General features: G+C 59.6%; 57 protein-coding genes (2 of these 57 running past the window's edge). 28 read left to right on the top strand and 29 right to left on the bottom strand.

Annotated elements, in window-relative coordinates; genetic code table 11:
- Window positions 1–3192: the 5' portion of a transcription-repair coupling factor gene (gene mfd, locus GOW31_RS03425; protein ID WP_171167886.1), read on the bottom strand. It extends 267 nt beyond the left edge of the window; only the first 3192 of its 3459 coding nucleotides appear in the window; its start codon is at window positions 3190–3192; its stop codon lies off the left edge, out of view.
- 21 nt (window positions 3193–3213) lie between these two features.
- Window positions 3214–3738: a component of SufBCD complex gene (locus tag GOW31_RS03420; protein ID WP_171167885.1), complete on the bottom strand. Its 525-nt coding sequence runs from the start codon at window positions 3736–3738 to the stop codon at window positions 3214–3216.
- Window positions 3739–3858: 120 nt separating this feature from the next.
- On the opposite strand from GOW31_RS03420, the gene hemB reads away from it, so the two are divergent.
- The 4 genes from hemB to GOW31_RS03400 all read left to right on the top strand — a co-directional run bounded on the left by hemB (window position 3859) and on the right by GOW31_RS03400 (window position 8711).
- A complete protein-coding gene (gene hemB / locus GOW31_RS03415; protein WP_171167884.1) occupies window positions 3859–4857 on the top strand; it encodes a porphobilinogen synthase in 999 nt (332 codons plus the stop codon).
- Between the two features lie 142 nt (window positions 4858–4999).
- On the top strand, window positions 5000–5575 hold the full coding sequence (locus GOW31_RS03410; protein WP_152458143.1) for a YSC84-related protein: 576 nt from the start codon (window positions 5000–5002) through the stop codon (window positions 5573–5575).
- Window positions 5576–5743: 168 nt separating this feature from the next.
- Window positions 5744–8206: a penicillin acylase family protein gene (locus GOW31_RS03405; protein ID WP_171167883.1), complete on the top strand. Its 2463-nt coding sequence runs from the start codon at window positions 5744–5746 to the stop codon at window positions 8204–8206.
- Window positions 8207–8315: 109 nt separating this feature from the next.
- Complete coding sequence (locus GOW31_RS03400) at window positions 8316–8711, top strand: nuclear transport factor 2 family protein (RefSeq protein WP_171167882.1); 396 nt, start codon at window positions 8316–8318, stop codon at window positions 8709–8711.
- 1 nt (window position 8712) lies between these two features.
- Here the strand turns inward: GOW31_RS03400 and GOW31_RS03395 are convergent, their stop codons facing one another.
- The 5 genes from GOW31_RS03395 to trkA form a co-directional block, all read right to left on the bottom strand.
- The gene (locus GOW31_RS03395; protein ID WP_171167881.1) at window positions 8713–9018 is read right to left on the bottom strand and encodes a putative quinol monooxygenase; all 306 of its coding nucleotides are present in this window, start codon (window positions 9016–9018) and stop codon (window positions 8713–8715) included.
- 20 nt (window positions 9019–9038) lie between these two features.
- The gene (hflX, locus tag GOW31_RS03390) at window positions 9039–10310 is read right to left on the bottom strand and encodes a GTPase HflX (RefSeq protein WP_171115657.1); all 1272 of its coding nucleotides are present in this window, start codon (window positions 10308–10310) and stop codon (window positions 9039–9041) included.
- The gene (hfq, locus tag GOW31_RS03385) at window positions 10310–10549 is read right to left on the bottom strand and encodes an RNA chaperone Hfq (RefSeq protein WP_005982826.1); all 240 of its coding nucleotides are present in this window, start codon (window positions 10547–10549) and stop codon (window positions 10310–10312) included. The genes hflX and hfq overlap by 1 nt, the downstream gene beginning before the upstream one ends.
- Window positions 10550–10681: 132 nt before the next feature.
- Window positions 10682–12220, bottom strand: coding sequence for a TrkH family potassium uptake protein (locus GOW31_RS03380; protein ID WP_171167880.1), 1539 nt, complete (start codon window positions 12218–12220; stop codon window positions 10682–10684).
- Window positions 12220–13596 carry a Trk system potassium transporter TrkA gene (trkA, locus tag GOW31_RS03375; protein ID WP_152458149.1) on the bottom strand — a complete coding sequence of 459 codons (1377 nt, stop codon included), beginning with the start codon at window positions 13594–13596 and terminating at the stop codon, window positions 12220–12222. The genes GOW31_RS03380 and trkA overlap by 1 nt, the downstream gene beginning before the upstream one ends.
- A gap of 96 nt (window positions 13597–13692) precedes the next feature.
- On the opposite strand from trkA, the gene GOW31_RS03370 reads away from it, so the two are divergent.
- Window positions 13693–14172 (top strand): hypothetical protein, encoded by a 480-nt coding sequence (locus GOW31_RS03370; protein WP_171167879.1) that lies wholly within the window; start codon window positions 13693–13695, stop codon window positions 14170–14172.
- Window positions 14173–14190: 18 nt separating this feature from the next.
- Here GOW31_RS03370 and GOW31_RS03365 read toward each other — a convergent pair whose 3' ends face one another.
- The 5 genes from GOW31_RS03365 to dusB all read right to left on the bottom strand — a co-directional run bounded on the left by GOW31_RS03365 (window position 14191) and on the right by dusB (window position 21420).
- Window positions 14191–15600, bottom strand: coding sequence for a sigma-54 dependent transcriptional regulator (locus tag GOW31_RS03365; RefSeq protein ID WP_171167877.1), 1410 nt, complete (start codon window positions 15598–15600; stop codon window positions 14191–14193).
- A complete protein-coding gene (locus tag GOW31_RS03360) occupies window positions 15597–17861 on the bottom strand; it encodes a PAS domain-containing sensor histidine kinase (RefSeq protein ID WP_171168664.1) in 2265 nt (754 codons plus the stop codon). The genes GOW31_RS03365 and GOW31_RS03360 overlap by 4 nt, the downstream gene beginning before the upstream one ends.
- Window positions 17862–17984: 123 nt before the next feature.
- On the bottom strand, window positions 17985–19352 hold the full coding sequence (locus GOW31_RS03355; RefSeq protein ID WP_171167875.1) for a response regulator: 1368 nt from the start codon (window positions 19350–19352) through the stop codon (window positions 17985–17987).
- Window positions 19352–20440, bottom strand: a complete 1089-nt coding sequence (locus GOW31_RS03350) for a nitrogen regulation protein NR(II) (protein ID WP_171167873.1) — start codon at window positions 20438–20440, stop codon at window positions 19352–19354. Before GOW31_RS03350 ends, GOW31_RS03355 begins: the two co-directional genes overlap by 1 nt.
- Window positions 20437–21420: a tRNA dihydrouridine synthase DusB gene (gene dusB / locus GOW31_RS03345; RefSeq protein WP_256368774.1), complete on the bottom strand. Its 984-nt coding sequence runs from the start codon at window positions 21418–21420 to the stop codon at window positions 20437–20439. The genes GOW31_RS03350 and dusB overlap by 4 nt, the downstream gene beginning before the upstream one ends.
- 182 nt (window positions 21421–21602) lie before the next feature.
- On the opposite strand from dusB, the gene GOW31_RS03340 reads away from it, so the two are divergent.
- The 7 genes from GOW31_RS03340 (at window position 21603) to GOW31_RS03310 (ending at window position 28787) form a co-directional block, all read left to right on the top strand.
- Window positions 21603–22733, top strand: a complete 1131-nt coding sequence (locus GOW31_RS03340; RefSeq protein ID WP_171167869.1) for a bifunctional 2-C-methyl-D-erythritol 4-phosphate cytidylyltransferase/2-C-methyl-D-erythritol 2,4-cyclodiphosphate synthase — start codon at window positions 21603–21605, stop codon at window positions 22731–22733.
- Window positions 22730–23227: a phosphatidylglycerophosphatase A gene (locus GOW31_RS03335; protein WP_171168662.1), complete on the top strand. Its 498-nt coding sequence runs from the start codon at window positions 22730–22732 to the stop codon at window positions 23225–23227. Before GOW31_RS03340 ends, GOW31_RS03335 begins: the two co-directional genes overlap by 4 nt.
- Window positions 23224–23700, top strand: coding sequence for a CinA family protein (locus GOW31_RS03330; protein WP_171167868.1), 477 nt, complete (start codon window positions 23224–23226; stop codon window positions 23698–23700). Before GOW31_RS03335 ends, GOW31_RS03330 begins: the two co-directional genes overlap by 4 nt.
- A 197-nt stretch (window positions 23701–23897) precedes the next feature.
- On the top strand, window positions 23898–25079 hold the full coding sequence (locus GOW31_RS03325) for an ammonium transporter (protein WP_171167865.1): 1182 nt from the start codon (window positions 23898–23900) through the stop codon (window positions 25077–25079).
- 142 nt (window positions 25080–25221) lie between these two features.
- The gene (locus GOW31_RS03320) at window positions 25222–25902 is read left to right on the top strand and encodes an orotate phosphoribosyltransferase (RefSeq protein ID WP_171167863.1); all 681 of its coding nucleotides are present in this window, start codon (window positions 25222–25224) and stop codon (window positions 25900–25902) included.
- Between the two features lie 225 nt (window positions 25903–26127).
- Entirely contained in the window at window positions 26128–27618 is a 1491-nt protein-coding gene (locus tag GOW31_RS03315; protein WP_171167861.1) for a replicative DNA helicase, read from the top strand.
- A gap of 122 nt (window positions 27619–27740) precedes the next feature.
- A complete protein-coding gene (locus GOW31_RS03310; protein WP_171167858.1) occupies window positions 27741–28787 on the top strand; it encodes a Hint domain-containing protein in 1047 nt (348 codons plus the stop codon).
- Between the two features lie 46 nt (window positions 28788–28833).
- Here the strand turns inward: GOW31_RS03310 and GOW31_RS03305 are convergent, their stop codons facing one another.
- The gene (locus tag GOW31_RS03305) at window positions 28834–29373 is read right to left on the bottom strand and encodes a GNAT family N-acetyltransferase (RefSeq protein ID WP_171167855.1); all 540 of its coding nucleotides are present in this window, start codon (window positions 29371–29373) and stop codon (window positions 28834–28836) included.
- A gap of 240 nt (window positions 29374–29613) precedes the next feature.
- Here GOW31_RS03305 and alr point away from each other — a divergent pair, with 240 nt between their 5' ends.
- From alr to GOW31_RS03290, 3 genes are read left to right on the top strand one after another with little or no spacing between them, the layout of a single operon-like run.
- Window positions 29614–30648, top strand: a complete 1035-nt coding sequence (gene alr / locus GOW31_RS03300; RefSeq protein WP_171167853.1) for an alanine racemase — start codon at window positions 29614–29616, stop codon at window positions 30646–30648.
- Window positions 30645–31427 (top strand): ABC transporter permease, encoded by a 783-nt coding sequence (locus GOW31_RS03295; RefSeq protein ID WP_171167852.1) that lies wholly within the window; start codon window positions 30645–30647, stop codon window positions 31425–31427. Before alr ends, GOW31_RS03295 begins: the two co-directional genes overlap by 4 nt.
- Complete coding sequence (locus GOW31_RS03290; RefSeq protein WP_171167850.1) at window positions 31424–32170, top strand: ABC transporter ATP-binding protein; 747 nt, start codon at window positions 31424–31426, stop codon at window positions 32168–32170. The genes GOW31_RS03295 and GOW31_RS03290 overlap by 4 nt, the downstream gene beginning before the upstream one ends.
- Here the strand turns inward: GOW31_RS03290 and GOW31_RS03285 are convergent.
- A complete protein-coding gene (locus GOW31_RS03285) occupies window positions 32167–32595 on the bottom strand; it encodes a thioesterase family protein (RefSeq protein WP_171115623.1) in 429 nt (142 codons plus the stop codon). The genes GOW31_RS03290 and GOW31_RS03285 overlap by 4 nt on opposite strands.
- Before the next feature lie 102 nt (window positions 32596–32697).
- Here GOW31_RS03285 and GOW31_RS03280 point away from each other — a divergent pair, with 102 nt between their 5' ends.
- Window positions 32698–33150 (top strand): paraquat-inducible protein A, encoded by a 453-nt coding sequence (locus tag GOW31_RS03280; RefSeq protein ID WP_152458166.1) that lies wholly within the window; start codon window positions 32698–32700, stop codon window positions 33148–33150.
- A 181-nt stretch (window positions 33151–33331) separates the two neighbouring features.
- On the opposite strand, the gene GOW31_RS21955 is transcribed toward GOW31_RS03280, so the two are convergent.
- Window positions 33332–33487, bottom strand: a complete 156-nt coding sequence (locus GOW31_RS21955) for a hypothetical protein (RefSeq protein ID WP_254441630.1) — start codon at window positions 33485–33487, stop codon at window positions 33332–33334.
- On the opposite strand from GOW31_RS21955, the gene GOW31_RS03275 reads away from it, so the two are divergent.
- The 6 genes from GOW31_RS03275 (at window position 33480) to GOW31_RS03250 (ending at window position 39602) form a co-directional block, all read left to right on the top strand.
- On the top strand, window positions 33480–34082 hold the full coding sequence (locus GOW31_RS03275) for a DNA repair protein (protein ID WP_254441629.1): 603 nt from the start codon (window positions 33480–33482) through the stop codon (window positions 34080–34082). The genes GOW31_RS21955 and GOW31_RS03275 overlap by 8 nt on opposite strands.
- 121 nt (window positions 34083–34203) lie before the next feature.
- Window positions 34204–35568, top strand: a complete 1365-nt coding sequence (gene radA, locus GOW31_RS03270; protein WP_152458168.1) for a DNA repair protein RadA — start codon at window positions 34204–34206, stop codon at window positions 35566–35568.
- Between the two features lie 40 nt (window positions 35569–35608).
- On the top strand, window positions 35609–36202 hold the full coding sequence (locus tag GOW31_RS03265) for a CvpA family protein (RefSeq protein ID WP_152458169.1): 594 nt from the start codon (window positions 35609–35611) through the stop codon (window positions 36200–36202).
- A gap of 642 nt (window positions 36203–36844) precedes the next feature.
- Window positions 36845–38368: an amidophosphoribosyltransferase gene (purF, locus tag GOW31_RS03260; protein WP_171115614.1), complete on the top strand. Its 1524-nt coding sequence runs from the start codon at window positions 36845–36847 to the stop codon at window positions 38366–38368.
- A gap of 298 nt (window positions 38369–38666) precedes the next feature.
- A complete protein-coding gene (locus GOW31_RS03255) occupies window positions 38667–38915 on the top strand; it encodes a hypothetical protein (RefSeq protein WP_152458171.1) in 249 nt (82 codons plus the stop codon).
- Between the two features lie 42 nt (window positions 38916–38957).
- Window positions 38958–39602 (top strand): SDR family oxidoreductase, encoded by a 645-nt coding sequence (locus GOW31_RS03250; RefSeq protein WP_171115611.1) that lies wholly within the window; start codon window positions 38958–38960, stop codon window positions 39600–39602.
- Between the two features lie 60 nt (window positions 39603–39662).
- On the opposite strand, the gene GOW31_RS03245 is transcribed toward GOW31_RS03250, so the two are convergent.
- The 4 genes from GOW31_RS03245 to GOW31_RS03230 all read right to left on the bottom strand — a co-directional run bounded on the left by GOW31_RS03245 (window position 39663) and on the right by GOW31_RS03230 (window position 42180).
- On the bottom strand, window positions 39663–40505 hold the full coding sequence (locus tag GOW31_RS03245; protein WP_170344072.1) for an ATP-binding protein: 843 nt from the start codon (window positions 40503–40505) through the stop codon (window positions 39663–39665).
- A gap of 116 nt (window positions 40506–40621) precedes the next feature.
- A complete protein-coding gene (tatC, locus tag GOW31_RS03240; RefSeq protein WP_171167848.1) occupies window positions 40622–41503 on the bottom strand; it encodes a twin-arginine translocase subunit TatC in 882 nt (293 codons plus the stop codon).
- Complete coding sequence (tatB, locus tag GOW31_RS03235) at window positions 41500–41958, bottom strand: Sec-independent protein translocase protein TatB (protein WP_152458175.1); 459 nt, start codon at window positions 41956–41958, stop codon at window positions 41500–41502. Before tatB ends, tatC begins: the two co-directional genes overlap by 4 nt.
- Window positions 41959–41964: 6 nt before the next feature.
- Entirely contained in the window at window positions 41965–42180 is a 216-nt protein-coding gene (locus GOW31_RS03230; protein WP_152458176.1) for a twin-arginine translocase TatA/TatE family subunit, read from the bottom strand.
- Between the two features lie 222 nt (window positions 42181–42402).
- Here GOW31_RS03230 and GOW31_RS03225 point away from each other — a divergent pair, with 222 nt between their 5' ends.
- Together GOW31_RS03225 and GOW31_RS03220 are read left to right on the top strand one after the other, a co-directional pair.
- Window positions 42403–42708: a hypothetical protein gene (locus tag GOW31_RS03225; RefSeq protein ID WP_171167847.1), complete on the top strand. Its 306-nt coding sequence runs from the start codon at window positions 42403–42405 to the stop codon at window positions 42706–42708.
- Between the two features lie 21 nt (window positions 42709–42729).
- Window positions 42730–43401, top strand: a complete 672-nt coding sequence (locus GOW31_RS03220) for a YafY family protein (protein WP_171167846.1) — start codon at window positions 42730–42732, stop codon at window positions 43399–43401.
- 58 nt (window positions 43402–43459) lie between these two features.
- Here GOW31_RS03220 and GOW31_RS03215 read toward each other — a convergent pair whose 3' ends face one another.
- From GOW31_RS03215 to GOW31_RS03180, 8 genes are all read right to left on the bottom strand, one after another.
- Window positions 43460–44626 carry a peptidoglycan DD-metalloendopeptidase family protein gene (locus tag GOW31_RS03215; RefSeq protein ID WP_171167845.1) on the bottom strand — a complete coding sequence of 389 codons (1167 nt, stop codon included), beginning with the start codon at window positions 44624–44626 and terminating at the stop codon, window positions 43460–43462.
- 62 nt (window positions 44627–44688) lie between these two features.
- A complete protein-coding gene (locus tag GOW31_RS03210; RefSeq protein WP_152458180.1) occupies window positions 44689–45339 on the bottom strand; it encodes a protein-L-isoaspartate(D-aspartate) O-methyltransferase in 651 nt (216 codons plus the stop codon).
- Window positions 45336–46118 (bottom strand): 5'/3'-nucleotidase SurE, encoded by a 783-nt coding sequence (gene surE / locus GOW31_RS03205; protein WP_171167844.1) that lies wholly within the window; start codon window positions 46116–46118, stop codon window positions 45336–45338. The genes GOW31_RS03210 and surE overlap by 4 nt, the downstream gene beginning before the upstream one ends.
- 114 nt (window positions 46119–46232) lie before the next feature.
- Window positions 46233–47327 carry an ABC transporter ATP-binding protein gene (locus tag GOW31_RS03200; protein ID WP_171115602.1) on the bottom strand — a complete coding sequence of 365 codons (1095 nt, stop codon included), beginning with the start codon at window positions 47325–47327 and terminating at the stop codon, window positions 46233–46235.
- A gap of 80 nt (window positions 47328–47407) precedes the next feature.
- Window positions 47408–48457, bottom strand: a complete 1050-nt coding sequence (locus GOW31_RS03195) for a methyltransferase domain-containing protein (protein ID WP_171115600.1) — start codon at window positions 48455–48457, stop codon at window positions 47408–47410.
- Window positions 48458–48563: 106 nt separating this feature from the next.
- Window positions 48564–49676 carry a hypothetical protein gene (locus tag GOW31_RS03190; RefSeq protein ID WP_171167842.1) on the bottom strand — a complete coding sequence of 371 codons (1113 nt, stop codon included), beginning with the start codon at window positions 49674–49676 and terminating at the stop codon, window positions 48564–48566.
- 2 nt (window positions 49677–49678) lie between these two features.
- Entirely contained in the window at window positions 49679–50458 is a 780-nt protein-coding gene (locus tag GOW31_RS03185; RefSeq protein ID WP_171168660.1) for an SDR family oxidoreductase, read from the bottom strand.
- A gap of 73 nt (window positions 50459–50531) precedes the next feature.
- Complete coding sequence (locus GOW31_RS03180) at window positions 50532–50894, bottom strand: nuclear transport factor 2 family protein (RefSeq protein ID WP_171167839.1); 363 nt, start codon at window positions 50892–50894, stop codon at window positions 50532–50534.
- Window positions 50895–51003: 109 nt separating this feature from the next.
- Between GOW31_RS03180 and GOW31_RS03175 the strand changes: the two genes are divergently transcribed.
- The 4 genes from GOW31_RS03175 to GOW31_RS03160 all read left to right on the top strand — a co-directional run bounded on the left by GOW31_RS03175 (window position 51004) and on the right by GOW31_RS03160 (window position 55859).
- Entirely contained in the window at window positions 51004–52608 is a 1605-nt protein-coding gene (locus GOW31_RS03175; protein WP_171167837.1) for a peptide chain release factor 3, read from the top strand.
- Between the two features lie 49 nt (window positions 52609–52657).
- Window positions 52658–53401 carry a hypothetical protein gene (locus GOW31_RS03170; protein ID WP_171167835.1) on the top strand — a complete coding sequence of 248 codons (744 nt, stop codon included), beginning with the start codon at window positions 52658–52660 and terminating at the stop codon, window positions 53399–53401.
- On the top strand, window positions 53398–54327 hold the full coding sequence (locus GOW31_RS03165) for a glycosyltransferase family 2 protein (RefSeq protein ID WP_254441628.1): 930 nt from the start codon (window positions 53398–53400) through the stop codon (window positions 54325–54327). Before GOW31_RS03170 ends, GOW31_RS03165 begins: the two co-directional genes overlap by 4 nt.
- Before the next feature lie 185 nt (window positions 54328–54512).
- Window positions 54513–55859, top strand: a complete 1347-nt coding sequence (locus GOW31_RS03160) for a DEAD/DEAH box helicase (RefSeq protein WP_171167833.1) — start codon at window positions 54513–54515, stop codon at window positions 55857–55859.
- Here the strand turns inward: GOW31_RS03160 and GOW31_RS03155 are convergent.
- Window positions 55856–56758, bottom strand: a complete 903-nt coding sequence (locus GOW31_RS03155) for an EamA/RhaT family transporter (protein ID WP_171167831.1) — start codon at window positions 56756–56758, stop codon at window positions 55856–55858. The two genes, GOW31_RS03160 and GOW31_RS03155, sit on opposite strands and share 4 nt — an antisense overlap.
- A 21-nt stretch (window positions 56759–56779) precedes the next feature.
- Window positions 56780–57311 carry the 3' portion of a fatty acid desaturase gene (locus GOW31_RS03150; protein ID WP_171167829.1) on the bottom strand. Its footprint extends 371 nt past the window's final position, so 532 of the gene's 903 nt are visible here — the last part of the coding sequence; its start codon lies off the right edge, out of view; its stop codon occupies window positions 56780–56782.

Raw genomic sequence — 57311 nt, 5'->3', positions numbered from 1 at the left:
CTTGATGCGCACGACCAGCATCAGGGTATTCACCTCTTTCGGCAATTTGCCGAAACGATCGATCAACTCTGCGGCAAAACCTTCCAACTCAACCTTGGTAGACAGCGACGACAGGCGGCGGTAGAGGCCGAGACGAACATCCAGATCGGGCACGTAATCATCGGGAATCAGAACCGGGACGCCCAGATTGATCTGTGGGGCCCATTGGTCGTCGGCATCTGACAGGCCCTCCATCTCGCCGGCCTTGATCTTGGCAATCGCTTCTTCCAGCATGGATTGATAAAGCTCGTAGCCCACATCGCGCATCTGGCCAGACTGCTCTTCGCCCAGCAGATTGCCAGCGCCCCGAATGTCGAGGTCCTGGCTGGCCAGAGTGAACCCGGCGCCCAGCGTATCCAGCGAGCCCAGAACCCGCAGGCGTTTCTCGGCCGTAGCCGTCAGTTTCTGCCGTGGCTTGGTGGTCAGATAGGCATAGGCACGGGTTTTGGATCGCCCCACCCGGCCCCGGATCTGGTAGAGCTGCGCAAGACCGAACATATCGGCGCGGTGCACGACCATCGTGTTCGCCGTTGGAATGTCCAAACCGCTTTCCACAATTGTCGTCGCCAGCAGCACATCATACTTACCGTCATAAAACGCGTTCATTCGGTCATCGAGTTCACCCGCCGCCATCTGGCCATGTGCAACCACATAGGTCAGTTCCGGCAGCTGGCTTTTCAGGAACTCCTCGATCTCGGGCAGGTCCGAGATGCGCGGAACCACGTAGAAACTTTGCCCGCCGCGATAGTGTTCGCGCAGCAGCGCCTCGCGGATCGTGACCGCGTCGAATTCGCTGACATAGGTTCTGATCGCCAAGCGGTCGATGGGCGGTGTGCCGATGATCGACAGATCGCGCACCCCGGTCAGCGACAATTGCAAGGTTCGCGGAATCGGGGTTGCGGTCAGAGTGAGAACATGGATGTCACTGCGCAGTTGCTTCAGCCGTTCCTTGTGTCCCACGCCGAAATGTTGTTCTTCGTCGATGACCAGTAGACCCAGATTGTGAAACCGTATGTTCTTGGCCAACAGCGCATGGGTCCCGATCACGATATCGACCGTGCCCTTGGCCAGCCCCTCACGTGTCTGCTGCGCCTCTTTGGCCGAGACGAAGCGCGACAATTGCCGCACTTCCAGAGGGAAGCCGCGAAACCGTTCCCTGAAGCTTGCCGCATGCTGTCGGGCAAGCAGTGTTGTCGGTGCCACGACCGCAACCTGCACGCCGGACATGGCGGCGACAAAGGCGGCGCGCATCGCCACCTCGGTCTTGCCAAAACCGACGTCGCCGCAGATCAGGCGATCCATGGGGGCACCAGAATGCATGTCTTCCATCACATCCGAGATGGCGCGCAACTGGTCATCGGTTTCCTGATAGGGGAAACGCGCGCTGAACTCCTCCCACGCGTGCGGCGGAGGGTCCATAACGGGGGCTTTACGCAAAGCACGTTCCGCCGCGATGCGGATCAGCTTGTCCGCCATCTCGCGAATGCGCTCTTTCAGCTTGGCCTTCTTGGCCTGCCAGGCGCCACCGCCGAGTCGATCCAAGAGCCCTTCGTCATGGCCGTATTTCGACAGCAGTTCGATGTTTTCGACCGGTAGGTACAACTTTGCCTGCTCGGCATATTCCAGCAGCAGGCATTCATGGGCGGCACCGGCGGCCGTGACGACCTCCATCCCCATGTATCGACCAATACCGTGATCCACATGCACCACCAGATCACCGGGGCTCAGGGATTGGGTCTCGGTCAGGAAATTCTCGGCCTTGCGGCGTTTTTTGGGTTGGCGGATCAGCCTGTCGCCCAAAACGTCCTGTTCGGCGATCACCGTCAGGTCTGGCGTCTCAAAACCGTGTTCCAGCGCCCAGACGGCAAGGTGCAGGCCGCGCTTTCCGATGCGCGTTCCATTGGCAATGGGAATCGCCTCGGCCAGACCTTCATCCTCGATCAGACCGGTCAGACGTTCGCGCGCACCTTCTGAATAGGACGCGATCAGCACCGGACCTTTGTCAAGCTTGGCGGTGATGTGGCTGGCCAGAGCACCGAACAGGCTGATGCTTTCCTGCTGACGTTCCGGAGCAAAGTTGCGCCCGATCCGCCCGCCCGCATCGATGACACCCGGGCCAGAGGCCTGCGGCAAAGGGCTGAACTGCATGACACGCCGCCCCGCAACAGCCGCCTCCCACGCGGCATCATCCAGATACAGCAACCCCGGAGGTGTGGGTTTATAGACCGTATCCATGCGGGATCGGTTTTCCAGCGCCAGACGCCGGGTTTCGTATTGATCGGCAATCGTCTCCCATCGGGCCAATCTGGCCGGTGTAACCTGATCATCGACGGTGATCGTGGCATCCGGCAGATAATCAAACAGTGTTTCAAGCTTCTCGTGGAAGAAGGGCAGCCAGTGTTCGATACCCTGATGCTTGCGACCGGCGCTTACCGCTTCGTACAGCGGATCATCCGTGCCCGCGGCGCCGAATTCGATCCGATAGTTCTGGCGGAACCGCGTGATGGCCGCATCATCCAGAATGACCTCGGACACCGGCGCAAGTTCAACCACGTCCAGCTTTTCGGTCGTGCGCTGAGACACGGGATCAAAACGGCGCGCGCCGTCCAGTACGTCTCCGAACAGGTCCAGACGGACGGGGCCCGATTCACCCGGCGGGAAGATATCGATGATACCGCCGCGAATGGCGTAATCGCCCGGCTCCATCACGGTGGGGCTTTGCGTGAAGCCCATGCGCACCAGGAAGTTGCGTAGCGCGGCCTCATCTATGCGCTGATCGACACGGGCGGTGAACGCCGCTTCGCGCAGCACGTCTCGAGCCGGGACGCGTTGGGTTGCCGCATTCAATGTCGTCAACAACACGAACTTCTGCGGCATCTGGTGAACCAGCGCCGCCAGCGTGGCAACACGGGCCGCTGAAATGTCGGCATTGGGGGACACCCTGTCATAGGGCAGACAATCCCAGCCCGGAAACACGAAGACCGGCATGTCAGGGGCAAAGAAGGCCAGCGCCGCGCGCATCGCCTCCATCCGCTTGTCGTCACGTGCGACATGGGCCACCGGCCCGTTGCTGCGGGCGATTTCGTTCAGCACAAGCTGCGCGTCAAACCCTTCGGGGGCGCCGCCAACTGTCACGTGGTTCGGAGCCTTCATCGCCTCGCCTTTCAGATTTTGCTATCCCAGAACGCCAATCGAGATGTTCTGATACATGCCCCAGAACGAAGTGACCAGTATCGAGATCATGCCTATGATCTGGGTATAGAGCCGGCAGCGCGCAATGGTTTTCGAAACGGACTCGAGCGTCAGTTCCTGCCGCCGCAATCGTCGCGCGTGCACGATGTTCACCACCAGAACAAGCGTCAGTGGAAACAGAAGAAGGAACACGGCCTGCGCGAATTCGACGCCGTAATAGAACCCAAGCGTGGCCAGCCCGGTGAACAGAAAACACCCTAATGCCAACAGGATGGTGCCTGACATGTCGACGATCAACAAGATCCGGTTGGTGTGTATGCGAACGATGTCCAGAAGGTCGATCTCGACCTGCCCGCCAATGCGTCGGGCACGCACCACCAGATCGTAGGGAATGCCCATTACCCAGTGACTCGCCGAAGACCAGACAACCGCCAGCACGATCCAGAACCAGAGATTCGAAAAGCTGCGCATGTCGATGACTTCAAAGATCGAAGAGTACCAGTCCAAACCCAACCCTTTATTCAAACCACTCAGGGAGGATTGGCCACGCTGCCGCGTCCATTGATACCCTTGAGACCTTTGTGAATTCATGCCACCCAATGCACGAATGTTCAAGGAGAACGCGCCATGAAACCGACCATTGCCCCCTATCCCATGACCCGCTTTCGGCGTGCCCGTCAATCCCGGGCAATCCGCGGACTTGTGCGCGAGAACACCTTGACCACGGACGACCTGATCTGGCCCGTTTTCGTCCGCGACGGCGAAGGGGTTGAAGAACCCGTTCCCTCGATGCCGGGCGTGGTTCGCCGGTCGGTGGATCTGATTGCAAAAGCGGCCGTCGAAGCGCAAGCGCTTGGAATCCCGGCGATATGCATCTTCCCCTACACGGATTCCGCGCTCAAGACCGAGGATTGCGCCGAGGCCTGGAACCCCGACAACCTGTCGAACCGGGCCATCCGGGCGATCAAGGCGGCAGCCCCCGACATTGCGGTGATGACGGACGTGGCGCTGGATCCGTACAATATCAATGGTCATGACGGTTATGTCGTCGACGGTGAGATCGTGAATGATCAGACCATCGAAGCGTTGGTCAAGATGACCCTTGCCCAGGCCGATGCCGGTGCCGACATCATCGGACCGTCTGACATGATGGACGGCCGGATCGGGGAAATGCGCCGCGCATTGGAAGGTGCCGGGCATCGCAACGTGATGATCCTCAGCTATGCCGCGAAATACGCCAGCGCTTTTTATGGGCCCTTCCGCGACGCCGTGGGTGCCTCGGGCGCGCTGACCGGTGACAAGAAAACCTATCAGATGGACCCGGCCAACTCGAACGAAGCCCTGCGCCTGATCGAACGCGATCTGACCGAAGGCGCGGACATGGTGATGATCAAACCCGGAATGCCCTATCTGGATATCTGCCGTCGTGTGAAAGACAGCTTTGGTGCGCCCACCTATGCCTATCAGGTTTCGGGAGAATACGCGATGATCCAGGCGGCCGCCCAGAATGGCTGGATCGACGGAGAAAAGGCGATGCTGGAAAGCCTGCTGGCCTTCAAGCGCGCCGGGTGCGACGGTATTCTGACCTATTTTTCGCCTCAGGTTGCCCGCATCCTGCAAGGCTAAAACCCCGAAGAGTCGCAATTTTTCGCCGACAAGCCCCCTTGAGCGGGCAGCTTTCCCGTGACACATCGCCCTAATCGGCGTATCGTTGCCGGCAAGATCGGGATGACCCGACACATCAGGCACAGTTACAGAGAAAAAAACCATGAGCAGTTCCAACTCCCCCCGACTGAACCGTCGCGGCTTTGCCTTGGGCATGGCAGGCCTGTCCCTGACCGCCGCCTGCGGCAACGGCGTCGGCAATTCAAACTCGGCCATGATCGACGCCCGCGTCGATGCCACGCTGACCGAAATGTACAGCCGGTATCCCAACACCGTGGAAATCGCGAACAAAGCCAACGGCATGTTGGTTATGCCCCTGATCACCGACGCCGGATTGATCTTCTTTGGCGGCGCCTACGGCCAAGGCGCGCTGCGCATCAACGGCGCAACGGTCGATTACTATTCTGCAATTTCCGGAACCGCAGGTCTGCAAATCGGTGCGCAGCAATATGCGCATATCCTGTTCTTCATGACCGAGGATGCGCTGAACGATTTCCGCCGTTCCAGCGGATGGACAGCCGGTGCCGATATTGGATATGTGGTTGACGCAACAGGGAATTCCTTGTCCACGGACACGACAACACTGCGTTCGCCGGTGCTGGCGGTGGTCTTTGGCCAGGCCGGTCTTAAATTCGGCGCGACCGTCGAAGGTACGAAATACACCCGCATCATCCCATAACCCGGATTACCACTTCCCCCACACACGGCCCCGTCGCAGCGAAACACTGCGGCGGGTCATTTGATTTCACCCCTTCCCGCGCAGGTTCTTGCCGCGTTCCTCTTTCGGTCGGACCGACCATCCTCTAGTCTCTGCGCAACATTCATCTGAACAAGAATAGGGGCAGTAATGGGTCTTGTTTTCCGCTGGCTGGTGCGCATCGCGTCGGGTCTGATCATCCTGATCCTCGCCGCCATGGGCCTTGTCTATTTTCTGGCCAGCCAATCCCTGCCGGACTATGACCAAACGCTTGAGGTCGACGGTCTGACCGCCCCGGTCGAGATTGTGCGCGACACCGCCAACGTGCCGCATATACTGGGCCAGACTGATCCCGATGTGTTCTTTGGTTTGGGATATGCCCATGCACAGGATCGACTTTGGCAGATGACTGTCATGCGCCGTACCGCGCAAGGCCGACTGTCCGAGGTGTTTGGCCCGCGCACGCTTCACATCGACAAGCTGCTGCGCAGGTTGGACCTTTACGGGCTGGCCCACCGCTCGGTCGAGGTGCAGGACGATTATACCAAGGCCGCCCTGCGCGCCTATTCCGCCGGGGTCAATGCCCGCCTGACCGAGATCAACGAAGAGGCGCTGGGTCGCGGCGCGCCCGAGATGTTCCTGTTCAACGCTCCGGTCTCGCCCTGGCAGCCGGGTGACAGTATCGCGATGATCAAGCTGATGGCACTGCAATTGTCGGGCCACCTGACCGATGAAGTTCTGCGTGCGCGTACGTCCCTGATGCTGAACAACCCCGAACGTCTGGCCGATATCCTGCCCGACGTTCCCGGACCCGGCATCGCGGCGTTGCCGGAATATGCCGCCCTGTTCCCAAATCTTCCGCGGTATGCGGCGGGAACGGACGTTCCCGACACACCTCTTTCGCCCCTTCCCAAACGTGGTCTGGCCGGAGCTTCAAACGCCTGGACCGCCGCGCCGTCACGTTCTGCAAGTGGCGGGACTTTGTTGGCCAACGACCCTCATTTGGGTTTCACTGCGCCCGGGATTTGGTACCTGGCACATCTCGGCCTAGAAAAAGGCGGTGTCATTGGGGCTTCGATCCCTGGTGTGCCCGCCATCATGACCGGACGCAGCGACCGGCTGGGATGGGGGCTTACATCCTCGTATCTTGACGATCAGGACGTTCATATCGAGCAGTTGAATCCTGACAATCCCGAGGAATACCTGACCCCGACCGGCTTCAAGGAATTCCAGACCCGCCCTTCGATCATCGAGATCAAGGGGGAAGCTCCGGTAACGCTGACCCTGCGCTGGACGGACAATGGGCCGGTGCTGCCGGGCACGGATTACAAGCTGGAAACCATCACGCCGCCGGGCCATGTGGCATCGCTGTCCTGGACGGCGCTCAGCCCGCAGGACACGTCGATGTCGGCGTCCATGGCGCTGATGAACGCCGACAACGTGGAGCAGGCCATCGCGGTCGGTGAGCAGTTCATCGCGCCTTCTCAGAACCTGTCGCTGGTCGACAAGACGACCATCGGGATGAAGCTGATCGGCGCCATGCCTCGGCGTGATCTGCTAAATCAAAGTAGGGGGCGCATCCCCTCGCCCGGCTGGATCGAGGCCAATCGCTGGCAAGGCCGCCTGCCCTATGCCGACAACCCGGAATTTGTGGCCCCCGTCGGCGGCGTTCTGGGCAACACGAACAACAAGATCATCGACCGCCCCTTCCCGGATCACGTCTCGTATGAATGGGGCGATACGCAGCGCGTGCATCGTTGGGAGCGCCTGATGCAATCGCGCGAGGTGCATACCCGCGACAGCTTTATCGAGGCACAGCTGGACACGGTCAGCTTTACCGCGCGGTCCCTGCTGCCGCTGATCGGTGCCGATCTGTGGTTCACCGGGGCTTCGGCCCCGGAAGGAACGCCGGAACGCCAGCGCCAGATCGCACTGTCGCTGCTGGCGGACTGGAACGGTGAGATGAACGAACACCTGCCCGAGCCGTTGATCTATGCGGCCTGGCTGCGTGCGCTGCAAATCCGGCTGATCTCGGACGAGCTTGGGCCTCTGGCCAGCGAATACAAACATGTCGAACCGCTGTTCATCGAACGGGTCTATCGCGACATTGACGGCGCGGGTGTCTGGTGCGACGTGATCCAAAGCGCACCGGTCGAGACATGCACCGAGATGGCGCGGCTTGCGCTGGACGACGCGCTGATCTGGATCTCTGAACGATATGGCAGCGCACTTGAATCCCTGCGTTGGGGCGACGCGCATCAGGCAACTCATGATCACCCCGTGCTGGGCTCTGTCCCGATATTGCGGTTTTTTGTGAACATTCGCCAATCGACCAGCGGCGGCGACAACACATTGCTGCGTGGCCGAACATCGGGGGAAGGGCCTGATCCGTTCCAGAATGTGCACGGCGCCGGGTATCGCGGGGTGTATGACTTTGCCGACCCCAACAGCTCGGTCTTCATTACAGCGACCGGGCAATCGGGTCATTTCCTGTCGCGTTACTATGACGATCAGGCGCAGCTGTGGCGGCGTGGCGAATACATACCCATGTCACTGGATCTTGACCTGGCCCGCGCTGCGGCTGTCGGGGTAACCAATCTGATCCCGCGATAATCCGCCTATTCGGCAAGTCCCCGCCCTGTTCGCGGGGGCATCGTGGCACCCACAGCTTTATTCGCCTAACATAACGGCACCGATCATGTGGGACCAAAAGGGGGCGAGTATGGCCAGCATTCGGGATACTCTGAATAACCTCGCGCGAGACTACGCAATAGCCTGGAGCTCAGGTGACCCCGACGCGGTTGCCGGCTTCTTCGCGTCAAACGGGCAGGTCACCATCAACCGGGGCGACCTGATCGAGGGGCGCGCGGCGATCGCCGACATGGCCCGGAGGTTTTTCGCGGATTTTCCGGATCTCGAGCTGCGTTGCGACATGATGCGATGGGCCGGATCTCATGCCATATTCGTCTGGACCCGCGAAGGGCACCATTCCGTAACCGGCAATCACGTCATAGCGCGCGGCTGGGAAGAATGGGAACTGACGTCAGATTATCTTGTACAGTCTTCGTTGGGCTGGTTCGACGCGGACGACCATCAACGGCAGATAGACGGGGCCTGACTCACCGTCCGCTGGATGCGCGTTCTATCCTGTAGTCCCGCGGTATCCCCTGAGTGACCCGCGACCAGTCAAACGCCCGTGTCCGGGCCTGATGTGCATCGAAAGCCTGCTGATCTGTAAACACTTCTGACACGTTGAACCGACCTGGACGGGTCTGATCCTCGATCACGTCGAAGGATATGCAGCCCTGTTCCGCCCGGGTCAGTTTCACATGGTCCGGCAACGCTGCGCGCACCTCTTCCAGCCGGTCCACGGGCACATCGATATGGCCGGTCAGGAACACTCTTTGGTCCGGCTTGTCAGACATGGACAGCGCTGTCCCCAAATCTACAACGAGTCAAACTGAGCCGCCTGTTTATCGGTCCACAATACCGTGATGCGGAAACCGTCATCGGTCTGTTCTTCTGTACGCACCACATCCTGGCGGAACAACCAGGCCCGCTTGTCCCCGTCAGAGAAAGACAGATCCAATACCACCTCACGCCGTGCACCTTGCAGATGCATCGCAATCTCGGACAGCAACGGCGCGATGCCTTCCCCGGTTACAGCCGAAATCGCGAATATCTCAGGATCTCGGTCCGCCCGCGCCAGCGTTGCCTCGCGCTCATCGGCGCTCAGCAGGTCTATCTTGTTCCAGACCTCAAGCCGAGGCCTCTCTTCGCCGACGCCCAGCGAGGTCAGGATCGCCTCGACATCCTGCGCCTGCGCCTCTGTTTCCTCGTGGCTGATATCACGCACATGGACGATCAGGTCGGCCCCCAGGACTTCTTCCAGCGTGGCCCGGAAAGCCGCAACAAGCTCGGTCGGGAGGTTCGAGATAAAGCCCACCGTGTCCGACAGGATCACTTCGGGGCCGTCGGGCAACTGTACGCGGCGCATGGTCGGATCCAGCGTGGCAAACAGCATGTCCTTGGCCATCACTTCGGCCCCGGTCAGGTGATTGAACAGCGTCGATTTCCCTGCGTTCGTATACCCGACGAGTGCGACGATTGGATAAGGCACCTTGGCCCGGGCGGCCCGGTGCAGTGTCCGGGTCTTGACCACCTTCTGCAACTGCCGCCGCAAGCGTACCAGTTGCTCGTCAATGGCGCGGCGGTCGGCTTCGATCTGGGTTTCGCCGGGTCCGCCGACAAATCCCAAACCACCGCGCTGACGTTCAAGGTGTGTCCACGCCCGTACCAGCCGCGTCCGCTGATAGCTGAGCGCGGCCATCTCGACCTGCAACACACCTTCCCGCGTGCGGGCGCGATCGCTGAAAATCTCAAGGATCAACCCGGTCCGATCGAGGATCTTGACCTTCCACGCCTTTTCCAGATTGCGCTGCTGCACCGGGGTCACCGGCCCGTCGATCAGAACCAGTTCAACCTCGTTGTCGCGAAAACGCTCGCCAAGTTCTTCAATCTTGCCGCTGCCGAACAAGTACCCGGCCTGCGCGCGTTGAAGTCGCACGACTTCTGACCCGATCACGTCCAGATCGGGCAATGCGGCGGCCAGTGCCACCGCCTCTTCCAGCGCCGGTTCGGGGACACGGCGCTGTTCGTCTGATTTGATTTCGGGATGCAGCACCCAGGCCCGGGTGCGCGCCCGCTCATGTTCCATCAAGAGGCGTCTTCGCCCTCATACAGGTTGATCGGCTGTGACGGCATGATGGTCGAAATCGCGTGTTTGTAGACCAGCTGCGACTGTCCGTCGCGGCGCAACAATACGCAGAAATTGTCGAACCAGGTGATGACACCCTGCAATTTCACACCGTTGATCAGGAAAATCGTGACCGGAACCTTAGCTTTCCGTACATTGTTCAGGAAGGCATCCTGAAGATTCTGTCTGTCCGAAGCCATATTTTTATAATCTCGCCATTGTTCTTGCTACGCGCTGCGGACCAACGCGCTCCCTCCGGCAGAGTATGGAGTGCTACGCACAGATATTCCAGATGAAAAATCAGGCGTTAGCCGCCGCATGATGTGCCCGGCTCAATCCCGCCAAAGTGACGGGGTGATCAGGGCGATGATCGCCAGCGTTTCCAGACGCCCGATGACCATGGCCGCGCACAGCGTCAGCTTGGCGCCGGCAGAAAGATCGATCAGGCGAATTGGTACGTCGGTGGCCAACTCGATCAACGGCCCCGTCGTGCTGAGCGTGGCCACGCTCAGCACCATGGCCTGTTCGAACCCGGACCCCATCGCCGCAAGCAATAGGTTGAATACCGCAAGGGTCAGCGCAAAAAGCATCAGAAAGATCCAGGCGATGAACGCCCCGTCGCTTTGAATGCGGCGATTGCCACCCCCTGCACCGCTGACGGACGAGGGATAGATCAGGCGGTCGATCTCTCGTGCGCCATTCAGATACAGCGCGAAGACCCGCAACAGCTTGACCCCTCCGGCCGTCGTCGCGACGCCTCCGCCGATCAATGCCAGCCCCATCAACAGCAAACCGGGCGTTCCCAAACCCGACAGTTGCTGTGCGTCGTTCCAGTTCGCGCTTTCGAATCCGGCCGTCGTCAGGAAAGCCAGAACGGTGAACAGCATCCCCCAGATGACTTGCAACGCCTGCATTGGTTCCATTTGACCACCGATTTCCGTCACGCCCGCGACAACCCGGAAGAACAACAGGATTGCGACAGCAAGGACAATCATCAGACCGATGCGAAACTCTGGGTCCGTATCCAGACGGGAATAGCCTGTTGTCGCGGTATCCTTCGAAAAAGTCAGACGCGAGAGAGCAAAGAACAGGAACAGAAACAGGATGGCTTCGCCCGTAAACCCGGCCTGCGCCCCTTCCATGCCGCCGACCGGAGAGATGCCGGACGTGGCCATCACTGCCATCGCATGGCACACGGCCGTCAGACCGACTTCACCGGCAATCAACAGAAGAACCCAGATCACGGTCGTCAGCCCGACATAGACTGGTGTCAGGGTCCTGGCGACACGGATCAGACGGCCTCGCGGGTCCACGCGCTCGCTCTGTGCCACCCCTGACACCGGGCGCCCCGGCTGGCCTTTGGCAGTGACCTCGAACCCGCCAAGCGACAGCGGAGCAAGGATCGCCGCAGCGGCGATCCACATCAGCAGGCCGCCCATCCAACCGACCATGGCGCGCCACAAATGCAACGGGGCCGTCAGGCGGGCCGGATCCGGAAACAGGTCCGCCCCCGTGGTCGTCAGAGAACTGACCATATCGAAATAGGCGTTCAGAAAGGTGGTCGTTCCAAGCGCGTCGTGAAATGGGATCGCCAGAAAGATGGGTAGCAGCGTGAAACAGGCCAGCATCACCGCCAGCTGCCCCAACGTGCCGCGCCGGGGTATGCGGTTGGAGGACGCCATCGCGATGGTGGCAACCAAAAACAAGCCCAGGATCCCGGAATACAGAAAGGATCGTGACGTGTCGTGATCGTCCAGAGCCAACGCATAGATCGCTGGAATCCACATGGTCAGGGATGCAATGCCCCAGATCAGCAGGAACAACGGCAACCGCCGCAACAATCCAACCTGTTGTGTCCCTGCATGCGCCATCAGAAGAAATCGATTGAAACCTGCATCAGGCGTTCAACCTCTGGCACGTCTTTGGCCATGGCAAAGATTGCGACCACATCTTTTTCATCGATCCGCAGGCTGCCTGTCGGTCGCAAAACCTCGTCTCCCTTGCGGACCGCGCCCACAAGCACCCCCTCGGGAAAGTCGATATCGCGCAGACGTTGCCCGGCCATAGGCGAGGTTGACAGAACCTCGGCCTCGATCACCTCGGCCTCGGCGTCCCCTATGGAATAGACCTGACGCACCCGTCCATGCCGGATGTGCCGCAGGATCGAACTGACGGTCGTGGCCCGCGGGTTGATATAAGCATCGATCCCCAAAGGCCCCATCAGGGCCACCATGCTGGGATCGTTGATCAATGCAATCGCCAGAGCGCAGCCTTCGGCCTTGGCACGCACCGCAGCCAGCATGTTCGTACGGTCGTCATCCGTAACTGCCAGCATCGCATCGGCCCGCTCGATCCCCGCTTCGCTCAGCAACCCGGCATCCAGCCCGTCGCCATGCAGCACGATCGTCCGTTCCAGAGCTTCGGCGGCGAGTTCAGCGCAATGGCGGTCGCGTTCGATGATCTTGGCCCGCACGCGGCTTTCTCGTTCTTCCAGCGTTCTGGCCACTTCCAGCCCGACATTTCCGCCGCCCACGATCACCACGCGATCCTGCCGCTTCTGCGCCTTGCCGAACACCTCCATGGTGCGATCCACGTCCTTGACGTTGGTAAAGACATAGCATTCGTCGCCCACGAACAACTGATCCTCGGACTCGGGCGCAAACAGCGTGCCTTCGCGCCGCACCCCAACCACGATGGAACTGAGGGTCGAGAACAGATCCGTCAGCTGCCGCAACGGTGTATTCACGATCGGGCAATCCTCTTCCACCCGCACCCCAAGAAGCTGCGCCTTGCCGTCCATGAAAATCTCGGTGTCAAAGGCGGATGGGGCAGACAGGCGGCGCATGGCGGCGGCGGCAACTTCGCGTTCGGGGCTGATCACCACATCAATCGGCAGATGATCACGACGGTACAGATCCGAGTGGATCGCCTCGAGGTAGGATTTCGACCGCAGGCGCGCGATCTTGCGCTGGATCGAAAAGACCGAATGCGCCATCTGGCAGGTGACCATGTTCACCTCATCCGAATGGGTGGCGGCAATGATCATGTCAGCGTCACGGGCCCCTGCCCGTTCCAGCACGTCCGGATAACTTGCAAACCCGGCGATCCCCTGCACATCAAGCGTTTCAGTCGCCCGCCTTACCAGGTCGGGATTGTTGTCCACGACGGTAACATCGTTCAGCTCGCCCGAAAGATGCCGCGCGATCTGCCAGCCGACCTGACCCGCACCGCAAATAATGACCTTCATGCTTCTGGCCCTTCTGCCTGAAAGGATTGAATGACAGATGCCCCCAGAGCGGTCAATTGAATTGTCATCGCAGCCCGGCTGCGGCAAGATAAGCATATGAAAACGCTGTTTCCCATGCTGTTACCTTTGATGGTGCTGACTTCTTGCGGACCACTTTCGCTTTACTACCGCGAAGGTGAAACCGTATCGCGCCTGCAAAAAGAGACCACTCAGTGCCAGCTGAAGGCGGTCAAAGAGGTGCCGGTAGCCAATCAGATCCGCCAAAGCCCGCCAACCTACTGGCCGGGGCGTACATATTGCGATGGCAGGGGTCGTTGCTATCGATCACCCGGCTGGTGGCAGCCCGGCCGTGTTTATACCGTGGATGTGAATCAGGGCCTGCGCAACACGGTCGAAGCGCAATGCATGGCCCAGAAAGGGTTTCGACCCGTCAGCCTGCCGCCGTGCAAGCAGAACGTCAAATCACGCGTGCCCGCGACGCGAACAACCACTTTGCCACCGCTCAACAGCGCGTCGTGCTTTGTGAAATTCGATGACGGCTCATTTCAGATCATAACACCTGGTCAGGCCGGCTGAGGCCGTGCGACCGGCAGATTATTCTGCCGGTTCGGGTTCATCGATTTGCGCCACGCGCGCACCGGATTTGTTCGAAGTCACCACGCCCAGCGATTTCAACTTCCGATGCAGGGCACTGCGTTCCATGCCTACAAAGCTGGCCGTGCGGCTGATATTGCCGCCAAACCGGTTGATCTGTGTCAGCAGATACTCTCGCTCGAACGCCTCGCGGGCTTCGCGCAACGGCAAGGTGGCCAATGCGCCAGACAACACGACACGACCTGAATCTTCTGCCTTTTCTTCCTCGTTGGGCAACTCACGCGCCTCAATCGGGCCGGAGCCATCGCCAAGGATCAGAACCCGCTCGATCAGGTTTTTGAGCTGGCGCACGTTGCCGGGCCAGGTCATCGTCTGCAACAGCGCGACAGCCTCTTCCGAAAGTTCCCTGATCGGCAAACCCTGAGTTTCGTTGCACGTCTCAATAAAGTGCTGCGCCAGAACCGGGATATCTTCACGCCGATCTTCCAGTGACGGCACGGCAATCGGCACGACGTTCAGACGGTGGTACAGCTCTTCGCGGAACCGTTCAGCCGCGATTTCTTCGTCAAGATCCTTGCTTGTTGACGAGATCACGCGAAGGTCCACGCGCACCTTGTCACTGCCACCGACACGCTGGAACTGCTGATCCACCAGCACCCGCAGGATTTTTGATTGTGTCCCAAGGGGCATGTCGGCAACTTCGTCAAAATAGACCACGCCTCCATGCGCCTCTTCCAGCAAACCCGATTCCACGCCGCGTTCTGCCGATTCCCGGCCAAACAGCACCTCTTCCACACGTTCGGGTTCGATCCCGGCGCAGTTTACCGTGACAAATGGCGCGTTGGCGCGATTTGAATGGGCATGGATGTACCGTGCTGCAATCTCTTTGCCGGACCCAGCTGGGCCGCTGAGCATCACGCGGCCATTCGACTTGGTCACCTTGTCCAACTGCCCCTGCATGGCGCGGAACGCGGCGGATTTGCCGATCATGTCGGAATTGTTGACTTCTTTCCGCTTCAGAGACGCATTCTCGCGACGCAGGCGAGAGGTCTCCATCGCGCGGCGGACCACCACCATCAACTGGTCTATGTTGAACGGCTTTTCGATAAAATCATAGGCGCCCTGCTTGATTGCGGCGACGGCGATTTCAATGTTGCCGTGGCCCGAAATGATCACCACCGGCACATCCGGGTTGTCGCGTTTCACCGCTTTCAGGATGTCGATGCCATCCATTCGGCTGTCTTTCAGCCAGATATCCAGGATCAACAATCCCGGCGGTTCAGAGTTGATCGACGCCATGCACTCGTCCGAGTTGGCCGCCAGCCGGGTTGAATAGCCTTCGTCCTCCAGAATGTCGGACACCAGCTCGCGAATATCGCGTTCATCATCTACGATCAGAATGTCACTCATCTTTGGCCTGCTTTCAGTTTGTTGGTTCTAATTGCCTGCTTCTGTGGCGCTGCCGTTTGGGACACAGTAACCCCCGGCAATCGGATCACGGCCATCGCGCCAAAATGGTCCTGTCCGTCAAATACGGGCGCATCCTCGAGGGTCAGCGCGCCGCCATGCTCTTCAATGATCTTCTTGACGATGGGCAGGCCCAGCCCGGTCCCTTCGTCGCGTGTCGTTACATAGGGCTCAAACAGCCGTGCCCGATCCTCGGGCAGGCCGATCCCGTTGTCTGCAATGGTTATGACCGTACCCGCATCATCACTGGTAACCGCCACTTTGATCTGTGGCTGAAGGTTGTCGGGCGCCCCTTTTTCCTTAAGGGTTACAATTGCTTCCCCGGCATTCTTGATGAGGTTGGTAAGCGCCTGGTTCAGCATGGTTGCATCCACATCGGCCATGATGGGCTGTTGCGGCAGATCGGCATCAATGTGCACATCCGGCTGCCCGGCCTGTTGCAGCAGGACCGCCTCATGCACCAGATCAACAAGGTTTTCTTCCCTGCGTTCAGGTTCGGGCATCCGTGCAAATTTCGAGAATTCATCCACGATGCGACGCAGATCGTTGGTCTGCCGCACAATCACGTTGGTCATCGAATCCAGGCTGCTGCTGTCTTCCTCATCCAGTTTGCGCGAGAACTTGCGCTTGATCCGTTCCGCGCTCAGCTGGATCGGGGTCAGAGGGTTCTTGATCTCATGCGCGATGCGGCGGGCCACGTCACCCCAGGCCGCCATCCGTTGGGCGCTGACCAGATCGGTGACGTCATCGAAGGCAACCACATAGCCTTCCAGGCCGCCATCTTCTCCGCGACGGATGGCCATGCGGACCAACAGGTTCTCGAGCCGTCCCTTGCGGGTCACTTTGATTTCGCCCTGAACGGCCTCTTGCCCGCTGTCCTTCAGACTTTCAAACAGGGGCAGAAATTCCGGCACCGCAATGCCGATGGCCAGATGCTGCTCGCCCCCGGTCCAATCCAGCAACCGCTCGGCCGAACGGTTCACGAAGGTAATGCATCCTTCCGGGTCCACCCCAACGACACCCGAAGTGACCGAACTGAGCACCGAATCGAACAGACGGCGCCGGCTTTCAATTTGCCGCGTGTTCTCCAACAGCGTATCGCGCTGTCCTTTCAACTGCCGGGTCATCTGGTTGAAATACCGGCCCAGCATCGCGATTTCGTCGTCGCTGGCCTCTTCAATCACCTGGACGCTCAGATCACCGGCCCCAACCCGCTGCGCCGCGGTGGTCAACCGCCCCACGGGACGCGACAGCCGTTCCGCAAACCACATGCCCAGGGACATAGCCGCAAGGATCAGGATCAACGCAAAGCCCAGATACAACAGGCCGAACTCAAACAGCACCCTGCCCCGTTCGCTTTCCAGTTGCTGATAGAACTGTGCCGTTTCCTTGGTATCGTCGAGCAGCGTCAACAACTGCCCATCCACCTCGCGGCTGACATAGAGATAGCGATCCAGATAAGCCTTCAGAGGAACCAGCGCGCGGAACTCGTTGTTGGGCCAGTCGGCGATGATCAGCAGGCCCTTGTCGGTGGCTTCTGCAATCTGCTCGGGGGTTGGGGCTTCGTAGTTGAACAGGTAGGACCGGTCCCCGCGCGATTTGATTTCGCCACCACCGTCGATGACATAGGCTTCGCGCAGCCCCCGTTGAATCTGAGCTTGCCCCTGCGCCAGAACTTCGCGCAGTTCAGCGTCCGAGATATAGAAGTCCAGCGATCGGGCGTTGTCCAGATATCGCGCAAGAACAGACGCGTCTTGCGTTAACCCTCGGCGGTGTTCCTGTTCATACGCTTCTGCCGCCGTCAGCGAAGATCCCACAACCTGGCGAACGCGGTCGGAAAACCAGCCCTCAAGCCCGATATTGACGGTCAATCCGGCGAAAATCGCCACGGTCACGGTTGGAACCAGCGCCAGCAGAGTAAACGCCCCGATCAGGCGCAAATGCAGGCGCGAACCCGCCGACTTGGCCCGACGTGCGGCAATCAAGCTGCCAACCTGCCCAAGCACAAGTGCAGCAACAACCAGAACGTATACGAGATCGGCCAACAGAATCAGCCGCAAGGTCGGTGCAGTGGCGCCAAGATCGAAAGGACCGATGACAAGGTAAGTGGCCAGCGCCAGAACAGGCCCCATGAGAACCAGGCCAAACGTGCCAAAATTGCGCAGTTTCCGTGATTTACGCCATCGACTGATCGATGGGATCATCCCGCTCTGTGCTCGGGTTGCCACTGTCTGCCCTCATCCTGATGTGCCGCTTGCGCGGCTTACCGCCATATATCGTGATCTTTTCCCTACAGATGCCGGGATGCCACGGTTTGTGTGGCGATATTACATCAGTTTGCGTCGACGTGTCACCTGAATATCGAGATCCGTAATCTTTTTTCGCAACGTATTTCGGTTGATTCCCAGCAAATCGGCACATTTCGCCTGATTTCCGCCAGTTGCATCCAACGCGATTTCGATCAGTGGGGCCTCAACTTCCCGCAATATGCGTTGATACAGGCCCGGGGGCGGCAGAATGTTGCCGTGCAGGTCAAAATACCTCCGCAGATGCCGCTCGACCGAGGTCGAAAGCTTTTCGCGCTCACCGCCGCTCAGGACCGGTTCCGCCTCTGGCTGGCTGCCCAGCACCGTTTCCACTTCGGCTTTGGTGATTTCATCAGCACGGCTGGTCAGACCCAACCGGCGCACGGCATTTTCCAGTTGCCGCACGTTCCCGGGCCAGGAATAGCGCCGCACCAGTTCCACCGCCTCGGGGCTGAGCCAGCGCTTGGTGCCGTTTTCCCGCTCTTCCCGCGCCAGGAAATGCTCGGCCAGCAGCGGAATGTCATCCACCCTCTCGCGCAGTGATGGAACGTGGATCGTCGCCCCGCACAAGCGATAATAAAGGTCCTGACGGATGCGCCCGTTCTCCATCCCTTCGGTCAGGTCTGATTGGCTGGTGGCCATGAAACGGGGAACGTGATCGCCCGGTGTGTCCATCATGCGGACGATGCGCGCCTGAACCTCATCTTCGATATCTGCGATTTCGTCTATCAACAGCGTACCGCCGCGAACCCGCGCCATCACACGGGCCGGGCCTTCCAGATCGCGCAATTCGGCAGCGGTGACAGTGACAAAGGGCAAGGTTCGACGGTCGGAAAAATCGTGAATGGCTCGGGCAATCAGTGACTTGCCCGTGCCGCTTTCACCGGAAATCATGACCGAGAGGTCCGTGTTCATCACCCGGGCGACCAACCGGTACAGGGCCTGCATCACCGGTGTTCGCCCGACTAGAGGCAGTTCTTCGGGGCGCTCGCTTGTGCCCACGGCCGGCTCTGGCTGGGCGCGTTGCTTCTGATCCAGCGCCCGCGCCGTCCGTTTCATCAGATCCGGCAGGTCGAAGGGTTTTGGCAGATAATCGTACGCATCCGCCTCTGTCGCCTGAATCGCCGTCATGATGGTGTTTTGTGCGGAAATCACGATCACCGGCAAACCGGGGCGGTCTTCGGCAATCTTCGGCAGCATCTCAAGACCGTTTCCATCAGGCATGACCACGTCGGAAATCACCACGTCCCCTTTCCCCTCGCCGACCCAGCGCATCAACGTGGTCAGTGATGAGGTCGCATGCACTTTGCACCCGGCACGCGTGAGGGCCTGTGTCAGAACAGTGCGGATCGTGCGATCGTCGTCCGCGACCAGTACGGTGCCATCCATCAGGTGCTCTCCTTCTTGTCCTCGATTGCGTCTCGCGGCGCGCGGCGCAGCGACAGTTTGAATACCGTTCGCCCGGGCACGGATTCGGCCGAAATCCAGCCGTCATGGTCCGAGATGATCTTGCTGACCAGCGCCAGCCCCAGGCCGGTGCCGTTTTCCTTGCCGGATACGAAGGGATCAAAAATGTCGCCGCGGATGTCTTCTGGCAGGCCCGGACCATCATCGATGATCTCGATCTGCAAGGGCAGCGAATGCCCTGACCCGTCACTGCGACGCAACCGGAACGAATGTTCGAAATAGGTCCGCAGGCGGATCGTTCCGCTCTGCGATCCTGCCGCTTCGGACGCATTCCTGAGCAGATTCAGGATCACCTGCAGAATCTGATCCGGGTCTCCGTAAGCCAGCGGCAGCGACGGGTCATAGTCTTCGACGATCGTCATGTCAGCGCCAAATCCCAACAATGCCGACCGTCTTGCGCGATCCAGCACATCGTGGATGTTGACCGGCTTGAAGTCAGGTTTCTGAAGGTTCCCGAATTGCTCGACCTGTTCCAACAACTTCACGATCCGGCGGCTTTCGGCAACAATAAGGTCAGTCAGTTCAAGATCTTGCGGCGGTATATTCATGCTGAGTAACTGCGCCGCACCGGTGATCCCGGCCAGCGGATTCTTGATCTCGTGCGCCAGCATTTCTGCCATACCGATGGCGGATTGTGCCGCGGATTTGACGGTATTCCCGCGCGTCATCCGACCTGCCAGTTCACGAGGCGATATGATCATGATCATAGAGCCCGGATGCCCAACCAAAGGCGCAATCTGCAACGCGCATTGCAGCGGCGCTCGGCTACCCGACCCCACATCCACATCATTCACGAACAATGGCGTGCCCTGCCAGCGGGCGCGCTCGAACGCCTCTTCCAACGGCGCGTCCACGGCGATCTGATCCCACACTGGATGGCCGATCACCGATTTGCGCGACGCGTTCAGAAACCCCTCACCCGCAGCATTCACATCGGATATCCGGTCCTGTTCATCAATAATGAACGCCGGAACCGGCAGCGAGTTCCAGATGCTGGCATCGGAATTCATGCCGCCACCTCGTCCGTGTCGCTGAGCGCATCTGCCAACAGACGCAGAACTTCCGCCGGATCACGTGACGTCAGGACCGCCCGGCGCAAGGGCGCAGGCGTCGCGGCTTCGTCCATGTACCATCCCAGATGCTTTCGGGCGACACGCAGACCCAGATCAGCGCCATAGAAATCCAGCATCGACTGATAATGCGCGCAAACCATATCAACCAGATCATGACCGGTCGGAATCTCGGGCGCCTCGGCCCCGTACAGGTCGTGACAGATTTGCGCCAACACCCAAGGTTTGCCCTGGGCGCCACGACCGACCATCACCCCATCCGCGCCGGATTGGCGCAACGCGGTTCGGGCGGCGTCAGTGTCCAAGATGTCTCCGTTCGCGATGACCGGGATCGATACGGCCTCTTTCACCGCCCGGATCGCCTGCCAATCGGCGTGACCCTTGTAGAACTGACAGCGTGTGCGGCCATGGATCGTGACCATCTGAATACCTGCGTCCTGAGCGCGGCGTGCCACGTCGGGCGCGTTCAACAGAGTGTCGTCCCATCCCAGCCGGGTTTTCAGCGTCACCGGCAGATCGACCGCGCCCACCACGGCCTCGATCAGTGCAAGCGCGTGGTCCGGCGTTTTCAGTAGGGCCGAGCCGGAATAACCGTTTGTTACCTTCTTGGCGGGGCACCCCATGTTGATGTCGATCACACGCGCGCCACGGTCGGCCACCTGACGGGCCGCCTCGGCCATCCAATGGGCCTCGCGCCCGGCCAGTTGCACGGCGGTGTTTTCCACATCCGCGGACAGTTCCGCCCGTTCCCGCACGCCGGGCTTGGCCTGTACCATCTCTTGACTGGCGACCATTTCGCTGACGACCATACCCGCACCGAAACGCATCACCAGATCGCGAAACGGGCGGTCGGTGATTCCGGCCATGGGGGCCAGCAAAACAGGCGGTGCTATTTCCTTGTCGGCAAGGTGCAATGTCAACGTGCTTAATCCTTGGGCAGTTGTGGTTTTGATATCGGTTTCTGCGCATATGAACAACAAAACGGCACGCGACAAGCCCGCTAAATCATCATTTGCCTAATTATTAATCACATGACCATGGGTGATTGCCTCTGCATTCACCGCCGCCTAAACAATGCCCATCACGAGGAGAGCGCGCACATATGACAACTGCCGCCATCATAGTTGCCGCCGGTCGCGGGTCGCGCGCCGGGGGTGGCGTGCCAAAGCAATGGCGCAGCCTTGCGGGCCGGCGGGTGGCCGATTGGACGATCGAGCGCTTTCGCGGACAGGTGGATCACATTGTTCTGGTGTTGTCCGACGAAGACAGCGCCGCATGGGAAGAATTCCGTGAAACCGACCTGATCCTGGCTGCGGGCGGAACGGATCGCGCGGGATCGGTGCGCAATGGATTGGCTGCACTGGCCGACCGGAACGTGCAGCGCGTTTTGATCCACGACGTTGCAAGGCCTTGCGTCACAACCCGCATCATCACCGACGTTCTGAACGCCCTGGAAACATGTCCGGCGGCGGCGCCCGGGCTGGCGGTGACCGATGCGCTGTGGGTTGGGCATGAACAGGCCGTGACCGGAACGCAGGATCGCAGCAACCTGTTCGCCGCGCAAACTCCGCAGGGGTTTCACTATGACGCCATCACCGCCGCCCACGCCGCCCATCCGGGCGGCGCTGCGGACGATGTCGAAGTGGCCCGCGCCGCCGGCCTTGATGTCTGCATCGTACCGGGCGATGCGGACAATCTGAAAATCACCCGACCCGAGGATTTTGCCCGGGCGGAACGCATAATGGGAACGGAAATGGATGTAAGGCTGGGCAACGGGTACGATGTGCACCGTTTTGGCGATGGGGATCATGTGATCCTTTGCGGTGTGAAAGTGCCGCATGACCACGGACTGCAAGGCCATTCGGATGCCGATGTCGGAATGCACGCGGTCACCGATGCGATCTATGGCGCACTGGCGCAGGGGGATATTGGGCAGCATTTCCCGCCTTCGGATCCGCAATGGAAAGGCGCCGCCAGCGAGATTTTCCTGCGCCACGCGGTCGAGCTGGCGGGGCAGATGGGATACCGAATCTCGAACGTCGATTGCACGCTGGTCTGCGAATATCCAAAGATTGGCCCTTATGCACCGGCCATGCGAGAAAAAATGTCTGAAATCATGGACCTGCGTGCAGATCAGGTTTCGGTCAAGGCGACAACGTCCGAGCGTCTGGGCTTCACCGGCCGCAGCGAGGGCATCGCCTCTTTGGCCACGGCATGTCTGGTGAAAGCATGAACGCGGCACAGATGATCGGGACTGTCGGTGGCGTTGGCTATTTGCGCCCTGCCCCGGGCACCTGGGGATCGCTGGTGGCCCTGCCAATGGCCTGGGTATTGCACATGCTGGGTGGTTTCCCGTTGCTGGCCCTGGCAACGGTTGCGGTTTTTGTCGGCGGCCTGTGGGCCACACGCGTGATGACCGAAGGTCGGGATGACCACGACCCATCTGAAATCGTCATCGATGAGGTCGCAGGCCAGTTCATTGCGCTTTGGGCAATTTCCTATCCGTCCTGGGCGCATGGAATCGACATTACCGCGCTCTGGCCCGGCTGGGTTGGTGGGTTCATCCTGTTTCGTCTGTTCGACATCACCAAACCCGGCCCTGTCGGCTGGGCTGATCGCCGCGGCGATCCGATGGGCGTGATGCTGGATGACGTGATTGCAGGTTTATTTGCAGCCATCGGAGTGATGGTTCTGGCAGGTATCGCACACGGAGTTCTGGGGTTATGAACGTGACAGACCTGCTGGACCGCGCCAAGGCGCAGGGCGTGATGATCGCCACCGCCGAAAGCTGCACCGGCGGCATGGTCGCTGCGGCCCTGACCGATATTCCCGGCAGCTCGGCGGTCGTGGATCGGGGTTTTGTCACCTACACCAACGAGGCCAAACAGGACATGCTGGGCGTTCGGGCCGAAACGCTGAACGCGCACGGTGCGGTTTCCGAACAGGTGGCCCGTGAAATGGCAGATGGCGCGCTGCGCAACTCACTGGCTCAACTTGCCGTCTCGATCACGGGAATTGCCGGGCCGGGCGGGTCCGAATTCAAACCCGAAGGGCGCGTGTGTTTCGGCTTGGCCGTCAAGGGACAGCCGACGCATGTTGACACCGTTGAATTCGGCGCACCCGGTCGCGATGCCGTGCGGCGCGCGGCGCGTGACCACGCCTTGACCCTGCTGTACACGGCCCTTTCCGCAGGCGCCTAAACTTTCAGCACATGGCCAAAAAAACCGCTTCTTTTGAAGTCAGTTGAAAAAAGGCTGCCAAAACAGGCACTTTTTTTCGCTTTGCCTCTTTTTTCTCCAACCGACGGTGGCTTGAAACAGCCCACACCGCTCACGCAGCGCCGATCCGTGCCCAGTTTCCACGGATCCGCGCACTCATTCGGAAGGGAGAATGGCCCATGAACGGAGCCGATACAGCCTGGATCATCGTAGCAACCGCGTTGGTCCTTTTCATGACATTGCCAGGCCTCGCCCTGTTCTATGGCGGGCTCGTGCGTGCCCGAAATGTCCTCAGCGTTTTCATGCATTGCTTTGCCATTGCCTGTTTGATGAGCGTCCTGTGGCTGGTCGCGGGGTATTCCATCGCGTTCGGACCCGGCGAAAGCGGGCTTTGGGGTGGTTTGGGCAAGGCCTTTCTCAACGGCGTCGATGTGGACAGCCTTGCCGGAACCCTGCCCGAGATCCTGTTCTTCGCCTTCCAGATGACCTTTGCCATCATAACCCCTGCGTTGATCGTGGGCGCTTATGTCGAACGTGTGGGCTTTGGCTTTGTCCTGACCTTTTCGGCGCTGTGGATGCTGCTGTGCTATGCGCCCGTGGTGCACTGGATCTGGGGTGGCGGGATGCTGGCTGATGGCGGCATTCTGGGCGAGATCGGTGTGCGCGACTTTGCAGGCGGCATCGTGGTGCATGAAACCGCTGGTCTGGCAGCGCTGATTGTTGCGATCATCCTCGGGCCGCGTCGCAACCGCACCACTCCGCCGCACAACCCCGGTTATGTCATGGTCGGCGCCGCAATGCTGTGGGTCGGCTGGTTCGGTTTCAACGGTGGTTCGCAACTGGCCGCCGATGGTGGAGCGGCGATGGCCCTGACCGTCACGCACCTGTCCGCGGCTACGGCATCGCTAAGCTGGGCCCTGTGGGAGCGTATCCGCTTTGGCAAGGCCTCGATGGTCGGTCTGGTCACCGGCACAATCGCGGGTCTGGCCTCGATCACACCTGCATCGGGTTTCGTCGGTCCGGTTCAGGCCCTGATCATTGGCGCAGTGGCCGGTGTTCTGTGTCAGGAAGCCGTCAGCATCGTGCGCAACAAGCTGAATATCGACGACACGCTGGATGTCTTCGCCGTGCATGGTGTCGGCGGTATTTTCGGCACGCTCATGATCGCCCTGTTTGGCCTTGGAACCTGGACCGCTCAGTTGGGCGGGCTCGTTATCGTGGGTTCCTTTACGGCAGTTGTCACGTTTGTGTTGGTCAAACTGGTTGCACAGATCACGCCACTTCGCGTAGACGCCGAGACCGAGACAAATGGCCTCGACCTCTCGGTACATGGCGAGCGGGCCTATGACATGAGCAGTTAAGCCCACCTTGGCTGCCCATCGCCCGTATGGGCAAAAGCGGACCTCTTGGGGGTCCGCTTTTCTTTTGTCCAATCCCTCTCGACTCCGGCCCAAGGGTCGGGCTATCAGCCCGCAACGTGTTTTCAGCCCCGAGGTTTGCGCCATGATCCCCAGTTCTTTTCCCGACAGCACCGAAATCGCCCGCCTGACTGCACGGATGCTGCTGGAGATCAAGGCCGTGCATTTCAACTCGCGGGAACCGTTCACGCTGGCCAGCGGGCTGCCCAGCCCGACCTATATCGACTGCCGCAAACTGATCTCGTACCCGCGCATCCGCTCGACCCTGATGGATTTCCTGACCGTCACGGTGATGCGGGATGCTGGCTTTGAGGCATTCGACAACATCGCAGGCGGGGAAACGGCGGGCATCCCCTTTGCCGCCATGGTCGCCGAGCGCATGGCTCTGCCCATGACCTACGTGCGCAAGAAACCCAAGGGCTATGGCCGCAACGCCCGAATCGAGGGGGCGATGAGCGAAGGTGAGCGTGTGTTGCTGGTTGAAGACCTGACCACTGATGGCGGCTCGAAACTGTCCTTTGTCGATGCGATCCGCGAAACCGGTGCCAACTGCAGGCACACCGCCGTCATCTTCTACTACGGCATCTTCCCCGAAACCGAGAAAACGCTGGGTGATCATGGCGTCAAGCTGCACTCGCTCTGCACATGGTGGGATGTTCTGGCCGAGGCCAAGGCACAGAAAGCCTTTGATCAGGAAACACTTGAGGGTGTCGAAGCTTTCCTGAACGACCCGCGCGGATGGCAAGAGGCCAATAAACCAGCGTAAACCTCTTGTGGAAGGATTGGGGATAAACCCGAAAGAATCGGGCAGGTCGCCACGATATGTGGTGACTTTTCCGACAATTCCTACATAATAAGCGATGCATATGCAGGCATCCAAGCGGTCTGGAAAGTTATCCCTAGGCTTTACCCCAAGTTAGTCACAGGTATTTCCAGATAGCTTGCGGTGACGTTTCGCGTGTAGAACCTCGGAACGGGCAGCGGGGACAAAATGAACGAGATCAGCAGTATCGAGCAGGCAGCGGCACAGATTCAGAACGCCGAAACCATGCCGCATTCCATTGAGGCCGAACAACAGCTTCTGGGTGCGATCCTGACCAATAACGACCTGTACGACCGGGTCGCCTCGATCATCGGGGCTGAACATTTCTATGATCCGGTCCATGCCCGGATTTACGAGGTGGCCTCGGCCCGTATTGCAAAGAATGCGCTCGCCTCGCCCGTGACGCTCAAATCATTCATGGCCGAGGATGAGGGCCTGAAGGAACTGGGCGGTCCCGCCTATCTGGTCAAACTGGCCGGCGCTTCGATCAGCGCATTCGCGGTGCACGACTATGCCCAGATGATCTATGACCTTGCCATCCGGCGCGAGCTGATCCGGCTGGGCCGCGACATCTCGGACAAGGCGGCGCGGGTCGATGTCTCGAGCGAGCCGAAAGAACAGATCGTCGAGGCCGAGCAGCAGCTGTATCAGTTGTCCGAGCAAGGCCAGACCGAGCAAGGCTTTCAGTCCTTCCTCAAGGCTGTCACCGAAGCCGTCAACGTCACCAACGAGGCCTACCAGCGCGGCGGCGGCATGGCCGGGATTTCCACCGGCCTGGCCGATCTGGACAAGCAATTGGGTGGGTTGCACCCGTCCGACCTGATTATTCTGGCCGGGCGGCCATCCATGGGTAAAACCTCGCTGGCGACCAACATCGCCTTCAACGTTGCCAAGGCCTACAAGCGTGGCACAAAGCCCGACGGCAGCGAAGGCGCGGTCGATGGCGGTGTTGTTGGCTTCTTCTCACTCGAGATGAGTGCGGAACAGCTTGCGGGCCGGGTTCTGGCGGAAGCCTCGGAGATCTCCAGCCACAAAATCCGTCAGGGCGACATGACCGAGGCCGAGTTCCGTCGATTTGTGGATGCGGCGAAAGAGCTGGAAGCCTGTCCTCTGTTTATTGACGACACCCCTGCCTTGCCGATCTCGCAACTCGCCGCCCGGGCACGACGGTTGAAACGGACCCACGGGCTGGACTTGCTGGTCATCGACTATCTACAGCTTTGCCGGGGCATGGCCGACAACCGGGTAAACGAAATCGCCGAGATTTCGATGGGCATGAAAGCCATCGCCAAGGAACTGAACATCCCGGTCATTGCGCTTTCACAGCTGTCGCGCCAGGTGGAAAACCGCGACGACAAGCGCCCGCAGCTGTCCGACCTGCGCGAATCCGGCTCGATCGAGCAGGACGCCGACGTTGTGATGTTTGTGTTCCGCGAGGAATACTACAAAGAGCGCGAAAAGCCCGGCGATCACGAACTGGAAAAGATGGAAGAGTGGAAGCAGGCGATGGAACGTCTGCACGGCAAGGCCGAAGTCATTGTCGGCAAACAGCGTCACGGACCCATCGGTACGGTCGAGTTGTCGTTCGAAGCCCAATTCACCCGCTTTGGCAATCTGGTCAAGCCCTGGCAACAGGGTGGTGAAATCGAGGGTTATTGATCGCGGACAAAACACCTCCCCCAGATATGAAACGCCAAGCCCTTTGGTGTTTTTCCTGCCCGGTATTAACGTGACGGTGACGTTCAACCCAACGCGCCAAACCCGCCCGGAGACCCACTGATTTGCCCGCGATCATATCGGAAATAAGATATCGCAACGGCCCGAACTTTGCTCCGGACGGAGATTTCATTGAAATCCGGGTTCCGACCGGAACCGACGTCACCGGCTTGCAGGTCGATGTTTACAACCCCAATGGCTCGGTGCGCAGTTCGACGGATGTCGACAACGGAACGATGACCACCGTGGGCGGGTTCGACTATTACGTGATTTCGGCGCGCATCAACCGGTTTGGGGCGGTCTCACTTTCGGACAATGGTTCGGTTCTCAGCTTTGTATCCTTTGACTCGCAGGTTACTGCGACACAGGGACCGGCCAGCGGCCAGACCTCGACCCAGATCGGCAGCAACGGCACGGACGATACCGCGTCTCTGTCATCGAAGGACGGGGTGAACTTTGTTGAGGATCCCAATCCCAGCCCCGGCGCACCCTGTTTTGTTTCGGACACCCTGATCCTGACGGACCGTGGCGAAATCAGCGTTCAGGATATCCGCCTCGGTGACAAAGTGATGACGACCGAAGGCAGCGCGGCCACCGTTCGGCTTGTTCTGTCCCGGTCCCTGCGCCAGGCCGATCTGTTGAAGTCACCCGAACTGCGCCCAGTCCGCATCACGGCCGGCGCCCTGGGGCACGGCCTGCCCCGCCGAGACCTGACGGTTTCGCGACAGCACCGAATGCTGGTCCGATCGGACATCGCGCAGCGCATGTTCGACACAAGAGACGTTTTGGTCTCGGCCATCCGGCTGACAGACCTGCCGGGCGTTTACGTGGATTACGATGCGACGCAGGTGGTTTATCATCACGTTGTCTGTGACCGTCACGTGGTTCTTTTTGCCGAAGGCGCGCCAAGTGAAAGCCTGTTCACCGGCCCCGAAGCCCTCAAATCCCTTCCGCCCGAAGCGTTGCACGAGCTGTTGCAGATTTTTCCGGGTCTCGACTGCAATAAGGATATGGACCCTGCCTTTTATATCCCCAGCGGAAGGCGACAGAAAAAGCTGGTGGCCCGACATGTCCGGAACAGCAAGGCGATCATAGATGAGGCTCTGTTCTAGGCTCTAGATCCGAGGCCATCGACCAAAGCGAAAAAACCGATCCCGCCTACCACAGCAATGGATTGTTCAGCGCGGAAACGCATCGCGACGGGCCTTTCAGCGGTTTCAGGTCAAAACCGTCCAGCGCCTGTCCCAACCAGCCGTGCGGATGGCTGAGTTTCAGCGGTGGCTGGGCAGTATCCTCGGTGATCTGCACAAAACCCGTTTTGCAATAATAGGCCGGGTCGCCATAGGTCAGTGCCACGTCCACACCTGCGGCCCGCAAGCGATCCAGACCATGGGAAATCAGCGCCTGTCCAATACCTGTTTTTTGCCTGCCCGTTTGCACGGCCATCGGCGACAGGATGAACACATTGCGCGTATCCTGCGAAAACGTCATCCGGGAAAAGATGGCACAGCCAAGCAGCTCGTGATCGTGTTGAGCCGTGCACACCAGGATATCTTCAGGCGGCGTGCTGTTGAGCAATTCACGTACGAATTCACCTATTGCCGCCCCCTCCTCTGGCGCTTCCGATGCGGAAAAAACGTCTGCAAAAAGACGGATGATCTCTGACGGGTCCCGGGTCAAACCGGTAGAAAAATCCATGGCTCCCTCATGAGTTGACGTTGCGCCCGGTCTTTACCGGAACCGAACGATCCGGTTCCCAGGATCGCTTTAACGTTGATGTGAAGACAATCCCCAAAACATGCAACCATGGCGGAATGCTGCCATTTCTTCTGGTTTTTTGGAGTTTTCCGTAACAACAAACCAAACACCAACATAAACCGACAGGTAAATGCGCCATTCCCTCTTGACCTTGGACGGCGCAATGTCATGAACAGTGCCATGAGTACTGCACGTTTGACGATCAATCTTCAGGCGCTCGCCAGGAATTGGCGGGCGCTCGACGCGAAAACCGGGGTCGAAACCGGCGCCGTGGTCAAGGCCGATGCCTATGGGCTGGGTGCCGGGCCCGTCAGCGATACGCTGGCCGAGGAAGGCGTTCACAAGTTTTTTGTGGCGGCCGCAGAAGAAGGCGCCGCTGTCCGCAAGGCGGTCGGCCCCGGCCCGATGATCTTTGTCTTTTCCGGCCATATGGAGGGCGACACAGACCTTCTGCGCGCCAACGACCTGACGCCGCTGATCAACTCGGGCGAGCAGTATCAGCGCCATATGGAGGCCCTACCCGACCATCCCTTTGGCATTCAGCTGGACAGTGGCATGAACCGGCTGGGTCTGGAACCCGCCGACTGGGCCGAACTGCGCCCAAGGGCTGAGGCCCTGAACCCAGCCGTTGTCATGTCTCATCTGGCCTGCTCGGACGAGCCGGACCATCCGATGAACCGGCAGCAGCTGAAAACCTTCCGCGAGATGACCGACGGTATCGCCGCGCCGCGTTCTCTGGCTGCGACCGGCGGTTTGCTTTTGGGGCCCGAGTTCCATTTCGATTTCTGCCGCCCGGGCATCGGCCTGTATGGCGGCCTGCCCTTTGCGGATGCCAAACCCGTTGTCACCGTCGACCTGCCTGTCATTCAGGTGCGCAGATTGGCCGTGGGCGAAACCGTTGGTTACGGCAACAGTTGGGTAGCGCGCCGGCCGTCCCGTATCGCCACCGTCGCGGCCGGGTATGCGGACGGCCTGCATCGCGCCATCGGGGGCGGCATCGACGCCTTCGCTGGCAATCAGCCCTGCCCGGTTGTTGGCCGTATCTCGATGGACCTGATCACGGTGGACGTCACGGACCTGCCCAAAGACCCGGAACGCCTGCGTATCCTGAATGGCCATCAGACCGTCGATGATCTGGCCGAAGCTGCCGGGACAATTGGCTATGAAATCCTCACATCAATGGGCAATCGCTATTCGCGGGGCTATGTGGAATGAACCCGCTCACCGCGCTCGGAGGTCTGGGCCGCACAGTTCTTAGCCTGCTTGCGGCCTTTGGCCGGGTGGCACTGTTCGCGCTTGATGCGATTTCGCACATTCTGCGCCCCCCCTTCTATCCGCGCGAATTTGGCATGGCCCTGCTGAACATCGGCTGGCTGTCTCTGCCGGTCGTCGGCCTGACCGCGATTTTCACCGGCGGTGCGCTGGCGTTGCAGATCTACGCTGGCGGCGCGCGTTTCAACGCCGAAGCGGTGGTGCCCCAGATCGTCGCCATCGGCATGGTGCGAGAGCTCGGCCCGGTTCTGGTCGGCCTTATGATTGCTGCGCGCGTGACCTCATCCATCGCGGCCGAAATCGCCACGATGAAAGTGACCGAACAGATCGACGCGCTGGTCACGCTGTCCACGCATCCGATGAAATACCTCACCGTCCCGCGCGTTCTGGCCGCCCTGATCACGGTGCCGGCTTTGGTGGCAGTGGGTGACATCATCGGAATTGCCGGGGGTTACACCGTCGCCACGCAAAATCTGGGCTTCAACCCGGCCGCCTATCTGAAAAACACGGTCGATTTCCTTGAAGCCCGCGACATCGTCTCGTCGCTGGTCAAAGGCGCGGCCTTTGGCCTGATCGCGGCCATCATGGGCTGTTACTACGGCATGAATTCCGGGCGTGGTGCACAGGGCGTGGGACGCGCCACCAAGGGTTCGGTCGAGGCCGCGGCGGTGCTGATCCTGGCCGCAAACTTCGTTCTCACAGGGGTATTCTTCTCGCTATGATCCGGATGGAGAACGTACATAAGGCCTTTGGCGACAACCACGTGCTGCAAGGCATGAACCTTGAGATCCCCAAGGGCACCTCGATGGTCATCATCGGCGGTTCGGGCACCGGAAAATCGGTCGCCCTGAAATGCATTCTGGGCCTGATCAAACCCGACAGCGGCATGATCTATGTGGACGGCAAAGACGCCAGCAAAGGCGACCGTGACGCGTTTCTGGCCCGGTTCGGGATGCTGTTTCAGGGCGCGGCCCTGTTTGATTCACTGACCGTCTGGCAGAACGTCGCCTTCCGCCTGCTGCGTGGTTCTCTGAAACGTCCCACCGAGGAAGCCCGCGAGATCGCCATCGAAAAACTGCGCCGCGTGGGCCTGAAATCCGACGTCGCCGACCGCTTTCCGGCGGAACTGTCAGGCGGCATGCAAAAACGCGTGGGCCTCGCGCGCGCCATCGCCGCCGAGCCCGAAATCATCTTTTTCGACGAACCCACCACCGGCCTCGACCCGATCATGTCCGGCGTCATCAATGACCTGATCCGCGAAATCGTGACCGAGATGGGCGCCACCGCGATGACCATCACCCACGACATGAGCTCGGTCCGCGCGATTGCCGACAACGTTGCCATGCTGCACGGAGGGGTTATTCAATGGACTGGTCCGGTGGGCCAGATGGATGCCTCGGGTGATCCTTATGTGGAGCAGTTCATCAGCGGCAGTGCAGAGGGGCCGATTGAGGCGGTGCGTTAATCTTCGCTCTTTGCCAGCCACTTTGCCGAGCGTTCGATAACGTCCTGAGGAATAGCTTCGGCGCGCCTTGTCTGCAGGTTGAGCAAGACGCATTTGAAAACCGTCGAAAATGTCGTTTCACCGTCCATCACTCGAACTAATTTGTGGCTGAAAGTCATGGACTTCGTTCCTACTTTCAGGATTTCGCTTTCCATTTGGATCGCCTCGCCGGCACTCAATTCCGCAAGGAAATTGCTTTCTGCATAGACCACCGCAAAGGATAGCTTTCTTCCCGACCGCATGTCTTCGGACGTCAGCCCCAACTCTGCCTGCAACGCAAAAACGGAATCCGAACATGCCGCAAAATACTTGGACACGTTCATATGCCCCAGAAAATCACAGTCCGATGGATCGACAATTGACTTGAAGGCCACAAAACCCGACATCATTCCTCCCCGTCTAAAAATAACTCAGTGGCGAGTGCTGGTTTAAGGTAACCATATCAAATCATCGCCGCAAATTTCGAAATCTTACCTAGACGCCCAGTCATGCCCCTCCGCCTCGCCACCCTCTCCCTCCTGATCCTTTACCCCATCGCGTGGTTCGCCCCGCTGATGCGCGCGGGGTTTCTGCCGATCTTCGGCCTCAGCGAAATCAGTGTCATCACCGGGCTGCAATCCTTGTGGAAATCCGACGTCTTCCTTGCGCTGATCGTCACCATCTTCGCCCTCTTCGCCCCTTACATCAAAACCATCGGCACCGCGCTGATCCAATGGAACCTGCTGGATGCCCGCGTCCAACCTGCGCTCAACATCCTCGGCAAGCTGGCCATGGCCGACATTTTCCTGATCGCGCTTTACATCACATTGGCCAAGGGAATCTCATACGCCACCGTTGAGACCGCATGGGGTCTCTACCTGTTCACGGCCTGCATTTTGGCGTCGATCGTGCTTGGCCATATTACAGAGATGACATCCACTTCACGAAAAGCTCAGACCTAATTGATTGAAAACACAAATCTAAGTATCATCTTTATATTTCGAGCAGCAGTGTTTTGTAGTTTTTGGGTCCGCAGCGGATCGTACGCAATCGTTAGATTACCTTCCGCTTTGGCCCGGTGTGTACCGGTTTGAGAAGGAGTTCGACGATCATGGCCGCCCTCCACAGTATTACATTGCAATTTCAGAATGCCTTTTTAAGACTGACTTTTTTCCTGATCTTTTTGGCGGCCTTATTGGCCGTTTCAGCCACACTGTTATCCGCTTTTGGCGTATTGCCCTGGCTCTCGATGCAGGCCGGATTTGGCGAGGCACCGGCAAAGGATGCCGGCATGTTCATCCAGATTGGCCTGACAGCGCTGATTCTCATGCTGGCGTTTTACCTGCCGGCAAATGCCCGAATGATGGCGCTGGAAAACAACCACCGCAATTTTGCCCTCAATATGCATGACATCGCGGACGCGTATCAAATGGCACATGCCGCCGATCGCGGCGGGCTGTTCATGATGTCGTCCGAGTTTGACGCCGTCAAGGAACGTATGGGGTTTCTGCGCCAGCACCCCGACCTGCAATCGCTCGAGCCCGAGATCCTGGAACTGGCCGCGCAGATGAGCCAGATCAGTCAGGAACTGGCCCGGACCTATGGCGATGCGCAGGTCGAACGCGCGCGGATGTTCCTGCAACAGCGACAGGAAGAGATCGAACTGTTTCAACAGCGTCTGGAAGAGGCGCAGGTCATCCAGAACGAATTGCGCCAATGGACGCGGGATGTGGAAATGGAAGAGATGATCGCCAGGTCGCAACTTACCCGCCTGCGGGATGAGTTGTTCGAGCTTCTGCCCGAATTGTCGACCCAACTGCACACACCGCGCAAAAATGGCTCCTCAAAGGCGTCCAGCGTGGTTGCAATGTCGCCCCTTCGACCGGCGGAATAGGCGCGTCAGCGCCCGCTTCGGGCGATGGCCCATCTGGGCCTGAGACCGCAGCGCGCCATCGGCGATGAGGAAAGCCCACAAGGGCTTGAAGTACCGCCCAAGCTCGGGCACCAAGTGCGTCATGGCAAAGACGACATCCTTCTCCTGCTCGGCCTGCGGTGCGACGCATACAAGATGGTCCGGACGCTGCGACGGTTGCGGCGAATGGAACACCATTGTTCAGGACGCGCCCATATCGACTGGCCCGGCCAGAAAATCCCTCGGCGGCAAACGCGGCCAGTCCATCGCACTCACGGATTTGTCCACCGAGGAAACACCGCCGCCCCGCACCCTCTGCGGGGTCGAGGAGCTGGACCGCGTCTTGGGCGGCGGGCTGGTCCCGGCCTCCGCCCTTTTGGTGGGCGGAGACCCCGGCATCGGGAAATCCACCCTGCTGCTGCAAGCCGCAGCGCGTTTCGCGCGTGCGGGCGTGAAAACAATCTATGTCTCGGGCGAAGAAGCCAGCGCACAGGTTCGTATGCGCGCCCGCCGTCTTGGGCTTGAGGACGCCCCCGTTCAACTCGCCGCCGAAACCAACCTGCGCGACATCCTCACGACGCTGGAAGCCGAAAAACCAGGCCTGGCCATCATCGATTCGATTCAGACGATGTGGGCGGACAATGTCGACAGCGCACCCGGTTCCGTATCACAAGTCCGGGCCGCGGCCCATGAACTGACCACGTTTGCGAAACGGCACGGTGTTTCGATCATCATGGTTGGCCACGTCACCAAGGAAGGCCAGATCGCGGGCCCTCGTGTGGTCGAACACATGGTTGACACCGTCCTTTATTTCGAGGGCGAGCGCGGCCACCAGTTCCGCATCCTGCGCGCGGTCAAGAACCGTTTTGGGCCAGCGGACGAAATCGGCGTGTTCGAGATGACCGGCAAGGGTCTGGCGCAAGTGACCAACCCCTCGGCCCTGTTCCTGTCCGAACGTGGCAGGCCAAGCCCCGGCTCTGCTGTTTTTGCGGGCATTGAAGGCACCCGTCCCGTGCTGGTCGAATTGCAGGCTCTGGTCGCACCCTCGCCCCACTCACAGCCCCGCCGCACCGTTGTTGGTTGGGACAGCGGGCGGTTGGCGATGATCCTTGCGGTGCTCGAGGCCCGCTGCGGCATTCCTTTTGCCGGGCTCGACGTCTATCTCAACGTCGCCGGAGGTCTGAAGGTCAGCGAACCCGCCGCCGATCTGGCTGTGGCCGCCGCCCTTCTGAGTGCCCGCGAAGACACAGCATTGCCCGCGGACACGGTCGTATTCGGAGAAATCTCGCTGTCCGGGGCACTTAGACCGGCCCCACAGACCGAAAACAGGTTGAAAGAAGCGCAAAAACTTGGTTTCACGGCGGCAATTGCTCCGGCTGGAGGTAAAACCGGCACTGTGGCAGGTCTGACACTCACCCGACCCTCTGATTTGGTGGGGTTTGTTGGCGAAACCTTCGGAGCAGGTTAAAGTCGCGCCTTGAGGGGCAGAAAAAGAACAGGCGAGGGCCATGGAAGGTTTTACAATAATTGACGGGGTCGTCGCCCTGATCATCGTGCTGTCGGGCTTGCTGGCCTACTCACGTGGCTTCATGCGCGAAGTTCTGGCCATTGCAGGCTGGGTCGCGGCGGCCGTTCTGGCATTCATCTTTGCCCCACAGGCTGTACCGCTGGTCAAAGAAATCCCGGTGGTTGGGGATTTCCTGCGCGACAGCTGTGAACTTTCGGTGATCACCGGCTTTGCAGCCGTCTTTGCCTTGGCTTTGATTGTGGTCAGCATCTTCACACCGCTGTTTTCATCGCTGGTGCAGCGCTCGGCTTTGGGTGGCCTGGATCAGGCGCTGGGGCTGTTCTTCGGCATCGCGCGCGGTATTCTGCTGGTTGCAATCGCCTTCTTTGTCTATGACACGGTCATGACTGGCCAGTCCTATACAATCGTGGACGAAAGCCGTTCGGCCAAGGTGTTCGAGCAGTTCAGCAGTCAGATTGAAGAGCAAAACCCCGAAGCCGCTCTGGGTTGGGTGACTGCACAATACGAGGAACTGGTTGCCAGCTGCACGGCAGGAAACGAACAACCCGAAACCACGGCACCAGCTGACGGGTAAACTCAAGGTGCATTGCATGATGAAAGCCCGGCACTGTCCGGGCTTTTTCTATTCAAACGTACCCTTCCCCGCCACAAACCGTGCAGCGGATCGTTTTCAACCCAAAACACCCGTCGCACCGGCTGGAAATCGGTTTTCCAAGAATATCCCGGCTTTTGACAACTTCGCCCGCCCCGTTGCAGATCTGACAGGGCGCCCGGCCCATTCCCCGGCACCTGTGGCACCGTTGTTTAATCCGCTCCTGCTTCTTTTGAGGTTTATGTTGCCACATTCCGGCCCTTTGCGTGCTTCACCCATCCTGATTTGCACATATTAATTGGCATGACAGCACATATGATTGCACATGTCATCTCCTTCGTGAACTTGCCCCGATCTGCGAAATCCTGACCTGCGGCAATAGGTGAGTGTGATCCTTTGATGACAGCCACGCCATTAGGCATTATGTGGAGGCCAACCCGCCACGGAATCGGAGCCACCGATCTTGTTCTTTCTGTTCGAATGCGCGCTGGTCGTTGTGATGGTCGCCCTAATGGCGTCGTTGTCGCCTGCCACCAAACTGACAGCACGCGCCTTGCAGAGGATCCGAAGCCGAACGGCGGTCAACCCTCAGGTCAAATCGTCATAGAAGTTGGAGCCCCGTAAATGTGTGGGATTTTGGGAATCGCAAGCCGGACACATGATGTGTTTGCCGAAATCTATGACGGGCTGCTGATGTTGCAGCACCGGGGTCAGGATGCCTCAGGGATCGTGACCTACAACGGCGAGTTCTTCCGCGAAAAGAAGGCCAACGGTCTGGTCAAGGATGTGTTCAACGCCCAGGATGCAGAAACCCTGTTGGGTCGTGTGGGCATGGGTCATGTGCGCTATCCGACGGCGGGGTCTCTCAGCGCGGCCGAAGCGCAACCCTTTTTCGTGAACGCCCCTTACGGCATCTATCTGGTTCACAACGGCAACATCACCAACACCGCTGAGCAGCGCGAAAAGGTTACCGGCAAATACAGCCGGCACCTGCGCACCACGTCAGACTCTGAAATCCTTCTGAACGTCCTGGCCGACAAAGTGGCGGACGCGATCAAGGTGAATGGCAACGGCGAACCCATCCGCAATCTGTTTGCCGGTGTGAAGATGACGATGGAACGCGTTCAGGGCGCCTATTCCGTGATCTGTCTGGTCGCGGGTGTCGGTATGCTGGCCTTCCGCGATCCGTTTGGCATTCGCCCACTTTCGGTCGCCAAACGCGAAGTGGACGGAGACGGTGATGATTATGCCTTTGCCTCGGAAGACGTGGCCTTTGGCATCAACGGCTTTGAAAAGCTGCGTGATCTTCGCCCGGGTGAGGCGATCCTGATCGATCTGGACGGCAACATGCACGAGTATCAGGCGGTCGAAGGCAAGCTGACGCCCTGCATATTCGAGTATGTCTACCTGGCGCGCCCGGATTCTTTGCTGGACGGTGTTTCGGTTTACAAAACGCAGATGCGCATGGGCCAGACGCTGGCGAAACAGATTCAAGACTCGGGGTTGGAAATCGATCGGATCATACCGGTGCCCGACAGCGCCCGCCCCGTGGCCCTGGAAGCCGCAAAGATCACCGGCATCCCCTATCGCGAAGGGCTGGTGAAAAACCGCTATGTCGGGCGTACGTTCATCATGCCGGGTCAGGCGGAACGGCAGAAATCCGTCCGCCGCAAGCTGAATGCCGTGCCGCTGGAATTCGACGGCCACAGTGTTCTGCTGATCGACGATTCCATCGTACGGGGCAACACCATCAAGAAGATCGTTCAGATGTGCCGCGATGCCGGGGCCAAGAAGGTCTATGTCGCCAGCGCCTCGCCGCCGGTGAAATACCCCAATGTCTACGGTATAGACATGCCTACCAAGGCCGAGCTGATCGCGAACGGCAAGGAAGTCGAAGAGATCCGCGAAGAACTGGGTGCCGACGCCCTGTTCTATCAGCACTTGGAAGATCTGATCTGGGCCGCCAAAGAGGGCAATCCCGAGATCGAAGCTTTCGACTGTTCCTGTTTTGACGGCAAATACATCACGGGCAGCGTCAGCGAAGACTATCTGGATAATCTGGAACACAGCAGCCGTGTCAGCCAGAAGCGCGCCGACATGCAGGTTCCGGGCGGGTCCTGGAACGCGGCGAAACTGGCCTCGGGCTGAGCGGACGAAACGGGACTGACACGGTCGGTTTTCCGTTCCGAAAAGCGAATCAAAACGGCGGATCATCCCGGCCAGCCGATAGCTGTCGACCGGCCTGATTGCTGTCATGGGATGTGGATGAGTGGAAACTTGCCACAACCAGTTGGCGAATTCCACGCAATCACAAGGGCTTTTTTCAAGGGCGCCAAATCGCGATGACACCTGTCCGTGCAGCGCTTTTGTTCGCTTGAACGTTTTGCTATCTGGCCGCGACCACTCACTCAAAAAGGGGTCCGGGTCACGCCCCGGACCGCGGATCATGTCAAACGCCAAAGTCCAAAGCGCGGCCACACAGCGGGGCGCGCTGAAGAAGAATTCCGTCTCGGTTCTGGGCGTATTCGGGCCGAAAGCGGATATGCGCGCCCTGATGCGCCTGTCATCAGGCCGCGTGAAAGAAGTAAAACCCGGAAGCCGCGTTGCCTCGGGCACAGTTATCGCGATTGATGAGCATGGCATAATGCTGCGACAAAGCGGCCAGACCAGACGTATCGCCATCCCTGGCGGCTGATCACATCTTGACGCCCCGCGCGCGGGGGTTCAAACCGCAGGCATGACCGATACGACCAAAATCGCCCTGATAACCGGGGCCTCGCGCGGGCTGGGCGCTGCCCTGGCCGAAGCGCTGGCGCCCGAATACCACATCGTCGCCGTCGCCCGGACCACTGGCGGGCTGGAAGAACTGGACGATCGCATCAAGGCCAAGGGTGGCTCTGCCACGCTGGCACCGATGGACATCACCGATCCGAACGCGATGGCAACCCTGTGCCGCGGGATCCATGACCGTTGGGGCAAGGTGGATTTGTGGCTGCATACGGCCATTCACACCTCGGCGCTGACGCCGGTACATTTCGTTGACCCCAAGGAATGGACCAAGGCAGCCAACACGAATGCAAACGCAACCTCGGTTCTGATCCCATATGTCTCGCCGCTGCTGGGTGAAAACGGCCACGCGGTATTTTTCGATGACCCGAAAGCCGGACAGAAGTTCTATGGCATCTATGGTGCCACCAAGGCCGCGCAAATGGCCTTGGCCCGCAGTTGGGCGGCCGAGACAGAACGCACCGGTCCGCGCGTTTCGATCGTGGAACCAGCACCGATGCCGACCGCCGTGCGTGCCCGGTTCCACCCGGGCGAAGATCGCGACGCACTGACGAGCACCGCAGATGAAGCTGCGCGGATCCTCGCGCTGCTTTAGGAAATGGCCCTGACGGGCCATGCCTCCGGCGGGGATATTTTTAGCCAGATGAAGCTGGGATCAGGCGATATGAACGCCGTTGCGCCCGGCCAGATCGACGAAGAACTGCCACGCGACACGGCCTGAACGCGATCCGCGCGTGGCCTGCCATTCAATTGCTTCGGCGCGCAGGATTTCGGCATCGACCGAAACGCCATAGGCGGCACAATAGCGGTCGATCATGGCAAGATATTCGTCCTGATCGCAGGGGTGGAATCCCAGCCACAAACCGAAGCGGTCGGACAATGATACCTTTTCCTCGACCGCCTCTGACGGGTTGATGGCGCTGGAACGTTCGTTTTCAATCATGTCCCGCGGCATCAGGTGGCGACGGTTCGAGGTCGCGTAGAACACCACGTTTTCCGGGCGACCTTCAATACCGCCATCCAGAACGGCCTTGAGCGATTTGTAATGCTGGTCATCGTGACTGAACGAGAGGTCGTCGCAAAACAGGATGAACCGATAAGGCGCCGCGCGCAGGTGGTTCAGCAGACGCGCGACCGAGCCCATATCCTCGCGCTGTAGCTCCACAAGCTTCAGGTCAGGATGATCTGCGCTCAGCGTGCCGTGGACAGCCTTTACAAGGCTGGATTTGCCCATCCCGCGCGCGCCCCACAACAGTGCATTGTTTGCCTTGTAGCCGGCCGCGAAGCGGCGGGTGTTGTCAAGTAACGTGTCGCGCGACCGATTGATGCCGACCAGCAGATCCAGATCGACGCGATTGACCTGTTCAACCGGCTCCAAGCGTTCCGGTTCCACATGCCAGACAAAGGCCGGGGCCGCATTGAAATCCGGTGTGGCCAAAGGCGCCGGCGCCATGCGCTCCAACGCGGCAGCAATACGGTTCAGGGCTTGGTCGTCCATCGGCTCCTCCGGTCAGATACGGATCGGTTCAAAGCATGTTCTGATTGGCGCAACAAGGCCCGCGAACGAAAAAGGCGCGCCCGAACGGGGCGCGCCTCAGCTGTTGTTTCAGCAGGTTACTTGTCGTCTTCGAATTCCCGCATCAGATCTTCGTCCGCTTCGGCTTCTTCATCGTCATAATAGCCGTCGGCCCGCAACTGCTCTTCTCGCTTCCTTTCAACCCGGGCAACCAGGAAGATCGAAATCTCGTAGAGGCCATAGACCACGACAAAAAGGATAATCTGCGTGATCACGTCAGGAGGCGTCACGATCGCCGCCAGCACCAGAATGCCGACCACAGCATATTTGCGCACGGCCCCCAGACCCTCGGCGCTGACCAGACCTGCCTTGCCCATGAGGGTCAGAAGAACCGGCAATTGGAAGCACAGCCCAAAGGCCACGATGAACTTGATCGTGAGGTTCAGGTATTCCTGTGCCGAGCCCTGAAACACCACGCTCAGCGGCGCGGCCGTCGCGCCATCAGCCACGGCTTCGCCTTCAGCGCCGAATTGCTGGAACCCAAGGAAAAAGTCATAAGCCAGGGGCGTGACGACATAGAAGGCAAAGCTCGCGCCCAGAAGGAACATGAAGGGCGAGGCCAGCATGAAAGGCAGAAACGCATTCTTTTCCGACTTGTAGAGGCCCGGAGCCACAAAGCGCCACATCTGCATCCCGATATAGGGAAACGCCAGAATGAAGCCCCCCAAAAGCGAGACCTTGATCGCTACAAAGAACCCTTCCTGCGGCGAGATGAAGATCAGGCCGCAATCCTGTCCGCGCTCGGTCAGGACCTCACACAAAGGGTTGGTCAGAAAATTGAAGATCGGCGTGGCCACCGTAAAGCAGATGATCATCCCGACCAGAAAAGCCACGACGCAGTGGATCAACCGCGTGCGCAGCTCGGCCAGGTGCTCGATCAATGGGGCCGAGGTATCTTCGATCTCGTCGGTCTTGGTCATGTTTCGCCTTCAGTCTTCAGCGCCGCTTCGGCTTCTTCGGCCTTGGCCAGTGCCTCGGCAGCTTCCTTGGCCTTGCGCTCGGCGGCAGCGCGGGCCGTTGAGGCCTGAATTTTCTTGGCCTGTTCGGCTCGCTCGGCTGCCAGTTTACCGGTTTCGCTGTCAGGATCGAACTTGGTGGGATCCATGCTTTTTGCCATATCCTGCGCGGCTTGTTTCACGCCGTCCATGGCCGAGCCAACCGGATTCGCAGCGGCGTTGAGACCTTTCTTGATCTCGTTCACACCAGCCTGATCGGCGGCCTCGTTCATGGCGCTGCTGAATTCGCGTGCCATGCCACGGGCCTTGCCGACAAACCGCCCGACATTGCGGAACAAAACCGGCAGGTCCTTCGGCCCGACAACGATCAGGGCGACAATGCCGATGACCAGAAGTTCGGTCCAGCCCAGATCAAACATCTGCGCTTACGCCTTGTCTTTCTCGGTTTCAGGCGTCACGTCCTTGGCCAGTTCCGACGCGTCCTGTTCCAGTTCTTCCGAACCGTCCTTCACGCCCTTCTTGAACGCGGTGATACCTTTGCCGACTTCGCCCATCAGCGAGCTGATCTTGCCGCGACCAAACAGAACCAGAACCACAACGGCGATCAGCAGAAGACCGGGAAGGCCAATATTGTTCAGCATCTCATTTCTCCTTTTTCATCGGCGCCTTTGTGCGCCGGGAATATGAACTGGGTCCGTGTTTACGCCGCCAGGCCCTGTCCCAAAAGGGATCCGGCACAGATTGAGCGCGAAAATTGACCTCATCTGCAAAAAACTATGGGCTCGCATTTTCCAACTGACAGGTTTATGTCAGTTGGAAGGAGCTAGGAACAGGGCATCGAAACCTGGTCAACGGAGACTCACATGACCCATGTTGCTGAAATCGTCACCTTCACTCTTGCCAACGGCACCACCCCTGAAGAGTTCGTAGAGCTCAGCAAGGCATCCGAAGCCTTTGTTCGCAGCGCACCTGGCTTTGCCCATCGACAGCTCAGCCAAGGCGCAGACGGCCGCTGGACCGACTATGTCGTCTGGACGGACATGAAGGCCGCGCAGGACGCTGCGGCGCAGTTCCCGCAACAGGAATGTGCAGCAGGCATGATGGCGGCCATCAACCCTGAAAGCGTTCAGATGCGCCATGAGGCCGTATTGTGGAACATGACTGCCTAGGCGCGGTCCGGACGGCGTGTCATGCGCCGAACTGACCGCCTGTTCGATATCATCCAGATCCTGCGCGACGGCAAACTGCACCGCGCGCAGGACATCGCGGACCGGCTGGAAGTGTCGGTCCGTACCATCTATCGCGACATGGACACACTGGTCGCCTCGGGTGTTCCGGTCGAAGGAGAGCGCGGCGTGGGTTACATGGTGCGCGAGCAGATCACCCTGCCGCCGCTGAATCTGACCCCGGCCGAGCTTGAGGCCCTGAACCTCGGCATGGCGATCGTGGCCGAGGCCGCAGATCCAGACCTGAAAGCCGCCGCGAACTCTCTGGCAGACAAGATCGATGCCGTTCTGCCCACACAGGTTGTGGCCGAAGCCGATAGCTGGAAATTCGCGGTCTACCCTTTTGCAGATGCAGCCCGCGGGCTTGCACATATGGCTCCGATCCGCGCGGCCATCAAATCACGCCAAAAGCTTCGGCTGTCCTACCGCCGCATTGACGGCGTTCTGACTGAACGCACAATCCGTCCGCTTCACATGGAGTACTGGGGCCGCGTCTGGACGCTCACAGCATGGTGCGAACTGCGCAACGGCTTCCGCGTCTTCCGCATCGACCTGATTGAATCCGTCTCGCCGCTGCCAGAGATCTTTGCAGACGAACCCGGCAAACGTCTGAGCGACTACGACCCAAACGCCTGACAGGCAGCCGTATTCAGAAGTGTTTCGGGCAGAGGCACAGCCCGAAACGAGCGATGTATCATTTTAGGTAGGGATCCGGATCCACTGATTCAAAACCTTTGCGCACCTCGAAATGCACATAGGCATCGTCTCCGCCCCTCAATTGCGCAAGCTTTTGTCCACGGCGTACACGATCACCTTTCTTGACGCTGATGCCATCAACATTGGCATAGACCGTCAGCAAATCATTTTTGTGTTTGACCACGATGATCGGAACCTGATCCGCGTCCGCGGTGATTGCCGCTACGGTTCCCGCCTCAGCCGCGGTGACGGCTGTGCCGGGGGCCGCAGCGATGTCGATACCTTCGTTCTTGCCCTTTTTATAGCCGCGGATGATGGTGCCGCTGACCGGCAGGGACAGGGCCGTAGATCGCGTGTTTGTCGGGGCTTCGGCCGTCACATCAGGGGCTTCAGCGCGCGGCGCGACCTTTTCGTCGGGCAAGGGCTGCGTGGCACTTGGAGGCGTCGGCGTCGGCGACCCCTGCCCCGGCTCCGTTACCTCGGTGGCCGCAACCGGTGCCGCTGCAGCAGCGCTTTGACGTGGCGCGGACTGGTTCTTAACCGGGATCAACAGAAACTGACCTTCACGCACGGCGAAGTCGGACCCCAGACCGTTCCATTCCGCCAGCGATTCCACCGGCACCTGATAGAGGCGCGAAATTGTGTAAGCCGTTTCGCCGCGCTTAACCTTGTGGCGGACAGGTTCCGGCCCGCTTGCGACGGGCGCCGGGGCTGGCTTGGCAGGCTCCAGCGTCGTTGTCCGGACGCCCCCCGTTTCAGGGGCCTGATCAATGGCGGCTCCGGCAACTGATGCGATATCTACGCCACTGCCTGCACCAACCGAACGCGGCAAGGCGAGAACTTCGCCCTCTCGCAGGGTGTCGGTTGTCTGAAGGCCGTTGAACCGAGACAGCTCACCCTCGGGCAGGCCGACACGCGCGGCCACATCGCGCACCGTGTCGCCCCGTCGGGCCACGACAACCTGGTAGTTCGGATAGGTTATCACCCCCCGGCTGTCGGGCGACGGGCGCGACGTTGTTGCCGACTGCACTGCATCAGTGGTCGAAAATCCGCCGACCTGACCGCGCAGGTCGTAATCCAGTGGCCCTTCACACCCGGCCAGAATGGCCAGAGCGGCCACTCCGGTCGCGCAGCGACGCATAGCTGATTTGGATACTGCACTCATAATTCTGTCCTCAACGCCTGCCCCTGTTGTCCGGGGTTTCGACGACCAATTTATCAAGCCTGTTACGCCTCGTCCTTGCCAAGCCCCTCAAGCAGAGGCACGAAACGGACCGACGTCAATTCTTCATAGTCCAGACCGGCCTCGGTGCGCGTTACTTTGATCAACTGCTGCACCGTGTCCGACTGACCCACGGGTAAAACCATAATACCCCCGATTTTCAGCTGCGCCAAGAGCGGTCCCGGAGGGTCTTCGGCCGCGGCCGTCACGATGATCCGATCAAACGGAGCCTGTTCCGGCAAGCCAAAGGATCCATCCGACAACATGGCCGTGATATTCGTAAGCCCCAAATCGGCAAAAAGCTTCCCTGTCTCGCTGACCAGCCGCCGATGGCGTTCGACCGTATAGACCCTGCGCGCCAGTTTCGACAGAATTGCGGCCTGGTAACCTGACCCGGTTCCGATCTCGAGCACGGTATCGCGCGGCCGAACGTCCAGCGCCTGCGTCATGAGACCAACGACCGACGGCTGACTGATCGTCTGACCGCAGGAGATCGGCAATGGCATGTCCTCGTAAGCGCGATCTGCGAACAGGCCGGTGACAAAGCGGCCCCGATCAACCTGTTCCATTGCCTCCAGAACGCGCGCATCCGTGACTCCCCGTTTGCGCAGGGCAAACAGGAACTGCATCACGGTTTCCGGGTCCAGTCCGCTCATTCGACCGCCTTCAATGCCTCCAGCATGTCATATGCGGTCAAGTCGGCGCGCATCGGTGTAACCGAGATATAGCCTTCCAGATTGACCGCAGCATCTGTTCCCGGCGCAGTCGGGTTATGCTGATAGCCACCCTTGATCCACAGGAACCGCCGCCCCGAGGGCGAGCTGTGCGGCTCGACCGAAAAATGCGTGTCGCGCCGGAAACCCTGCGCGGCAACGCGCGTACCTCGCACTTCATCTGCCGGGACAGGTGGGAAGTTCACGTTGTAAAACAGGCGGTAATCGCCCTGCTCGGCCGGGGTTGCATCCAAAATACGCCGGACCAGATCGGCCCCGAACCGCGCGGCAGCCTCGAACGGGTCGTCCAGCCCCAGATTTCGCGGGCCGAAATACTGTGACAGAGCAATCGCAGGAACCCCCTGCAGCGCCGCTTCCATCGCGCCGCCGATAGTGCCCGAATAAAGCGTGTTCTCGGCCGAGTTGTTGCCCCGGTTCACGCCGGACAGCACCAGATCCGGCGGGCAGTCTGACATCACGTCATGCAGCCCTGCCAACACACAATCCGCAGGCGACCCCTCCGCCGCATAACGCCTTTCGCCCAACTTGGCGATCATCGTGGGATGGGTATAGCTGATGCAATGCCCGACACCCGATTGTTCAAAGGCGGGCGCGACCACCCAGATCTCACCATCCGGACCTGCCAGTTCGGCAGCGATCGCCTCCAGCGTGATCAAGCCCGGAGCGTTGATCCCGTCATCATTGGTCAGAAGAATACGCATGTGCCCGATTTACCCCCGCGTTTGGCCCTTGATAGACCCAGCCCCGCGATGCGGCAAGCGACGCGACCCTGCAATCTGAGGCTTTCGCGCACCACTTGCACGGAAATCGCGAGGTTAACTCTGCGCCTCGGGGAAAACGAAACATTTGTCGCGACGAATGGTCAGCCACATGACACGGCCCGGATTGGGCACAAAGACATTGGGGACCGTCGCCCTGAGGATCGAGCCGTCGTAGTCCATGCGAAACTCGACCAGGCTTTCGTTTCCCAGAAAACGCGCACGCTCGACCACGCCCCGCGCGGCAACGCCATCGGTCGCGGTCGGCAGCGGGCCCTTGCCGTTGCGATCGAAATCCAGTTTGACATGCTGGGGGCGAAATACGATTTCGACATCCGTTCCATCCGGAATACCCGGTGCCAGAAACTGGCCGAACGGCGTGTCTGCCAGCGCTCCGTTCACCTGCGCCCGCAACACGTTGACATCACTGAAAAAGGCCACGGCCGCCTTGTCCGCCGGCCGGGTATAGACATTGTATGGCGCGCCCTGCTGGACGATCTTGCCGCGCCGCATCAGCGCGATCTCATCCGCCATCCGCATCGCCTCTTCCGGTTCATGTGTAACCAGCAGAACGGCCGCATCCTCTTCCTTGAGAATGGACAGCGTCTCATCCCGAATACCGTCGCGCAGACGGTTGTCGAGGCCCGAAAAGGGCTCGTCCATCAACATGATCCGGGGCCGTGGCGCCAAAGCGCGGGCCAGGGCCACACGTTGTTGCTCGCCGCCCGACAACTGATGTGGGAACCCGTCGATGAACCGCATCAGGTCCACTTTGCGCAAAAGCTCTTCGACCCGGGCTCGTTTCTCGTCCTTGCTGCCTTTTAGGCCAAAGGCCACGTTGTTGGCCACGCTCAGATGAGGAAACAGCGCAAAGTCCTGAAACATCAACCCGATCTCGCGCCGCTCTGGGGGCACCCGAAACACGGTGTCGCAGATCAGTTTGCCATCGACGTAGATCTCACCCGAGTCCTGCATCTCGACCCCGGCAATCATGCGCAGGGTGGTGGATTTCCCGCAGCCAGACGGCCCCAGCAAACAGGTTACCTTGCCGGCCTGCACGGTCAATGACACGTCATCCACAACAACCCGCCCTTCGAACCGGCGAACAATGTTGCGAATTTCCAGACGCGGAGGAGTTGCGTTACCTGTCACCGATGGACCCCATTGCCTTTCCCGATCAAATCCATCGGGCTTGGGCGGGGATAGCAACCCCGCCCCTCAGGTGCAAGAGATCAGCAGCAACCGCCGGATGATGCGTTTTCACCTGTTGCCTCGAACGGGCTTTCGCCGCCGCAGCCTTCAAAAATGCCGAAATGGGTGGAAAAATCACCGATAAAGTCGAAATGGCGGGCAAACCGCGTGTCCCGCAGCATCATCCAGGTATTGCCGCAGACCGGAAAGACCTTGCCGGTTTCGATGACATGGTGATCGTCCAGTACAAACGCATGCGGCGCGGTGGGAACAGTGCCTTTGTAGATCACCGCCTGGCCGTAATCCTCGCAGGCCGGTTCCAGCGCCGGCAGCTTGAACAGACGGTAGGTCGCCGACAGGAATCTGAGCGGGGCAACACGTTCTTCCAGCGCAGGATTCTCGATGGTCAGCGCGCGGTGCGTCACCCGGCGCGGATCACCGAAACCTGCCTTGCGCGCCATCGACAGGAAATCATTCCAGTACAATGCACCCGACAGGCATTCGCCATACAGAACCTCATCCTCGGCCATCGCCTGCGGGACACGGCGGTCGGCATAGACGTCCGAGAAATACATCTCGCCGCCTTCTTTCAGCAACCGATGCGCGCCGCGCAGCACGGCATCCTTGTCGGTCGCCAGGTTAATGACGCAGTTCGAGACGATGATGTCGAACGATCCGGGTTCCAGATCCAGTTCCTCCAGCTTCTCGATATAGCCGTGATGGACTTCAACGTTGCTTTTGGCGTGCCCAAACGCCTTGGCGTGATATTCCTGATGCGCGCGGGCAACGTCCAGTTGTTCGGGTGTCATGTCCACACCGACGACCCGGCCTTTTTCCCCAACCATGGCAGACAGCGCATAGACGTCGCGCCCCGCCCCACAGCCAAGATCCAGAATCGACATGCCCTCGAGATCCTGAGGCGCGATCAGACCGCACCCGTAATATCGGGTCAGCACATCGTCATGAATTCTGGACAGAATCCGCTTGAGATGATCCGGCATGTCGTCAGGCGTACAACAGGCGTTGGTCTGCAAGTCCGCACTGCTTTGCAGGACTTCACCATAATAATTCCGTACCGAATCGTGTTTCATCGCTGCTTCCCCGTCATGCTTGCCTGTACGCAGCTAGTGCAATGGCCTTGCATTCGCAATCTGGCCACGGTCGTTCTGACGAAAGCGTGAGTGTTCCTGCGCCCAACTACTCCAGCAACTCAAAGTCCACACCGGCACGGATAACGCCGTTCACCTGAACCTCAAGCCGATGCGCGCCGGGGATTAGCCTGAAGGTAGAGGCATCACCCTTCAGCCTGTGACGCTTGGCCAACGTGAGCCTGCCGTTGTTCAAAGCCGCCTGTTTCAGCTTGTACACCTTAGGTGATGTTTTTCCCGCAGGGCGCTGAAAAAAAATAATATAATCCACCAGAACCGGTTGTTTCCCTACCCCGGTCAGATCAACGGAAAACTCCAGCGCTTCGCCGATACGGGCCTCGGAACTCAGATCAATTGTCACGGCGATATCCGCATCTGGGTCATATCCCAGCATCTTCATCGCCTCTGGGTGCCCGGCCTTGACTAAACCGCGCAACGTATGAGAGGTCATCCACTCCAGCTCTGCCGCGGTCTGTCGCGCCTCGGTGCGCCACTTGTCCAGACGCCCAAGCACCAGGCCCGGGTCTTTCTTGGCAATATCATTCAAATGGTTGGCCACCGACCGCGTGACATACCGGGTCGGATCGCCGTGCAACCTGTCCAACAGCGGCAACGGGTCCGTCAGACCCAGACCGATGCCCTGCCCCCATGGCAGACGGGGCCGCGTTCCCTCGCTGACCAATCGGCGCACGTGATAGCTGCTGTGGGTGCACCAGTCCTGCATCCGCCCAAGCACCTTGTCCGGGGCATGGTTCAGGAAAGGCCGAATGGCCCATTCCATCGAAAACCGCTGCGTCAGCTCCTCCAACACATCCAGAGACAGATCGACGTGATCCAGCCCGATGGCCGCGACCCATTCACCCAGCGGCGCGAAAATGAAATCGCCGAAATCATCATCCGATCTGGCAGGGTCCAGCGGAGGCGGCAAAGACCGTAAAATCACCGGGGCGACTGTCGGCAAGTCACCCGGCACGGCCTGTTGCAGGCATGTCGCGATCCAGCTCATACGCTGTTTCAGTTCCAGTTCAGGCAGGCGCGACATGACCTGTGCCTGAAACGCAGAGGCGTCGAAACCCGGTTCAGCATCCAAGAACAAGTTGCTGAGAAAGCGGACTTTCTCAGCGTTGAACAACTGATCTTTCAACGAAAACCCCTGCGCCATGATCACATCGTCAGGTTGGTCGCACCGCCGTCCAGCAGGATATTCTGGCCAACGATGAAGCCCGCATGTTGCGAACACAGAAACGCGCAGGTCGCACCAAACTCCTGCCGTGAACCATAGCGTCTGACCGGGATCGTCGCCGCACGGTTGGCACGCGCTTCGTCAATCGAAATACCCAGTTGCGCCGCCACACCGCTGTCCAGAGAATCCGCCCGATCCGTGGCATGGATGCCCGGAAGCAGGTTGTTGATGGTCACCCCGTGAGGCGCCACCTGACGCGAGGTTCCGGCCACATAGCCCGTCAGACCTGTACGCGCCGCGTTTGACAGACCCAGAACCGCAATTGGCGCACGCACGGATTGCGAGGTGATATTCACCACCCGGCCCCAACCCTTTTCCATCATTCCGGGAAGCAGGGCCTTCATGAATGCAATCGGCGTCAACATGTTGGCATCCAGCGCCTTGATGAAATCATCACGCTCCCAGTCCGACCACGATCCGGGTGGCGGTCCGCCGGCATTTGTCACAAGAATATCAACGCCCTGCGCGGCCTCGATCACCTGTGCCTGACCGTCGGGCGTGGTCACGTCGCAAGCCACGGTCTGCACCTCGACGCCGTGTTCTGACCGAAGGCGTGCGGCTTCAGCCTCCAACACCTCGGGGCCGCGTGCGTTCATCACCAGATTCACGCCAGCCGCGGCAAGCGCCTCGGCGCAGCCAAGACCCAATCCTTTGCTGCTGGCACAGACCAGCGCGCGTTTTCCTTGAATTCCCAGATCCATCGGATCCTCCCTGTCAGTCATCGCCGCATGTCTAGCACCGGCCAGACAGGGAAGACCAGAAACGGATCGTCGATCAATAGAAGAACTCTTCCCGGATGATCTTGCCGTCGGCGACGTGATAGACACCAACCTCGCGCATATCGAACGCTTCGCCGGTTTCCTTCACCTTGCCCTGCACTTCGAAAATCACGGCAAAACGGTCTTCGCCATGAGGAAGCGGATCGCTGACAGACGCACTAGACACTTCATGAGCGCTTTCCCACCACTCATGCTTGCCACGGATGGCGTCGATCCCTTTGGTTTCCCGACCCATTCCCTGAAAATCCTGCCCTTCGACCGACACCGCATCCGGCGCATACAGCTTGGACAGGTTTTCCTTGGCCCGGTCTTCCCGGCAACCAGCCACGAGTTCATCGGCAATCTCTTTCAAATTCATTGATCCACTCCATTATTTGTTCACTATATGTTCTTTTTGCCACAGACCCATGATTCGTACCAGACCCTTTGTCTTGCTTCGGCAGGATTCCCCGCATATACGCGCGCTCATGCTTGATACCTCGAACCAACCCACCCTGCCGCCCGAGATCGCCCGACGCCGGACGTTCGCCATCATCTCGCACCCGGATGCGGGCAAGACGACGCTGACGGAAAAGTTCCTGCTGTACGGGGGCGCGATCCAGATGGCCGGTCAGGTGCGTGCCAAGGGCGAGGCGCGGCGGACCCGGTCGGACTTCATGCAGATGGAAAAGGATCGCGGCATCTCGGTCTCGGCTTCGGCGATGTCGTTCGACTATGGCAACTTCCGGTTCAACCTTGTGGATACACCCGGCCACAGCGATTTTTCGGAGGATACCTATCGCACGCTGACAGCCGTGGATGCCGCAGTGATGGTGATCGACGGTGCGAAGGGCGTGGAAAGCCAGACGCAGAAACTGTTCGAGGTTTGCCGCCTGCGCGATCTGCCGATCCTGACCTTCTGTAACAAGATGGACCGCGAAAGCCGCGATACGTTCGAGATCATCGACGAAATTCAGGAAATGCTGGCTATCGACGTCACGCCCGCCGCGTGGCCCATCGGCGTGGGTCGCGATTTCATCGGCTGCTATGACATGCTGCGCGACCGGCTGGAACTGATGGACCGCGCCGACCGCAACAAGGTGGCGGAAAGCATCGAAATCAACGGGCTGGACGACCCCAAACTGGCCGAGCATGTGCCTGCCGAATTGCTGGACAAACTGCTGGAAGAGGTCGAGATGGCGCGCGAATTGCTGCCTGCGCTTGACCCGCAGGCGGTACTGGAAGGCCACATGACCCCGATCTGGTTCGGTTCGGCCATCAACTCGTTCGGCGTCAAGGAACTGATGGAAGGCATCGGCGCCTATGGCCCGCAGCCACAGGTTCAATCCGCAGAACCCCGCCAGATTTCCCCCGACGAAAAGAAAGTTTCAGGCTTTGTGTTCAAGGTTCAGGCCAATATGGACCCCAAGCACCGCGACCGGGTGGCCTTTGTCCGTATGGCCAGCGGTCACTTCAAGCGTGGCATGAAGCTGACCCATGTGCGGTCGAAAAAGCCGATGGCGATCTCGAACCCCGTATTGTTCCTGGCCTCTGACCGCGAGTTGGCGGAAGAGGCCTGGGCCGGTGACATCATCGGCATTCCCAACCACGGGCAGCTGCGCATTGGCGATACGCTGACCGAAGGCGAAGCGCTGCGGGTGACCGGCATCCCGTCGTTTGCGCCGGAACTGCTGCAAGGTGTCCGCGCGGGCGACCCGATGAAAGCCAAGCATCTGGAAAAAGCCCTGATGCAATTCGCCGAGGAAGGTGCGGCCAAGGTGTTCAAGCCTTCGATCGGCTCGGGCTTTATCGTGGGGGTCGTGGGTGCATTGCAGTTCGAAGTGCTCGCCAGCCGGATCGAGATGGAATATGGCCTGCCGGTACGGTTCGAGGCATCGCAGTTCACCTCGGCACGTTGGGTGAGCGGTGACAAGGCCGAAGTCGAGAAATTCGTAGGCGCCAACAAGCAGCACATCGCGCATGATCATGACGGCGACATCGTCTATCTGACCCGCCTGCAATGGGATATCGATCGGGTGGTCCGTGACTATCCCGCGCTGAACCTGACCGCGACAAAAGAGATGATGACCTGAGGCAACTGTCTGATTGCACAGGCAGGTTTGGCTGTGCAATCCTGCGCGCATGAGTGACGACGAACTGACCTATCCCGGTGGCCTGCCCGACATGCTGGACAGCTATGAGAACCGGCGCAGCCCGTTTCAGTTCGGCACCCTGACCCTGCCCGAGCTTGACGTCGATCTGGATGATCTGGCCAAACGCATCGTGCCCGACACCGCCACCGAATTGCCACCCGGGCGCAGCACCACCTGGGATCGCAAACGCGTTCAGATCGCGCGGGAATTCGTCGGAAAGTCAGAGCTTGCCTTCCTGAACGCCCAGCTGATCTCGAATCTCAGAAAACGCTTCTTTCCGCGTCAGGCCCCTGCGCTGTTCTGCCGGTTGTGGGACGAACAATCTGACCATCTTATTTCCGTCCTCGACCTTCGTTGGCTGGTATCGTCTGTTCAGACCTTTGCGGATCACGGTCAGACGCCGACACAGCGCGAGGTCGGACATGCCTTGCGCGTGTTCTTCAGCATGATGAAGCTGTATGAGTTCGAGCGGCTCTTCTCGGGGCTGGCCCCGGAAACGCCGTTTCAGTTCAAGGACAGGAACCACGTCCCGCTGCCCTATCAGATGAAAGGCTTTTCCTTTGAAAAAGGCGGGCTTGACGTCAATCTCATCGCTCCGATCTGGACCAAGGCGATGAACGATCCCACGATTGCACCGCTGGTGGATCACCTGATGATCCAATTGAACAAGGACCCAGGTGGAGTTTTTCGACGCCTGAAACGCATGCGCGACACCCGCGCACCGCGCAAATGACCACCTGGGGCATTGTCTCCATGGTCCGGGGACCAACCGAAGACGTCCTTCGGTTCGTGGCCCATCACCTCGAACTGGGGGCGGATTTCATATATATCTACATGGACGAACCCAACCGCCGCACGTTCAGGGCTCTGAGAATGCATCCCAAGGTCCGGGTCCGTAACTGTGATGACGCCTTTTGGGAAAAACGCGGACGCGCACGGCCGGAAAAGCACCAGGTGCGCCAGTCGGTTCACGCCACTTTTGCCTATCGAAACACTCGGCTGGATTGGTTGACACATATCGATGTGGATGAGTTTCTTTGGCCGGCGGCCCCCATTTCCGATGTTCTGCGCGATGTTCCAGACACGGTTCCTGCGGTGCGCGTCCGCCCGTTGGAGGCCTTGGCCGGGGGCGATAACCTGTACAAAGCTCATATCCCGCATGGCCCGAACCGCGAATCGCTGGTCGAGACCATTTACCCGAATTACGGCGCCTTCGTCATGGGCGGTTTCCTGAGTCACGTGCAGGGAAAGCTGTTCGTGCGCACCGGGTTGAAAAACCTGAGCATCCGCATCCACAACTTGTTTCAGAACAAGGTGCTGCTGCCCTGCAAATACGAGCTTCCGCAGATCGATCTGTGCCATCGTCATGCCCCGGACTGGGACCACTGGATAGCGCACTACCAGTTCCGCATGGATCGTGGCTCGTATCAGGCCGGCATGGCTCCGAATGTTCCGCGCGAACAGGGGGGGCTGAGCAAGAACGAACTGCTCAATTGGATCGAGGCCGAACAGGGCATGGTCGGGCTGCGTGCGTTCTACAATGAAATGAGCGGCGCGGACGCAGAGGTGCGCGCCAACCTGGAACGCCACGGCCTGCTGCGCCACCGCCCTTTGAACCTGGACGAAAAACTACAGAAACACTTCCCCGGAAGTTGCTGAATTGTTGCTGAAATTCACCGCAGACAAAAGGCAGGGTCAGGTGAAATTCTCTTCATTTGACCCCGATCAACGTTTTTGTTATGTCCGCGTACAAGCCGAAATGTCGCATTACGCGCATGGCCATCCGGGCCCGGCACATCTTTGACGCGCGGGCCAGGTCAAGTGTCCGCAAAAACCGGACATACATGACAAAATTCAACGAACTGAACCTGAACCCGAAGGTCCTCAAAGCCATTGAAGAGGCCGGATACGAATCCCCCACTCCGATCCAGGAAGGCGCGATTCCGCCCGCTCTGGAAGGCCGTGATGTCTTGGGGATTGCCCAGACCGGCACTGGCAAGACCGCCAGCTTCACACTGCCGATGATCACCCTGCTGGCCCGTGGCCGCGCCCGCGCGCGCATGCCGCGCTCGCTGGTGCTGTGTCCGACGCGGGAACTGGCCGCCCAGGTGGCCGAGAATTTCGACACCTATACCAAACACCTGAAACTGACCAAGGCGCTGTTGATCGGTGGCGTCAGCTTCAAAGAGCAAGAGGCCCTGATCGATCGCGGCGTCGACGTTCTGATCGCCACTCCGGGCCGCCTGTTGGACCATTTCGAACGTGGCAAGCTGCTGCTGACCGGTGTTCAGATCATGGTGGTGGACGAAGCCGACCGGATGCTGGATATGGGCTTTATTCCTGATATCGAACGCATCTTCTCGCTGACGCCGTTCACGCGGCAGACATTGTTCTTCTCGGCGACCATGGCTTCCGAGATCGAGCGCATCACGGATACTTTCCTGTCCGCCCCTGCCCGGGTTGAAGTCGCCCGGCAAGCGACCGCATCCGAGACGATCGAACAGGGCGTTGTCATGTTCAAAGGCGGCCGTCGGGACCGTGAAGCAAGCCAGAAACGCAACGTGCTGCGCGCCTTGATCGACGCAGAGGGCGAAAAGTGCACCAACGCAATCATCTTCTGCAATCGCAAGACAGATGTCGATATCTGCGCGAAATCGCTGAAGAAATACGGCTATGACGCTGCCGCGATCCATGGCGATCTGGACCAATCGCAGCGGATGAAGACGCTGGACGGGTTCCGCGACGGATCATTGCGTCTGCTGGTTGCGTCCGACGTCGCTGCGCGCGGTCTGGATGTTCCAGCTGTCAGCCACGTGTTCAATTTCGACGTCCCCGGCCACCCCGAGGATTACGTGCACCGTATCGGCCGCACCGGTCGCGCCGGGCGCGAAGGCAAGGCCATCACGATCTGCTCGGTCCGCGATGAAAAAGCCCTGGCTGCGATCGAAAAGCTGATCCAGAAGGACATCCCGCGCATCGACAATCCGGCCAAGGAAGAGCCCAAGCCTGAAAAGCCGAAGCCCGAGAAAAAAGCCCGGGACTCCGAAGCCAAGAAAGACACCCGGAAAGAGCGAGAGCCCAAAGGGCGTGGCCGCGGGCGCAAGGAAGACAATGGCCGGGCCGTGGTGGGTATGGGCGATCACCTGCCCAGCTTCATTGCCCTGAGCTTTGACGAGCGTCGTGCCGGCTAAATCGCCAGCACCAAGGCCAGTATCGAGACACCCAACAGCAACATCCCGGCGATTTCTCGCCGGGTGATCGTCTCGCGGAAAAACAGGATCGAGGCCATCAGGCTGAAGATCAGCTCTACCTGCCCCAGCGCTTTGACATAGGCTGCGTTTTGCAGGGTGAAGGCCCAGAGCCAACAAAACGAACCGCCCAGACTGGTCAGGCCGACAAACACGCCGGTGGATCGGGTTTGCCACACCGCGCGCAGTTCGGCCCGGTCGCGCCACAACAACCACAGGCCCATGCTGACAAACTGAAACGTCACGACGGCGGCCAGGGTGATCAGTGCCCGGAACCAGGCGTCGGCATCACCCAATTGCAACGATGCCCCGCGATAGCTGACGGCGGAGAACGCAAACAAAACCCCTGATCCAAGCCCCAATTGGGACGCGCGGTTGGTCAGATGCCGCCACCAGGCGCCGCCTCCTCCGGGGGTTTTCGACAGCAAAAGCACCGCCATCAACCCCAACAGGATCGCAACCAGCGCGCCGCTGGAAACGCTGTCGCCCAAAACCAGAAAGCCGACGATCGCGGTCTGAATGACTTCGGTTTTCTTGAAGGTGATCCCGACCGCAAAGTTTCGTTGTTTGAACAACGCCACAACACAGATCGTCGCCAGGATTTGCGCCGTGCCTCCGATGACAGCGTACAGCCAGAACACTCCACCAATCGGAGGCAAGCTGGCGCCCGTTGTCAGCATCGCCACAAACAGCCCGGCAACGGCCAGCGGCATGGAATACGCAAATCGCGCAAAGGTCGCGCCGGCGGCGGACAGTTTCACGCTGCTCAAGGATTTTTGCAGCATGAACCGCACAGTCTGAAAACTGGCGGCCGCGATGGTGACAGGGATCCAGAGACTCATGTCACCCGTTGTGTCGTCAAATCAAGACTTTGGCCAGAGCGGATGCGGCACCGGATCCTTGGCGCGCAGTAGATACTGCCGGAAAATCTGTGCATACGAGCGGTAAACATACGCCTCGTTGCAGGCCAGATACCTGTCTTTGCCATCCCGATACAACGACGGCAGCCGATACCATGGCGCAGCGGGATTCATGTGATGAACAACATGCAGGTTGTTGTTCAGAAACAGAAATGCCAGCGGCCCGCTGTCTTCGATTATCACGGTCCGCGCGCGGGACTTCTCATGCGCGCGGTGTTCCAGAAACGTGCGGATTTTCAGCAACGCCAGCCCGATATAGGCCGAAATCAGATAGGCCCAGATCGGCATGGCCGACTGTGCAACGATCCACAGTACTGCAACCGCGCCGGGGATATGCAATGCCCAGGCCAGCAGGATCGCCCTGTCGCCGCGCCGCAGCCCCCGCCATTCGTCGCGCAGAAACAGCACCTGCCCAATGGCCGGGCCCAGAACCATCCGCCCCAGAAGCGTGTTGTTCAGGGCCAGCACAGCCTGC

The organism is Ruegeria sp. HKCCA0370, from assembly GCF_013033705.1.
Lineage (GTDB): Bacteria > Pseudomonadota > Alphaproteobacteria > Rhodobacterales > Rhodobacteraceae > Ruegeria.
Note: the sequence above shows the minus strand (reverse complement) of the source record. Positions and strands in the feature narration are given on the sequence as shown.

Coding starts and splice junctions, on each gene's coding strand:
- GOW31_RS03285 (WP_171115623.1), bottom strand. CDS start 32,595: ATGTCGGGTTTTGTGGCCTTCAAGTCAATTGTCGATCCATCGGACTGT.
- GOW31_RS03410 (WP_152458143.1), top strand. CDS start 5,000: ATGAGCAGTTCCAACTCCCCCCGACTGAACCGTCGCGGCTTTGCCTTG.
- GOW31_RS03250 (WP_171115611.1), top strand. CDS start 38,958: ATGACCGATACGACCAAAATCGCCCTGATAACCGGGGCCTCGCGCGGG.
- GOW31_RS03255 (WP_152458171.1), top strand. CDS start 38,667: ATGTCAAACGCCAAAGTCCAAAGCGCGGCCACACAGCGGGGCGCGCTG.
- GOW31_RS03330 (WP_171167868.1), top strand. CDS start 23,224: ATGAACGTGACAGACCTGCTGGACCGCGCCAAGGCGCAGGGCGTGATG.
- GOW31_RS03395 (WP_171167881.1), bottom strand. CDS start 9,018: ATGTCTGACAAGCCGGACCAAAGAGTGTTCCTGACCGGCCATATCGAT.
- GOW31_RS03195 (WP_171115600.1), bottom strand. CDS start 48,457: ATGAAACACGATTCGGTACGGAATTATTATGGTGAAGTCCTGCAAAGC.
- tatC (WP_171167848.1), bottom strand. CDS start 41,503: ATGACCAAGACCGACGAGATCGAAGATACCTCGGCCCCATTGATCGAG.
- GOW31_RS03280 (WP_152458166.1), top strand. CDS start 32,698: ATGCCCCTCCGCCTCGCCACCCTCTCCCTCCTGATCCTTTACCCCATC.
- GOW31_RS03185 (WP_171168660.1), bottom strand. CDS start 50,458: ATGGATCTGGGAATTCAAGGAAAACGCGCGCTGGTCTGTGCCAGCAGC.
- GOW31_RS03215 (WP_171167845.1), bottom strand. CDS start 44,626: ATGAGTGCAGTATCCAAATCAGCTATGCGTCGCTGCGCGACCGGAGTG.
- GOW31_RS03350 (WP_171167873.1), bottom strand. CDS start 20,440: ATGAATTCCGATGCCAGCATCTGGAACTCGCTGCCGGTTCCGGCGTTC.
- GOW31_RS03315 (WP_171167861.1), top strand. CDS start 26,128: ATGAACGAGATCAGCAGTATCGAGCAGGCAGCGGCACAGATTCAGAAC.
- GOW31_RS03400 (WP_171167882.1), top strand. CDS start 8,316: ATGGCCAGCATTCGGGATACTCTGAATAACCTCGCGCGAGACTACGCA.
- GOW31_RS03170 (WP_171167835.1), top strand. CDS start 52,658: ATGAGTGACGACGAACTGACCTATCCCGGTGGCCTGCCCGACATGCTG.
- GOW31_RS03275 (WP_254441629.1), top strand. CDS start 33,480: ATGTTCATCCAGATTGGCCTGACAGCGCTGATTCTCATGCTGGCGTTT.
- surE (WP_171167844.1), bottom strand. CDS start 46,118: ATGCGTATTCTTCTGACCAATGATGACGGGATCAACGCTCCGGGCTTG.
- GOW31_RS03305 (WP_171167855.1), bottom strand. CDS start 29,373: ATGGATTTTTCTACCGGTTTGACCCGGGACCCGTCAGAGATCATCCGT.
- GOW31_RS03155 (WP_171167831.1), bottom strand. CDS start 56,758: ATGAGTCTCTGGATCCCTGTCACCATCGCGGCCGCCAGTTTTCAGACT.
- trkA (WP_152458149.1), bottom strand. CDS start 13,596: ATGAAGGTCATTATTTGCGGTGCGGGTCAGGTCGGCTGGCAGATCGCG.
- radA (WP_152458168.1), top strand. CDS start 34,204: ATGGCAAAGACGACATCCTTCTCCTGCTCGGCCTGCGGTGCGACGCAT.
- GOW31_RS03360 (WP_171168664.1), bottom strand. CDS start 17,861: ATGATCCCATCGATCAGTCGATGGCGTAAATCACGGAAACTGCGCAAT.
- GOW31_RS03265 (WP_152458169.1), top strand. CDS start 35,609: ATGGAAGGTTTTACAATAATTGACGGGGTCGTCGCCCTGATCATCGTG.
- tatB (WP_152458175.1), bottom strand. CDS start 41,958: ATGTTTGATCTGGGCTGGACCGAACTTCTGGTCATCGGCATTGTCGCC.
- GOW31_RS03180 (WP_171167839.1), bottom strand. CDS start 50,894: ATGAATTTGAAAGAGATTGCCGATGAACTCGTGGCTGGTTGCCGGGAA.
- GOW31_RS03220 (WP_171167846.1), top strand. CDS start 42,730: ATGCGCCGAACTGACCGCCTGTTCGATATCATCCAGATCCTGCGCGAC.
- GOW31_RS03295 (WP_171167852.1), top strand. CDS start 30,645: ATGAACCCGCTCACCGCGCTCGGAGGTCTGGGCCGCACAGTTCTTAGC.
- GOW31_RS03245 (WP_170344072.1), bottom strand. CDS start 40,505: ATGGACGACCAAGCCCTGAACCGTATTGCTGCCGCGTTGGAGCGCATG.
- GOW31_RS03340 (WP_171167869.1), top strand. CDS start 21,603: ATGACAACTGCCGCCATCATAGTTGCCGCCGGTCGCGGGTCGCGCGCC.
- GOW31_RS03175 (WP_171167837.1), top strand. CDS start 51,004: ATGCTTGATACCTCGAACCAACCCACCCTGCCGCCCGAGATCGCCCGA.
- GOW31_RS03290 (WP_171167850.1), top strand. CDS start 31,424: ATGATCCGGATGGAGAACGTACATAAGGCCTTTGGCGACAACCACGTG.
- hfq (WP_005982826.1), bottom strand. CDS start 10,549: ATGGCTTCGGACAGACAGAATCTTCAGGATGCCTTCCTGAACAATGTA.
- GOW31_RS03190 (WP_171167842.1), bottom strand. CDS start 49,676: ATGGCGCAGGGGTTTTCGTTGAAAGATCAGTTGTTCAACGCTGAGAAA.
- hflX (WP_171115657.1), bottom strand. CDS start 10,310: ATGGAACATGAGCGGGCGCGCACCCGGGCCTGGGTGCTGCATCCCGAA.
- GOW31_RS03225 (WP_171167847.1), top strand. CDS start 42,403: ATGACCCATGTTGCTGAAATCGTCACCTTCACTCTTGCCAACGGCACC.
- purF (WP_171115614.1), top strand. CDS start 36,845: ATGTGTGGGATTTTGGGAATCGCAAGCCGGACACATGATGTGTTTGCC.
- GOW31_RS03230 (WP_152458176.1), bottom strand. CDS start 42,180: ATGCTGAACAATATTGGCCTTCCCGGTCTTCTGCTGATCGCCGTTGTG.
- GOW31_RS03380 (WP_171167880.1), bottom strand. CDS start 12,220: ATGGCGCATGCAGGGACACAACAGGTTGGATTGTTGCGGCGGTTGCCG.
- hemB (WP_171167884.1), top strand. CDS start 3,859: ATGAAACCGACCATTGCCCCCTATCCCATGACCCGCTTTCGGCGTGCC.
- GOW31_RS03210 (WP_152458180.1), bottom strand. CDS start 45,339: ATGAGCGGACTGGACCCGGAAACCGTGATGCAGTTCCTGTTTGCCCTG.
- GOW31_RS03165 (WP_254441628.1), top strand. CDS start 53,398: ATGACCACCTGGGGCATTGTCTCCATGGTCCGGGGACCAACCGAAGAC.
- alr (WP_171167853.1), top strand. CDS start 29,614: ATGAGTACTGCACGTTTGACGATCAATCTTCAGGCGCTCGCCAGGAAT.
- GOW31_RS03335 (WP_171168662.1), top strand. CDS start 22,730: ATGAACGCGGCACAGATGATCGGGACTGTCGGTGGCGTTGGCTATTTG.
- GOW31_RS21955 (WP_254441630.1), bottom strand. CDS start 33,487: ATGAACATGCCGGCATCCTTTGCCGGTGCCTCGCCAAATCCGGCCTGC.
- GOW31_RS03325 (WP_171167865.1), top strand. CDS start 23,898: ATGAACGGAGCCGATACAGCCTGGATCATCGTAGCAACCGCGTTGGTC.
- GOW31_RS03320 (WP_171167863.1), top strand. CDS start 25,222: ATGATCCCCAGTTCTTTTCCCGACAGCACCGAAATCGCCCGCCTGACT.
- GOW31_RS03365 (WP_171167877.1), bottom strand. CDS start 15,600: ATGAGTGACATTCTGATCGTAGATGATGAACGCGATATTCGCGAGCTG.
- GOW31_RS03355 (WP_171167875.1), bottom strand. CDS start 19,352: ATGGATGGCACCGTACTGGTCGCGGACGACGATCGCACGATCCGCACT.
- GOW31_RS03370 (WP_171167879.1), top strand. CDS start 13,693: ATGAAAACGCTGTTTCCCATGCTGTTACCTTTGATGGTGCTGACTTCT.
- GOW31_RS03160 (WP_171167833.1), top strand. CDS start 54,513: ATGACAAAATTCAACGAACTGAACCTGAACCCGAAGGTCCTCAAAGCC.
- GOW31_RS03405 (WP_171167883.1), top strand. CDS start 5,744: ATGGGTCTTGTTTTCCGCTGGCTGGTGCGCATCGCGTCGGGTCTGATC.